Source organism: Dactylosporangium sp. NPDC050688 (assembly GCF_040654515.1).
GTDB lineage: Bacteria > Actinomycetota > Actinomycetes > Mycobacteriales > Micromonosporaceae > Dactylosporangium.
Window position 1 is genome coordinate 132,664 of the sequence record NZ_JBFAIC010000007.1, and the last position, 45,840, is coordinate 178,503.

Sequence of the window (45,840 nt, forward strand, 5' to 3'; positions counted from 1 at the left end):
GGTCCACCGCGGGCCGGTCCACCGCGGCCAGCGGCCGCTCGAACACGGCCGCTGGCTGGCCGGGCGCGCCGATGGAGATCCTCACTCGGCCGGCGCGCCCCACACCGTCGCCGGCGGGGCGACGGCCACCGGCTCGGCCGGCATGATGATCCACAGGATCGGGTACACGAGGATCTGGCTGCCCGGGATCAGCAGCAGGATCAGGATGAACAGCAACCTCGCCGGCCAGGGGTCGATGCCGAAGCGCTGCCCGAGCCCGGCGCACACCCCGCCGAGCACCCGGCCCTGCGCCGGCCGGACCAGGCCCTGTTGCCGCATCGACTGGTGCACGGTCTCCATCGTTCTCGCTCCTTCACGCTTGTTTGTTGTGCTTCAAGCGTGCGCCGCCGGGACCCTCGCCGGCATCAGGGACCGGCCCTGGTCAAGCCCTGAGAACGCAGCCCCCGCAACCCTCAGCCCCCGTCCGTGACCACCCCTGAACCCGCGGCTGCATCGCCGGGAAGCGGCGGCGGCCGTTGGTAGCCGGCACCCGGCATGAGCGCGCAGCGTTGCGGGTGCACGCCTCAGGCGGCGCAGCACGCTGACGACACGGCCGAGGATGACTGCGTCGTCGCCGGGGATGACGTCGTCCGACGGGTCGCGCGGCACCAGGTCGACGTGGCCGTCACGGAGGCGGTAGACCTTCACTGTCGCCGCTGCGGATGGCGGTGGCGGCGCCTCGCCTGCACAAGGAGTAGGAAAATCGTTGTGCCAGCCCGATTTCCCTACCCGTTCCGGAAAGCAGAGGCTACCGTCGGCGGCCAGTGCTCCGCATGAGCGTGCATCGTCGCAGGTGCCCGCCGGCACGATCTGAGGCGCCCACGGCGCGACCTGCCCGCCAGCAGCGCAACTGCCCTGACGAGACCCGCGACGCGAGACGAGGCGGCAGAACCGCCGCGGGCGCGACGCGAGGCGAGCCTGAACCCGCTGCGCAGGCCCTCGTCGACCCGGGCCGAGCCGCAGCACCGTCGACCCAGGGGATCCGGCGCCGACCTCACGGCTGCATCAGCCGCATCTCCTGCCCGCCCGACACCACCGACGCCTCGCCGCGGATGGCGGTGGCGGCGCCTCGCCTGCACAAGGAGTAGGAAAATCGTTGTGCCAGCCCGATTTCCCTACCCGTTCCGGAAAGCAGAGGCTGCCGTCGGCGGCCGGCACTCCGCATGAGCGTGCATCGTCGCAGGTGCCCGCCGGCACGATCTGAGGCGCCCACGGCGCGATCTACCCGTCAGCAGCGCAACTGCCCTGACGAGACCCGCGACGCGAGGCGAGCCGCCAGAACCGCCGCGGGCGCGACGCGAGGCGAGCCGCCAGAACCGCCGCAGGCGCGACGCGAGGCGGGGCGGCGCCGCGCCGCGCTGACGACGGAGGGTGGACCCGCGGCGCGCGGCGACCGTCAGAGGCGGCGCAGCACGCTGACGACACGGCCGAGGATGACCGCGTCGTCGCCGGGGATGACGTCGTACGACGGGTTGCGCGGCACCAGGTCGACGTGGCCGTCACGGAGGCGGTAGACCTTCACGGTCGCCTCGCCGTCGATCATCGCGGCCACGATGTCGCCGGTCTCGGCCACGGGCTGGCGGCGGACCACGACGAAGTCGCCGTCGCAGATGGCGGCCTCGATCATCGAGTCACCCTTGACGCGCAGGGCGAACAGGCTGCCGTGGCCCACGATCGAGGACGGCAGGGTCAGCTCGTCCTCCGCCTGCTCCTCGGCGAGGATCGGCTGGCCGGCGGCGATCGCACCCAGCACCGGCACGCTGACGCCCTGGTCCAGCCGGCCACCCCCGATCACGCCACCGGCACCACGGCCCCCCGCCGACACCCCGGCCCGCGACCCCGACCCGCCGGACCCCATCGCCGACGCACCAGCCGACGCACCGACCCGCGCCGGCACACCGCCCCGCGCCTCGGTCAGCGACCCCGCCGGCGCTCCATTCCGCGCCCCGCCGCCGAAGCGGTCAGCGGCGGCCACCACGACAGCGTCACCGTCCGGCGCAGGTGCAGCGGTCTCGGTGGACTCAGGAGTGCGGGCGTCCATCGCCCGGGGCCAGCGCCCGTCGCGGCGCAGCAGCCCGAGCCGCTCCAGCGACTTCAGGTGGTGCGCCACCGACGAGGTCGAGACGAGGCCGACCGCGGCGCCGATCTCGCGCACCGTGGGCGGATAGCCGTGCTCCTCGACCCAGCCCCGGATCACCGACAGGACACGTTGCTGCCGCTCGCTGAGCGCACCCTCCGCCATACGATCACCATACGCCATCCTTCGATCATCTGTACGAACATCACCCTACCGGCGGGGTGCGACAAAAAGGCTCTGCGCCGACCGGCCGATCGGCCCGTGCTGGTCGTGCAGGGCGGTGTCGGCCAGCCCGATCCCGGCGGCGTCGATCGCCGTGGCCGAGCGCAGGCACACCCATTCCCCGATGGGGTGGCGCAGCAGGTGTACGGTCAGATCCGCGTTGACGAACAAGAACCGGCTCAGCTCCAGTTCGTTGCTGATGCCGTTGCCCGAGTCGGCGGCGACCAGGACCCGGCTCAGCGGGCTCGGCTCCTCACCGTCCACAAGGGACTCCCGCATGCGCATCCAGGCGGTGGCAGGGCCCCGCTCCAGGAACGAGCCCTCGGAGAAGCGGAATTCCATCGCGGTGTGGTAGCCGACGTCGTGCGCCGTCGGGTACAGCGGCTTCACGGTCGCGCCGTCGAGGTGGACGGTGACCGGTGGCGTGGCCGCCGGCACCAGGTCCTCGCCGGCCCGGATCAGCAGCGCCGAGCAGCGCATGAAGGGGTCGATCGCGGCCTCCACGAGCGTGACGCCGCGGCCCTGCCGCACCACCCGCACCGTGACCTCGAGGGTGGCGATCGGCACCGGGCGGGCGATCTCGTACGTCAGCCGCGCCACCCGCATGCCCGCCGGCGCCACCGACTCCACGGCCCGGCCCAGCAGCGCCGCGGGCGGCCCGGCGTGCTGCGCGCCTGGATCCCACGGGCCGCGGGTGTGCTCGGTGGACTCGAACCGGCCGTCGCCGAGCGGGAGGTAGAACGCCATCGGGACATCGTAGGTCGACGGTGGCCGGCCGCCTGCGGTGCAGCCGCAGGCTGACCCCCGCCGGAGCGGGCCACCCCGGAGCGGGCCACACCGGAGCGGGCCACGCCGAGCACCCAGGCACCCGCCGAAACCCGCCCCGGACGAGGGTCGTCATTCGCTGCGGGCGGTCTCCGGCCCCGTGATGCGCCGCAGCAGCGGGAACGTCGCGGCGATGATGCCCAGCGACAGCAGCAGCCCGCCGGTCACGATGGCGCCGTAGGTCAGGCCGGGCGGGTGCAGGTCGTCCCCCATCTGCGCGGTGAGGAACAGCTGCGCGCCGAGCAGGCCCGCCGCGATCGCGAGGACCGCCGCGGCCAGCAGCGGCACCGCGCTCTCCAGCGCCACCACCCGGCGCAGGACGCCGAGGGGCACCCCGGTGAGCCGCAGCAGGCTGAAGGGCCGCTTGCGGTCGGTGAGCCCGGCGATGACGCTCACCGCGAGGCTGCAGCCCGCGATCGGCAGGCTGGCGAAGATGACCACGGCGGCGAGCTGCTCGAAGCCGGCCAGCTGCGAGTTCTGGTCGTTGGCGTGGTCCCAGTCGGTGGCCGGCATGATCCGCAGGTCGGGAAACGCCAGCTGCAGCGCGGTGCGGGTGCGCTCCAGCGCGGCGGTGGACCCGTCGGTGCTGACGACGACCGAGATGACCGGCAGCGCCGCGAGTTGCGCCTCGGTCAGCGGCGCGGCGGGCCAGACGGTGTAGGGGCCGTGGGCGGTGCCGTACCCTATCAGGTCCTGCCATACCCAGGCGACCGTGGCTCCCTCGGCGCAGCGGCCGAACTGCGGTGTCCGCGCCAGGTCCGCGCAGGACGCGAGGGCGGAGTACTCGGCGTCGCGGTCCGGGTTGTCCCGGATCACCGTCACGGAGCGGACGCCGGGGCCGGCGGCCAGCGACGCGACGACCGGCGCGGGGACGCTGTCGGGGTTGCGCTCGAAGTGCGCGACCATCGTCGAGGCGGCGAGGCCGTCGACGTGCGTGCCGCGCTCGGCGACGATGCTCTGGATGATGCCCACGGAGACGGTGGTGACGAACAGGCCGACCACCACGCCGCTGATGGCGCGGAACGCCGCGGCCGGGTTGTCGGCGAGCCGGCGGGCGGCGATGAGGGTCGCGGGCCGCTGCGCCCGGCGGGCGAGCAGGCGCGCGCCGACCATCGTCAGCCACGGCCCGGCGATCACCAGCCCGACCATGATGAGCAGCAGCCCGGGCAGGAACACCGCGACCTGCGCCGTGGAGTCCTCCGGCACCCGGCCGATGAAGAACGCGAGCTCCGCGACGCCGAGCAGCAGCGGGATCAGCCGGAACCAGCGTGGCGGCCTGGGCGTGACCCGCCGCACGACGCCGAGCGGGGAGATGCGGACCCGGCGCAGCGCGACCCGGGCGGCGAGCGCCGCGCCCACCGGCACGCCCACGGCCACCGCGGCGGCGACGAGCGGGCCGAGCGTCACGTCGTGGGGGTGGAACGGCATGCCGGTGAACGGGATCCGGGCCAGCTGGACGCGGAAGGCGAAGTACAGCGCGAACCCCGCGACGGTGCCGAGCACCGCGGCGACGGTCGACTCGACGGCGGCCACGACCGAGATCTGCCGGGGCGTGCCGCCGATCAGGCGCATCGCGGCGAAGCGCTGCTCGCGTCGGGCGGCGGTGAGCCGGGTCGCGGTGCCGATGAAGATGAGCACGGGGAAGAGCAGCCCGCCGGCGACGACGGACAGGATCAGGTCGAGGGCGGCGACGGGGATGCCGGGCGCCTCGGTGGGGAAGGTCGTGACGCGGCGGGCACCGTACAGCTGCGACACGAACTCCGGGGTCCCGCCGGCGATGACCGTGAGGCTGCCCGGTGACGGCAGTGCCGCGGCGTCGACGAGCCCCGCCTGCCGGCCCGGGAACCTGGCCCCGAGCTCGCCGGCCGGGGTCGCCGCGATCAGCTCCGCGAGGGCCGGGGAGACGTAGTACTCCCCCGGGCCGGGCAGGCGCGGCAGGCCCTCCGGCACGGGCGCGCCGGCGCCGGTCGCGGCGAGATCGATGCGCTGGATGGACCGGCCGTCGAAGAAGTCGGCGCGCTCGGCCCACCACAGTGGACCGTCGGCCGCGCTCGCCTGCGGGCTGAGCGCGGCGAGCCGGGCGAACTGCGCGTCGACGGCGTTCACGCCGGCGAGGGTGCCCAGCAGCAGCCACACGCCGAGCGCGACGGCGCCGGCCATGACGGCGAGCCGGACGGCGGCCTCCCGCCCGCCGGCGAGGGTGAGGCGCACCCCGAAGCGGATCACGACGCGCCCCTGGCGGCGGCGAGCGCGTGCACCCGCCCGTCGCGGACGATGACCTGGCGGTCCGCGTACGCGGCGACCCGGGCCTCGTGGGTGACGATGACGACGGTGGTGCCCTGTGTCCGCGCGGCGTCGACCATGAGGTCCATGACCTGCTCGCCGGTGAGCGAGTCGAGCGAGCCGGTGGGCTCGTCGGCGAACAGGACCCGGGGCCTGGCGACGAGTGCCCGGGCGAGCGCGACGCGCTGCGCCTGGCCGCCGGACAGTTCCCCGGAGCGGCGCTGCTCCAGCCCGTCGAGCCCGAGCTTGGGAAACCAGGAGCGGGCCTGCTGGACCGCCTCGGCCCGGCGGGCGCCGCCGAGCAGCAGCGGCAGGGCCACGTTGTCCTCGGCGGTCAGCTCCGGCACCAGCTGGCCGAACTGGAACACGAAGCCGAACCGGTCGCGGCGCAGCGTGCTGCGGCGGGTCTCGTCGAGCCGGTCGACGCGGTCGCCGTCGAAGAGGATCTCGCCGCGGTCCGGCACCAGGATGCCGGCGAGGCAGTGCAGGAGGGTGGACTTGCCGGAGCCGCTGGGCCCCATCACGGCGACGATCTCGCCGTCGCCGACGGCGAGGGTGGCGCCGCGCAGTGCCGGGGTCTGCCCGAACGCCAGGTGCGCGTCGCGGGCCTCGATGAGCGCGGTCACTTGCGCACCTCTCTGGTCAGGGCGTCGAGCCGGGCCACGGTCGTCTCGATCCAGTGCAGGTCGGCCTCGAGGTGGAACAGGCCGTGGTCGGCGAGCATCGCGTCGACGAGGTTGCCGCCGCGCTTGATGTCGGTGAGCTCCTGCATCCGGCGCAGGTGCGCGCTGCGTTGCAGGTCGAGGTAGTCCTCGGCGGAGCGGCCCAGCATCAGCGACAGCACGACCTTGGCGAACAGGACCGTCTGCAGGTGCGGCTCCGGCTCGACGGGCTCGGTGAGCCACGAGTCGACCTCGGTCGCGCCGGCGCTGGTGATGACGTACCGCTTGCGGTCGGGGCCCTCACCGGGCTCGACGTCGCTGATCACCACCTTGCCGTCGCGGGCGAGGCGGCCGAGCGTGGCGTAGACCTGCCCGAACGACAGCGGCTTGCCGCGGCCGAAGAACGTGTCGTAGTCGCGCTTGAGGTCATATCCGTGGCTCGGCTCCCGTTCCAGGAGCCCGAGCAGCGTGAGGGGAACGCTCATGCCACCACCATACGCTGAGCGTATACGCCGCGTATATACCCTCGGCGTATGTTCTCAGCGCCGGTCACTTCGGCGTCCGGTCAGGCAGGTGGGTCGGCGGCGCCCTGCAGCAGCGCCCGCAACACGGCGACGTCGGCCTCGTCGAGACCGTCGGCGAACTGCTTGAGCACCGCCCGCCGGTCCCAGGGCCCGTCGAGCACCGCCCGCATCTGCCGGGCGGCGGCCGTCGCGGCGTCGTGGACCGGCCAGTACACGTGGGCGCGGCCGGACGGCCGGCGCAGCACCATGCCCTTGCCGTGCATCCTGGTGAGGGTCGTCAGCACCGTGTTGTAGGCCAGGCCTGCGCCGTCGCGGCGGCCGGCGAGCGCCGCCTGCACCTGCCCCGGCGTCAGCGGCCCGGGCGCCGCCCACAGCACCGCCATGGTGTCGCCCTCCAGCGACCCCAATGCCCGCCGCGGCCTCCTCACCGGCCCACGATAACCACACCGTCACACCGGGGCGCGGCGCCAACACCCCCTTCAGCCTGATTACTGCCCGTATCTGCATCGTCACACATCAGTTGCAGAGGTATCGGCACCGACCGAACGGGGATCAGTTTTGGGCACGAACTACGCGCGGGTGTTCCAGGACACCGGCGCGGTCGACAAGTACGAGCACGTCACCTACGCACCCGGCAGCTACGCGTCACGGATCAACGAGCGGCAGCGCGCCTACCTGCGCGCCCTGGTCCGCCGCACGTTCCCGGCGGCGCGGCCCGTCCAGCACGACTTCGCGTGCGGCACCGGCCGGGCCATCCGCAGCCTGCACGGCCTGGTCCGGGAGGCACACGGGTACGACACCTCCACCGACATGCTGGCCAAGGCGGCCGAGGTCGGCACGCAGGCGCGGCTGCACGCGATCGCGGCCGACGGCCCGGTGCCCAGGCCGGCGCCGGCGGACGGGCCGGCGCTGGTCACCATGTTCCGGCTGCTGCTCAACGTCGACGACGCGGTCCGCGACCGGGCCCTCGCGTTCGCCGCCCTCGCGCTGCCCGACGCCGACGCCGGCCTGCTGGTCATCGAGAACCACGGCAATGCCCGCTCGCTGCGGCACCTGCGGGCCCGCCGGCTGCGGGGGCAGCGCTGGTTCGCCGAGCTGTCGCACGACGACGTCGACCGGCTGCTGCGCCGGCACGGCTTCGAGATCGTCGAACGGCGGGGCTTCTCGATGCTCACCCAGGGTTGGTACGAGCGGCGCGGGCTGGACCGCATCGCCCGTGGCGTCGACTCGGCGGCGAGCGTGCTGCCCGGCACCGACCGCTACGCCGTCAACGTGGTGTACGTGGCCCGCCGCCGGCCCGCCTGAGGGCCCCTGACGAAACGGCCGGCGCCGCGGCGATCCGGCGGCCGGACACCGCCCGGTGCACCGCCGCGGCGGCGATCAGCGACGTCGCGGCGATGCCCAGCAGCCGCCCGGACAGCACCGAGGGCCGGGGCAGCGGGGGCAGGAACGGCACGATCCGCTCCTGGGGGGTCGGGGCCAGCCCGGCCACCGCCGCGCCGGCCACCGCGGTCGCGGCGGCCGTGCCCCAGAACACCACGGGCCGGCGCCGCACCGCCGGGGCCGGCCCGTGCCAGGCCACCAGCTTCCGGCGGCGGCCGAGGCGGGCGGACAGCGCCAGCCACCCGGCCGCACCGGCGGCGCTGGACGCCAGGTGCAGCGGCATCCACGCCGGCACCCCCGGCAGCACCTCGCGCTCCAGGCGGGCGACGCCGACGGCGGTGCCGCGCACCGAGGCGTGCGTGACGTGGTCCCAGGCGACGTGGCTCGCGGCGCCCACCAGTGCCGAGCCGGCCGTGACCCACCACGGGTGCCGCACGCCGCCGAGCGTGCCGTAGTCGCCGGCGGCGAACGGCCCGAGGCCCGGCAGGTGCGCGGCGACCTCGGGGGCCGCCCGGCGCACCAGGTGCGTCGCCGCCACCGTGACCGGCACCGAGGCGAGCACGCCCCACCAGGTGTGGCCGTACGTGTACGGCGGTCGTTCGCTGCGGCCGAGGGCGTACGGCAGGTCGGGCGCCGCGGAGCCGATGACCAGGGCCACGCCGTCGAACCAGGCCGGCCGCCAGAGCTTCAGCGGCAGGACGGCGGCGGCGTGCGAGGGGAACGTGGCTGGCATGATCCAGACCCTAGACGGTCACCCGCAGCGGGCCAGGCCGGCGCGGACCTTGGCGCGCACCACCCGGGTCGCCGACTCCGTCACCCGGGCCGCGAACGCGGGGTCACTCTTCGCCGCGGCGAGCAGCGCCTCCGTCCACGGGCCGGCGTCGGACAGCCGCACCGACAGCGCCACGTCGCCGCCCGCCTTGATGAACCGCACCGCGCGCTGGCCCAGCGGCACGGCGTTGACCGCGACGGCGGCGCCGAGGTCGTCGGACAGGACGAGCCCGTCGAAGCCGAGCTTCTCGCGCAGCAGCCCGGTGACGATCGGCGCGGAGAACGCCGCCACGTTCGCCGGGTCCAGCTTCGGGTACGTCGCCGAGGAGATCATGACCGCCGCCGAGCCGGCCCGGATGCCGCTGGCGAAGGGCTGCAGCGCCGGGTCGTCGGCGGTGGTCACGTCGTCGCGGGCGCCGGTGGACGTGTCGGTGTTGACCCGCACCCGGCCCAGCCCGGGGAAGTGCTTGAGCGTCGTGAGGACCCCGGCACCCTGCATCGCCGTCACGACCGTCGCGACGTCGGCGGCGACCGGCTCCGGGGTCGAGCCGTACTGCCGGTCGAAGCCGCCGATCGGCGGGTTGGCCTTGCCGACCTCGGCGGGCACCACATCGGCGACCGGCGCCAGGTCGATGGTCACGCCGATGGCCTTGAGCCGGCCAGCCCACTCCGCGGTGCGGCTGCTCAGCGTCGCGTCGTCCAGCTTGCCCTGGTTGAGCGCCGACGGGATGGCCGGGAAGTCGGCGCCCTTCAGCGTCTGGACCTGGCCGCCCTCCTGGTCGATGCCGATCTGCAGGCCCAGCCCGGCGGGCTTCGCGGCCGCCTGCAGCTGCCCGATCGCCTGCCGCAGCGTCGCGGCGGACGCGGTGCTGCGCCCGGCCAGGAAGATCCCGCCCAGCTGGTACCGCTGGATCGGCTGCACCGCGTTGAGCGGCGACCCGATCGGCGTGCCGATCATCAGCAGCTGGCCGACCTGCTGCTCCAGCGTCAGCTTCGCCACCAGCGTCGCGGCGCAGTCGGCGCTCGGCGACGGTGACCCGGCGGCCGGGGAGCCCGGTGCGGCACCGGTGCCGGGCGAGCGCCCGCCGGACGTCGGCGAGCCGCGGCCGGCCGCGACGAACCACAGCGCCACGCCGGCGGCGAGCAGCAGCACGGCCCCGACCGCGACGACCCACCTGGGCAGCGGGCCGATCCGGCCGTGATGGCGAGCCATGGGCCGCTCCGTCCCTTGGTCCGCTGGAAGCCCGACCCGTTGGACGTTACCCGGACGGCGCTCGTCAACCGGCGGCGGACCGGGGGTGGCGGTGGTCGGGCAGTTGGTGCAGCCACATGGCCAGGGCCCGGACGGTCTCGCGCTCGAAGGCGGCCTTGGCCCGGGTCACGGCCTCCGCGCCGGCCGCGTCGTCGCCGAGGGCCAGCATCCGCGCGCGGGTCACCGCCAGGCCGTTGCGCACGAACGTGTCGAAGGTGGCCTCGTCGGCGGCCTCGACGGCGAGCATGCCTCGCACGTACACGTCCTCGATGCCGATGTCCGGGGCCAGGTCGCACAGCCAGGCCCGCTGGCGCTGCCGCCCGGCCGCGGTGAGCGAGCAGGTGCGCCGGTTGCCGCTGGCCATCCGGGCGGGCACGGCCGCGTCGACGCGCAGGAAGCCGGAGCGCTCCAGCCGCGTCACGGCCGCCATCACCCGGACGATGTCCATCCTGCGGGCGCTGCCGAAGATCTCGTCGTGGCGCTGCCTGAGCTCCCAGGCGCTGCTGTCACGGCCGCCCAGCAGGGCGAGCAGGACGTCGTCCAGCACCATCGCCAGGCACCTCCCGCCAAACTTCTACACGACGTAGAAGTTAGCAGAGGTCAGTCCTCCGGGTGCTCCCGCAGCAGCGCGCGGAGGATCTCCTCGTCGCGGTCGTCGAGGGTGCCGACGAACCGGCGCAGCACCGAGGCACGGTCGGGCTCGTCGGCCAGCAGCCGGCTCATCCGCTCCGCGACCAGCCCGGCCGCGTCGCGCAGCGCCCCGTAGCGAAACGCCCTGCCGTCGCGGTGCCGGGTGACGGCGCCCTTCTCGTGCAGCCGCGTCAGGGTCGTCACCACGGCGCTGTAGGACAGCGCGCCGGTCGGGTCCACCAGGTCGCGGACCTCGCCCGGGGTCAGCGGCGCGGGTGCCGCGCCGAGGACGGTGACCACCTGCGCCTCGAGCTGGCCGGGCCGGCGCCGCCGGTCGCCCGGGGACGGTGCTGCGTTCACCGGCATGACTCTATCCACCCTGCGCCCCCCGGCGCCGTCCCGGGATCGCTACAGTCGGCACAGGTCGGCCGGTCTGGACGGAGTCTCCATGTTCGATCATTTCGTGTGGTCGGTGGTCGTGGTGCCGCCGTTGGTCGTCCTCGTCGTGCGGCTGATCGCCGACCGGCTCCCGCCGGCGACCGCGGCCCGCGCGGTCGCCTGGTCCGCGGCCGTGGTCGCCGGCGCCAGCACCGTCAACCTGCTGCTGTTCGCGATGAAGGCGGCCGCCCAGGTGCCCACGGTCGGGCACGCGTTCGGCTGGTCCGCCCGGGTCGTCACGGCCGACACCGCCGCCGAGCCGTGGGTGCCGTGGCTCAGCGTGGTCCTCCTCGCCGCTGTCGGCGTGTCGGTCACCCGCCGCTGGCGCCGCCACCGCGACGTCCTGGCGCTCGGCCGCTCCGCCGAGCCGGGGCCGCTGGTCGTGCTGCCCGACGAGACGGCGCGGGCGTTCGCGGTCCCCGGCCGCCCCGGGTACGTCGTGGTCACCACCGGCATGCGCGAGCTGCTCACCGACCGGCAGTTCGACGCGCTGCTCGCCCACGAGCAGGCCCACCTGGCCGGCCGGCACCACCGCCTCGCCCGGCTCGCCGGGATGGCCGCCGCCGCCCATCCGGCGCTGTGGTGGGTCGCCCGGCACGTCGACTACCTGATCGAGCGGGCCGCCGACGAGCAGGCCGCCGAGGACGTCGGCAGCCGCCGCACCGTCGCGCACGCCATCGGCGTGGCGGCCCTCGCGACCGCGGGCACCGGCGCGACCGCCGCCGGGTCTGGCTGGTCCGTGCTGCACGTGGCGACCCCGCGCGGGATCGTGCCGCGCCGGGTGGCGCTGCTGCTGACCCCGCGCCCGTGGCACGCCGCCGGCCTGCTGCGGCTGCTGCCGGCGGCGCTCGCCGCGTTCTCCTGCGTCTGGTCCGTCGAGGCGGCCCTGGACCTCGTCGAGCTGCTCATGGCGGCCCGGGGCGCCCGCTGATCACCGCCCGGCAGGCGCCTGCGCGCGGTGTATTTACTTTCGCCGATCGGCTACGGTCAGGATGGTGTCCCCCAAGCGTCTGACGCTGCCCGCCCGGGTGAAGGCCCTCACGGTGCCGCTGCCCGCCGGGAAGCACATCCGGCCCGACCTCGACGACGACGAGCCCGCGGTGCTCTGGCTGAGCAAGACGGCACCACCGCCCGGGCTGTGGCAGGAGCTGCGGGCCGCACACTCCGCCACCGGGCTGTGGCCGCTGCTGCTGACGCACCTCGACGGCGACGCGTCGCGCCCGTGGGTCGAGGGTGAGCTCGTCCCCGACGAGATGTCCGACCCGGCCGGGCACGACCCCGCCGAGCTGCTGGCCTCCTGGTGGGCAACCACCGCCGCCGGGCACGGCGCCTGGCCGGGCCTCGCACCCGGGCGGGACGGCACCGCCGCCGAGGCCGACGCGGCCGCCGACCGGGAGGCGGCGGCGCTGCTCGCCTCGCGGCGCCCGTGGCGCCTCGGCCTGGTCGCCGCCGGGCGCGGCGCGGACGCGCCCACCGTCGCCGGCTGGGACGGCCCGGTCAACCACACCGGCGACACCGCCCACATCTCCGCCGTCCTGCGCAGCTGGGAGGACCGCTTCGGGGCCCGGGTCGTCGGCCTCGGCTTCGACGAGCTGTTCCTCAGCGTCGGCGCCCCGCCGGCCACCCCGGACCAGGCGGCGGCGGTCGCCGCGGAGCACTTCGCGTTCTGCCCCGACAACGTCACCGGCCTGCCCGGCGACCGCCCGCTGGACGACTACGCCAAGAGCCTCATCGATACGCCGGCCTGGCACTTCTGGTGGGACTGACCCGGTCCGGCGACCGCAGCCCGGGCGACGGCTGAGGTTCACCTCGCGTTTCGCCCCGCGTCGCTCTCGTGCCCAAGGCTCCTTGGCGAACCGTCCAGCAGTCGCTTTTGGAGCGTGCCAGCGTGTCCGTTTCTCGCCGTCAGATCCTCAGTGGTGGCGCCGCCGCCGGCGTCGGCCTCACCGTCGCCGGGGTGCTACCGACCCTCGCCGACCCCGCCGCCGCCCACGAGGCGAACCGCCCCGGCGGTGGCCCGTCCTCCGGCGGTCGCCCCTTCCCGCCGTTGAAGGACGACCCGAACGGCATCCTCGCCCTGCCTGAGGGCTTCTCGTACACGATCGTCACCCGCGAGGGCAGCACCCAGATGTCCGGCGGGCAGGGCCCGACCCCGGCCTACCACGACGGCACCGGTGTCGTGGCCGACGGTCACAACAAGCTGACGATCATCCAGAACCACGAGCTGACCCCGCACATGTCGGTGTTCGGCGTGCCGCTCATCCCCGGCACCGTGTACGACCCGGGCGCGCCCAACGCGGGCGGCTGCACCGTCATCACCACCGACGGGCTCGGCCGGCGCACCGGCGAGTGGGTGGGCATCTCGGGTACGGTGCGCAACTGCGCCGGCGGCGTGACGCCGTGGGGCACGTGGCTCACCTGCGAGGAGACCACCATCAACGCGGGCGCCACCTGGTCCGCGGGCGGCCAGACCGGCACCTACCAGAAGAACCACGGCTACGTCTTCGAGGTCCTGCCGGCCGAGTCCGGCAAGCAGCTACCCAAGCCGATCAAGGCGTTCGGCCGGTACGACCACGAGGCCCTCGCCGTCGACCCCGACCTTCGGCACGTGTACCTGTCCGAGGACGCCAGCAGCCCCAACGGGCTCTTCTACCGGTGGAGGTCGACGGACGGCAAGCGGCTGGGCCTCGGCATCGCCAACACGCTCAGCGACACCGCCGGCAAGCTCGAGGCGATGCAGATCCGCCTCGACGACGGCAGCATCCTGCCCGACGTCGCCTACCTCACCTCCGCCCAGATCGGCCGCCCGTTCAAGGTCACCTGGATCGAGGTCCCCGACCGCGACGCGACCACCAAGCCGGTCCGCACCCAGTTCGCCGACGGCACCGTCACCCGGGGCAAGAAGTTCGAGGGCGTCTGGAGCACCCGCAAGGGCTGCTACATCGTCAACAGCTTCGCCTTCGGCGCGAACGACCTGCCCGCCGACGCCACCAAGCACGACGGCATGGTGTGGTTCTTCAACTACGCCGACCAGACCATCACGCTGGTCTCGTACTTCCCGCACAACGCCGCCGCCGAGGGCGAGGGCCCGGCGCCGAAGTACGCCGACCTGACCTTCGACGGCCCCGACAACGTCACCGTCACCCCGTGGGGCACCCTGGTGCTCGCCGAGGACGGCGTGCGCGCCTCGCACGTGCTCAGCTCGGTGCCGGGCGGCCCGACGTACGCGATCGCCCGCAACATGCTCAGCACCGGCACCTCCAACGGCTCGCCGGTCTACTCCGAGTTCACCGGCCCGACGTTCTCCCCGGACGGCAAGGTCCTGTTCGTCAACATCCAGGTCCCCGGCATCACCCTGGCCATCACCGGCCCCTGGCAGCGCTACCTGGGCTGATCCGCACGGCCCGGGGCTCCGGCGCACGCCGGAAGGATGAATCCCCGCGACCCCCGGCCTCCCCGCCGCACCGCCCCGCAAGCTGGTGCCGACGCGAGGAGGCCAGGGTGCGGGCGACGCACCGGGCACGACCTCGCCGTCAGCGGCGACGCGGTGTCCCGGTTCCGCGACTTCGCCGCCCGCCACCGCTGAGCCGGGTGCAGGCATAGCACCCCGCCCGACCCCGACCAGGTTTTGAGGGGGTGTGGGTGGAGCGAAGCTCCCCCACTGGGGAGCACCGGCGAAGCCGGTGCGCGGGGAATCCACGGCGGAGGAGGTGGGATTCGAACCCACGGCGCCCGTGAGGGCGCCCGCCGTTTCCAGCGGCGGTCCCGAAGCCAGCCGGCTCCTCCGTGCGTCCCGCCCGGTGTCCGGGGCGGGCGGTCCCGTCGGCGCGAGTTGAACGCGCTGTCTCCTCGTTATCAGCGAGGTGCCTCTACCGCTTCGGCCTCGACGGGGTGCCGGGAGGCGGACCTCCCAGGGTGCTGCGATGACTGGTGCTGCGATGACGACCGGATTCGAACCGGCGACCTCGGCCGTGACAGGGCCGCGCTCTCACCAGGCTGAGCTACGCCACCAAGGGGTACAAAAAACCGCCCGGTCCCTGTGCGGGGCGGGCGGCGTCGAGGAAACGTCGATCTATCCTCGCCGCCGTCGCGGCCGATCACTGACGGGATCGATGGGCAGCACGACGGAGCGCGCCGGCAGCTGCCGGATCTCCGTGGCCGTCCGAATCCTCATCGTTGCGCTCCTGCCGTGCCGGTGTCCCGTGTACGCCTTCGACGATACGACCGCCGCACCACCGGCGAAACCGGTTTTCGCCCGGCGAACCCTGCACGGCGACCCGCCCGCGCATACGATCGACGGGGAGACGAGGAGGCTGTCGTGGCACGGTTCGTGACCATCGGATACGGCGACCAGGCGGGGTACGAGCGCACCGATCCCGCGGTCCGCGACGAGGCCCACGCGCACGACGCGCGCATGCTCGAGGCCGGCGCGCTGGCGGGGATCGCGGGCTCGCCCGTACAGGTGCGAAACCACGACGCCGCCGGGGTCAGTGTGTCAAAAGGGTCTTTCATGACCGCCGCGCTGCCCGTCGCCGGCTTCGGCATCATCGAGGCCGCGTCCCTCGAAGAGGCGATCGAGCTCGTCGCGCGGACCCCGTGCGCGGTCGCCCAGGGCGTGGTCGAGGTCTGGCCGCTGCTGGACACGCCCCCGCACGACTGACCGGACGGCGGCGACGGCTGGGGCGACATGGCGAACCTGATGCCGCACCTCATGCGGCTGCGTGAGGAGGACCTGTTCGCCGACATCTCCGCGGCGATCGCCCACCTGCGCTCACCCGCCGCCGGCGGCGCGGACGCGGTCGTGTCGCTCGACTGCTGCCTCGGCGGGCGGTTCGCCTTCCTCACCGCCGCGGAGCGGTTCGGGCTCGCCGGGGCGATCGGCCTGTACGGCATGCCCGGCCTCCTGCTCGGCCGCCCCGGCCCGACCCAGCGCGCCGCCGGCCTCGTGGCACCGATCCTCGGCCTGTTCGGCGGCGGCGACGGCGGTCACCGGACGAAGGAATCGAGGGCCTCACGGATCAGGGTCCGCATGGTGTCGCTGCCGGTGTGGCCCGAGTCCTCCACGACGGTGAGGGTCGCGTCCGGCCAGCGCTGCGCGAGCAGCCAGGCCGTCTCCAGAGGGCTGCTGATGTCGAACCGGCCGTGCAGCAGTACACCTCGGATCCCGGCGAGACGTCCGGCCTCGCGCAGCAGGACACCCTCCTCCAGCCAGGCCGCGTGCGCGAAGTAGTGGGTGCAGATGCGCACCATGGCGAGTTTCGCGTCGTCGGGGCGGCCGCGGTACGCGTCGGGCACGCCGTTCGGCTCCAGGGAGACGGCGGTGTCCTCCCAGGCGCACCAGGCCTCGGCGGCCGCGGCGCGCACGGCGGGGTCGGAAGAGTCCATCAGGCGGGCGTACGCCGCGACCACGTCACCGCCGCCGGGCGCGGCGAAGTCGCGGAACGCCGCCCACTGCACGGGGAAGAACCGGCCGACACCCTCGTAGAGCCAGTTGATCTCGCGCCGGCGGGTGGAGGTCACCCCGTCGATGACGATGCCGGCGACCCGGTCGGGGTGGCGTTCGGCGTACGCGAGGATCAGCGTCGACCCCCACGACCCGCCGAAGAGCAGCCACCGCTGGATGCCGAGGTGCTCGCGCAGCCGCTCCATGTCGGCGACGAGGTGCCCGGTGGTGTTGTGCCGCAGATCCGCGGCCAGGGTCGACGCGTGCGGCGTGCTGCGGCCGCAGTTGCGCTGGTCGAACTGCACGATCCGGTAGCGGTCCGGGTCGAAGTAGCGCCGGGTGCGCGGGGTGCAGCCGGAGCCCGGCCCGCCGTGCACGACGAGCGCCGGCAGGCCGTCGGGGTTGCCGGCGACGTCCCAGTGCACGAGGTTGCCGTCGCCGACGTCGAGCATGCCTTCGTCGTACGGGTCGATGAACGGGTACATGCCCGGCAGAATACAATAGCGCTGTTATATTAGTGCTGTGACATTCCTCGGCAGCCGGCTGCGGCACCTCCTCGAACTGCTCGACGGCGACGTGGCCGGCGTCTACGCGGACCTGGGCCTGCCCGACGTGCGGCCGAGGTTCGCCCCGGTCGTACGCACCCTGGCGCAGGGCGGGCCGAGCACCATCCGGGACCTGGCCGCCGCGATCGGGGTCACCCACTCCGCGGCCAGCCAGACCGTCGCGGAGATGGCCCGCCAGGACCTGGTCCGCCTGGAGACCGGCGCCGACGCCCGGCAGCGCATCGTGCACCTCACCGAGCGCGCGCAGCGGCTGCTGCCGGTCATCGAGGCGGAGATGGCGGCCACGACCAGCGCCGCCGAGGCCCTCGACGCGCAGCTGCCGTATCCGCTGAGCCGCCTCGTCGAGGAGGCAATCGGAGCCCTCGAAGACCGGCCGATGCGCGACCGGATCGGCGCGGTGGTGGTAGGCAAGCAGATGTGACAGCCGACTACCCGAGATCGATCGTGCCGGTCGACCACACCGAGCCGGTGCCGCGCCGGGTGCGCGCCGTGCTCAACGGCCGGACCGTCCTGGACACCACCCGCGCCGTGTACGTGTGGGAGTGGTCCAACTACCCGCAGTACTACATCCCGGCCGGCGACCTCGACCCGGCGGCCATCGTCGACGAGCACCACGTCCAGCGGCTCAAGCGCGGCAGCGCCCGCCGCATCGGCCTGCGGGCCGGCGACCAGGACCGTCCCGCCGCCGGCCGGATCTACGCCGACGGCCCGCTCGAAGGGCTCGCCCGCCTGGAGTGGGACGCCCTCGACGCCTGGTTCGAGGAGGACGAGCAGGTGTTCGTCCACCCCCGCAACCCCTACAGCCGGGTCGACGCGCTGCGCTCCACCCGGGCCGTGCGGATCTCCCTCGACGGGGTCACCCTCGCCGAGTCGTCATCGCCGGTGCTGGTCTTCGAGACCGGGCTGCCGACGCGGTACTACCTCAACCGGACCGACGTCGACTTCACCCTTCTCGAGGCGTCACCGACCCGCACGGCGTGCCCGTACAAGGGGCGCACCAGCGACTACTGGTCGGTGCACGCCGGCGGGACCGTCCACCGGGACCTGGCGTGGGCCTACGACTTCCCGACCGCGGCGCTGCTGCCGATCGCGGGCCTGGTGAGCTTCTACAACGAGAAGGTCGACGTGCACCTGGACGGCCGGCTCCTGGACCGTCCGGTGACCCATTTCTCGTGACAGCCGCGGGCGGCTCAACCGCCGCCACCGCTGCCGGCCGCCGCTGCCTGGGCCTGCCACATGGTGACGACGACGCCGAGGACGAAGATCTGCACGGGCAGCGGCACGCCGGGCAGGTCGACGGCGACGTCGCTGCCCCAGAAGCTGACCTTGCGGACCGAGCCGACCTGCCGGTCGCCGGCATACAGGTCCTGCGCCTGGCTCCACACCGAGGCGCGCTGGAACTGGTACGTGGTGCCGCCGGCGGTCACGGTCCACCGCTTGCGGCCGACCCGGTCGGCGGCGGCGACGACCCCGCCGGCCTTGTCGAGCATCGAGAAGCGGCTGCCCCACGCGTTGCCGCGCACGTGGAAGGTCTGCCCCGCCACCTCGACGTCGCCACCGCTGCGCCACAGCGAGCCGTCCCAGTGCGCCACCCGGTGACCGTCCTGGCTCACCTCGTACCGCGCGCGCCAGATGCTGGTCCGCTTCGCGAGCAACATGCCTCGAGGGTATCCCGTTGCGTCGATCCACGGCCGTTGTGCGGGTGCGGGGCGGCGGTGCTTGTGCGGCCCACCCACAATGGCGGCTGTGTCGTGGCCCGCCGTCCCACCGCCGAAGCTGCCGCCGGGGTGGCAGGCCGTGCCGCGCGCCGACCCCGCGACCGGCCGGCCGGCGCTGCTGCTGCGGATGAGGCCGTACTGGCGGCGCGTCGCCACGCTCGCCGCGGCCGGCGGGGTGATCCTGCTGTGGACGTTCGCGGTCTTCGTCGCCACGCACGACGCGGACGGGCCGATCCTGTGCTTCCTGGTGTTCGCGTCGGTGAGCGGGGCCGCCGGCACGGCCGTCATGGCCGCGACCCAGGACGCGTGGCTGGTCACGCCGGCCGGCCTGGCCGGCGGCCGGGTCTGGGTCTCCACCGGCACCTTCCGCCGCCCGCCGCAGCCGGTCGTGGCACTGCAGCTGCGCGACGACGAGACCGACGACGTGCCGACGGTCCACCTGGACGCGATCATGCCGCCCGGGCACCATCAGGAGATCTTCCACGAGATCGACACCGGTACGCGCGCGGAGCCCCTCGCCGCCTGGCTGTCCGCGGTGACCGGCGTGCCGGTCCGGCCGCGCGAGCACCGCCGGCGCTGACGACTACCCTGCCAAGGACAGGTCGGCCTCGATGCCGTAGTGGTCGGACAGGAACAGCTCCCGGCCGTCGCCAACCAGGACCGCGTCGCGCAGCACGGTGCGGGCCCGCGCCTCGAGGGGCCGGTCCGCGGCCGCGCGGACCAGGACCTGGTCGAGCGCCGGCGGCGACGGCCACCGCGGCGTCGGCCGGAACGTCGTGGACGTGTCGCCGGCCAGGACGTCACGCAGTCCCGCCGCCGCGGCGAACCGGGTGAACACCGGCGAGTCCCGCGGCACGTTGAAGTCGCCGGCGACGACCGCGGGCAGCCCCGGCTCGAACCCGGCCACCAGCCGCGCCAGGTGCTCCAGCTCGCCGCGGATGACGCTGGTGTACCGGTTGCCCTCCGACCAGTCGTCGTCCCGGTTCGCCGACAGGTGGGTGTTGACCACCGCGAGCGGCCCGGCGGGCGTGTCGACCACGGCGAGCTGCGCGCCCTTGCGCATGAGCAGCTCGGTGCGCGCCGGGCCGGCCACCGGGAACCGCGCGAACCGGTACCGCCGGACCGGCCACCGCGACAGCAGCAGCAGACCCCCGGCGAGCAGCACCACGCCGGTGCCCGCCCGGTGCGGGTACCCCGGGGTGACCCGGCGCAGCAGCCGCGCGCTGCCCCGGTGCAGGACCTCCTGTAAGCACACGATGTCGTACCCGGACCGCTCCAGGACCGGCCCGAGCGCCCGCAGCCGCGCGGGGACGTCGTCACGCATGAGCGCGTTGAAGGTGAGCAGCCGCACCTCGGTCATCGGTGCATTGGATCATCCCGGACTTTACTTGCACATCTGGAAAGTGATCGCCTATGGTTTCCAATGTGGAAAGTGATGAGGCCCGGCAGCAGCTGGCGATCGTGCGGCGGGCCGAGGCCGCGCCGTACATCGACTACCCGCCGACCCCCTGGTGGTACTCCCCCGCAGTCGGCGCCTGGGCCGCCGGCATGGTCGGCGCCTTCACCTGGTGGCGGTCGGACGCCGCGGTGTTCGTCGGGCTCCTCGCCGCCCTGATCGCGGTCGAGCTGGTGTTCGTCGCCTGGATGCGGCGCCGGCACGGGGCGCTGCCCATGCCCGGGCGCGGCACGCCGCCGCGGGAGATCGCGGCCGCCTGGCGCGGCTACGCGGCCGGCCTGCCGGTCGTCGCGCTCGCCGTGGCGCTCACCTGGTGGCTGGCCGGCGCGCCGGTCGCGGCGGGGGTCACGTTCGTGCTCGTCACCGCCGGGCTCGCCGCGTACGAGCGCCGCTACGCCGCCGCGGCGGCGAAGGTCAGGTCGCGGCTGTCGTGATCGACGGCATCGACCCGGTCATCCACGTGCCGAAGCGGCTCGCCGCCATGGCGATCCTCGCCAACGCCCCGTCCGCGTCGTTCCGGTTCCTCCGCGACCACCTGCGCATCAGCGATTCCGACCTGTCGAAGCAGATGTCGGCCCTGGAGGCGGCCGGCTATGTCCAGTGCACGAAGGACGGCCACGGCAGGGGCGGCAGCACCACGTACCGGATGACCGCCGCCGGCGAACAGGCCTACGCGGCGCACTGCGCGGCGCTGCGGGCCCTGCTCGACGGCGCGCCGCTGCCACCTGGCGAGGTCTGACGAGATTCTCTTCCGGCCTGTTGTCGGATCCGGGGCGGGCCGTTCGTGGCACAGTCAAGGGCGGTCGCACGTGGCCGCCAGGACGAAGGAGTCACGGGATGACGCGGTACCTGATCTCGTTCAACGACGGCGCGATGGACCACATCACGGACGAGGAGCTGCCCGATGTGGGCAAGGCCGCGCACGCGGTGGTCCAGGAGGCGATCAACGCCGGCGTGTGGGTGTTCGGCGGCGGGCTGCAACGGCAGCGGGCCGGCATCGTGGCCACGGACGGGCTGGTCACCGACGGGCCGTATCCGGAGACCAAGGAGGTCATCGGCGGGCTCGTGGTCGTCGACGTCGCCACGCGCGAGGAGGCGCTGGGGTGGGCCGCCAAGTGGGCCGCCGCCTGCCGCTGCGCGCAGGAGGTCCGCGAGATCATGACCGACCCGGAGTTGGACGCGATGCTGCGCCAGGCCGGCGGCTGACCCTCATCGGTGCCCGCACCGCGGCCTCAGCCGGCGGCTGACCTTTTCGGCGCCCGCGCCGCGGCGCTCAGCCTGCGGCTGACCCTCATCGGTGCCCGCACCGCGGCCTCAGCCGTCGGTGCGGGCCGCCACCAGGGCCCGTAGCCGGTCCGCGGCCGGGACGCCGAGCTCCGCGTACAGGTCCAGGGCCGTCCGCAGGTGCGGCAGGCCGCCGGCCGGCAGGGCCAGGCCGATCCCGGTCTCGGCGTCGGCGCGCTGGTGCCGGTCGCCGGTGGCGGCCGCGACGGCGCACGCCGCAGTGTGGTGCGCCAGCGCCGCTGCCGTGTCGCCCGTGGCGCGGGCCGCCTCGCCGAGGCCGTTGAGGACCTTCGCCTCGCCGTAGCGTTCGCCGGTCGCCCGGTGGATGGCCAGCGCCCGGCGGTGCAGCTCGAGGGCTTCGGAGGGGGCGCCGCGCAGGGTGGCGGCGGTGCCGAGGTTGTCCAGGGTCCAGGCCTCGCCGTCGCGGTTGCCGGCCCGGCGGTACAGCTCGAGCGCGCGGTGCAGGTGGCCGGCGGCACGGTCGTGGTCGCCGAGCCTGGCGGCGACGTCGCCGAGGTTGCAGCGGGCGGCCGCCTCGCCGGCGCTGTCCCCCACCGCCAGGAACAGTGCCAGGGCCTGCTCGTGCCGGCCGGCGGCGGCCCGGTACCGGCCGAGGCGTTCCTCGACGATGCCGAGCTTCGTCAGGGCGTGCGCCTCGCCGGTGCGGTCGCCGGTCACCCGGCAGAGCCGCAGCGCCTGCCGGTGCCGGTACGCGGCCTGGCGGTACCGGCCGAGGCGCTGCTCGACGTCGCCGATCGCGGCCGAGGCGCGGGCCTGACCGGTGCGGTCGCCGGTCCTGCGGAACAGGTGCAGGGCCTCGCGCAGGTGCCGGGCGGCGGCGCCGTCATCACCGAGCCGCAGCCGGGTCGCGCCGAGGGCGGTGAGCGCCGCGGCCTGCCCGGGCAGGTCACCGGCGTGGCAGGCGGCCTGGTGCGCCGCACGGTGGATGCTCAGCGCGTCGCCGTGGTGGCCGCCGTTGAGGTACCCGGCGAGCGTCGCCGACAGCTGCGCGGTGTGCCGGTGCCAGCCGTGGGCGGCGGTGTACCCGGCGACGGCGACGAGGTTGGACCGCTCCGTGTCCAGCCAGCCGCGGGCCGCGTCGACGTCGCCGGGCCGGGCGGCGGCCGGTGCCGCGACCCGAGGGCGGTGGTGCGCCTCGGCCGGTGCCAGGACGTCCATCGCGGCCGCCGCCACGGCGAGGTAGTGGTCGAAGAGCCTGGTCAGGGCCGCCCGCCGCTCGGGTGGGGCGTCCTCGTCACCGGCGCGCCCGTCGGCGTAGACGCGCACCAGGTCGTGCAGCGTGTACCGGCCCGGCGTCGTCTCCTGCAACAGGTGGTCCCGGCGCAGCTCCCGCAGCCCGCGCGAGGCCGCTTCGACACGGTCAACGGCACCCGCCGCGCCGCAGCCCGCCGGGCCGGCGGCACCGCCCTCCGCCGGCGAACCGCCGGGAACGACGGAACCGCCCGTCACGACGAAGCCGGGCGGAGCGGCCGCGGACGAGGCGGCGGGCACAGGATCGCCGGCCAGCGCGGCCGCGGCGGCCACGTCGAAGTCCTGGCCCGGATGCAGGGCGACCAGGCGCAGCAGCCGCTGCCGGTCCGCCGGCAGGTCCTGGTACGACAGGGCGAGGGCCAGCTCGACACCGGTGTCCAGCCGGCGGTCGCGGTGCCGCTCGTCGAGCCGCTCGGCGTGGTCGGTCATCGTCCAGCCCGGCTTGGCCCGGATGTGCCCGCCGACCAGGCCGAGCGCCAGCGGCAGGTGCCCGCAGCGGGCGGCGACGCGGGCGGTCGCGTCCGGGTCGCGGCCGGCCGGCACCCCGGGCGCGGCGGCGGTCAGGAAGCGCACCGCCTCCTGCGGGCTGAACACGTCGACCGGCACGTCCGTCACGGCCGGCAGGCCGTGCAGCGCCCGGCGGCTGGTCACCAGCGTGACGCACCCGTCGACGGCGGGCACCAGCGGCCGGGCCTGCTCGGCGTCGGCCGCGTTGTCCAGCACGACCAGGCTGCGCAGCCCGGTGAGGCGCTCCCGCAGGGCGCTGCCGCGGCCGGGCAGGTCGTGCGGGATGCGGTGGCCGGGGACGCCGAGGAGGCGCAGGAACCCGTCCAGCACGGCGGACGGGTCGGCGGGCGGCTGTGCCGGGTCTGGGTGGAAGCCGCGCAGGTTGACGAACAGCACCCGGTCGAACGGCCGGTCCTGGATGAGCAGGTGCCCGGCCTGCACGGCCAGCAGCGTCTTGCCGACCCCGGCCATGCCCACGATCGAGAACGTGCCGGGGCGCTGCCGGACGGCGGCGCGCAGCCGGTGCAGCACGCCGGTGCGGCCGGTGAACTCGGCGAAGGGCGGCGGCAGGCGGTCCTGCACCCGGACCTGCCCGGCGGCGGCCGTCTCGCCGCCGACGACCCGCAGCGCCTGCTGCCACTGCGCGCCGTAGCCGGGGTCCGGGTGCAGCGCCGCCGCGACCGCCGCCACGAGGTCCGGGTTGAGGCGGCGCCGGCCGGGGCGGAAGCAGTCGGCGACGGTCGTGCGGCGGGCCAGCTCGGCGGGTGGCCGGCCCGCGGCCGTCCAGGCCGCGTTGACGCGTGCGGTGATCGTCTCGTACGACACGTCGCCCGCCCACACCTTGAGCGCGCGCAGGCAGCCGGCCAGGTCGTCGAGGGTGCCCGCGCGCCCGGGGTCGGGCGGCGCCGAGAACGCTGGGGTGGAGGGCATGCACGCTTCCGGCGGGTCGGTGGTCGCTCGCCCGCCAACGTATGCCACCGGGCCGGTTGCCGCCCACATCGCCGTCCGGATTCGTCCGGGATCCGCGCGGGTGCGGCCGCAGTGGCGCAGAGTGGCGGTGGACGGGGGCGGGTGGGCCGAGCGCACCCGGATCGACGCCGGCCGGGCCGAGGGGCCGGCCGGCGTCGACGTGCGGCGTCAGCCGCAGGTGATGCCGTTGACGGTGAAGGCCGCCGGGTTGGTGTTCGTGCCGGTGTACGAGCCGTTGAAGCCGATGCTGACGGTGCCGCCGGCGGGGACGGCGCCGTTCCAGGTCTCGTTCGTGGCCGTCACCACCGCGCCGGTCTGCGACCAGCGGCCGGACCAGCCCTGCGTGACCCGCTGGTCGCCGGGGAACGTGAAGTTCAGCGTCCACGACGTCCACGCGGCGGATCCGGTGTTGGTGATCGTGACGCTGCCGGTGAACCCGGTGCCCCAGCTGTTCGCCGAGTACGCCACGCGGCAGCCGCCCGTCGGGTTCGCCGGTGTGCGTACCGTGACGGCGGCGGAGAACGCGGAGAACTGCCCCGCGGTGTCCTTGGCCCGCACCATCAGCACGTATTCGGTGTTCGGCGTCAGCCCGGTCAGCACCGTCGACGGCCCGGTGCTGGTCGCGAAGATCGACAACGCGTCGCCCTGCTGGCGGATGATCTCGTAGCCGGCGACGCCCTGGTCGTCGGTGGAGGCGGGCCAGGTCAGCGTCAGGCTGGTGGCGGTCACCGCCGAGGCGACGGGGGTGCCGGGCGTGGTGGGCCGGGCGTCCGCGGGCGGGTCGGCGGTGGTCACGGTCACCGGCGCCGACGCGGCCGAGACGAGACCGGCGCCGTTGCGGGCCGCCACGGTGAACGTGTACGCGGTCGAGGCGGTCAGCCCTGTCAGCGCCGCCGACGCCGTGGTGGGGGTCGCGATGACCGTGGACGTGCTGCCGGTGACCCGGCGCACCTCGTACCCGGTGACGCCGCTCTCCGCGTCGGTGGACGCCGCCCAGGTCAGGCGCAGCGTGGTCGCGGCGACGTCGGAGGCGACCGGGGTGCCCGGCACGCTCGGCGCGGTCGTGTCCGGCGGCAGGATCGTGCCGGTGTGGTCCGCGGCCCAGCTGGCCAGGGACGCCAGCCCCGAGTTCCAGTTGATGGCGACCTCGTTGACGGAGTACGCGCCGATGTCGTCGACGAAGCACTTCTGCGCCTTGCAACCGCCCAGCTGCGCCTGCGCGACCGGGTCCTGCAGGCCGCTGTTCGGGCCGCCGGACAGCGACCCGGGCGGCGCGATCGGCAGCGACGCGTCGGACTGGTTGGCCCAGAACCGGTGGTGCACGTTGCGCACGGCCTTCTCGCCGTACCCGGCGATGTAGGACTGGTTCAGCGGGTTGCGGCCCAGCAGGTAGTCCAGGGTCTGGAACGCGCCGGTGCGGTACTTGGCGAGGCCGGTGAAGTCGTGGGCGAGCCCGAGGACCGCGGCGTTGTTGGCGATCTGCCCGCTGGAGCCCCAGTTGTAGGTGGGCCCGCCGTTCGGCGCCGGGTAGCCCTGCGCCGCCATCTGGCTGAGCAGGCCGTCGGCGAACGACGCGAACGCCGCCCGGGTCGCGGCGACGTCCGCGGCCGGCAGGCCGTTCGGCACCAGCGCGAGGGTGGTGTCACCGAGCGCGGCGACCCAGCCCCACCAGTAGCCGCCCTGGTTGAACGCGGCACCCTTGTACAGCGACGAGCCGGTCACGTCCGCGCGGTAGTTCGCGGCGCCGGTGGTCGTGTACAGCTCGGCCGCCGCCCAGTAGAACTCGTCGGTGACGCCTGCGTCGTCGTACGCGCCACCGCCGGTGCTGTCGCTGCCGCTGGCCAGCCGGTTCGGGTTGGCCTTCGCCGCGGCGTACGCCTTCTCGGCGGCGGTGAGCGCGCGGGCGGAGAACGCCGGGTCGATCGAGGCCCAGATCCGCGCCGCCTGCGCCGCGACGGCGGCGAGGTTCAGGGTCGCGGCGGTGCTCACCGGCGACAGCAGGCGCCGCTGCGGGTCGGCCTCCGGGCGCATCGGCAGCCCGGTCCAGTTCTCGTCGTGGATCTTGTGGTGGACCATGCCGGCGTCGGCGCGCCCGTCCGGCACCTGCATGCGCAGCAGGAACTCGACCTCCCAGCGGGCCTCGTCGAGCACGTCGGGGACGCCGTTGGCCCGCTCGGGGATGGCGAGGGTGCCGTCGCCGAGCGCGGCCCGGTCGCTGCCGGACACGTTGGCGGCCCGCTCGTAGATGTTCAGCAGTTGCCACGCGGCGATGCCGCCGTTGACGACGTACTTGCCCTGGTCGCCGGCGTCGTACCAGCCGCCGCGCACATCGAGGGAGTAACCGCAGGACGTGCGGCACGGCACCGACGTGTCACCCTGGTTCGGCGCGACGCCGACGTGCCCGGCGGGGCGGGCGTAGCGGCTGCCGACGTACTGCGACTCGATCGCGATGCCGCTGCGCTGGTGGTAGAAGAACGCGAGCGAGTCGTACCGCAGCTGCTTGACCGGCGCGGCGGAGATGTCGAACGGGTAGCTGTCCGCACCACCGGCCGACAGCACATAACCGCTGCCGGGCGTGTCGTAGCCGGAGAAGTCGACGAGGTGCACGTTGTCGCCGGACAGCGCGTCGGCGCCCTTCACGGTCGTCTGCCCGGACGCGACGGTCGCCCCGGCGGCGTTGCGCAACGTCCAGGCGATCGGCGCGGTCGCGCTGCTGACGACGGTGGCCTGCTTCGGCAGGCCCGGCACGTAGGCGACCTGGTTGACCTTGACCGGCGATCCTGGGTCGGGCGCGGCGGCGGCGGGCGGCGCGGACACGGCCAACCCCAGCAGCGCCCCAACTGCGGCGACCGCCACGGTACGGCGTGCTCTTCGACTCATCGGGAATCCTCCTGCGGAAGCGTGGCCGGCAGTGGCGGCCACCGGCGTGCCGGACCGTAGGCGGCGCCTCGACGCGCTGTAAAGCGCGCGGCGTTCCCGGGCCGTCCGGCCGGTCCGCGGGCATGTAACTTACGGTCGGGAGGCCGGATGCGGATCGCGAGCTACAACGTCGAGAACCTGTTCAACCGGGCCAAGGCGCTGGACCAGCGCACGTGGGCCGCTGGCCGGCCGGGTGGAGGTCGACGCCGGCGAGTTCAGCCGGTGACGCAGCCCTCAGGGGTGTCGACCACGAAGCATGCGCATTGCAGGATCTCCAGGAGTGCGGCGCGGACCCGCCGAATCCCGTCGTCGTCCACATCGAGGTGCAGGCGGCAGTCGCGCGGCCTCAAACGGGGAGCGGTCCGGAACGGATGTCCTTGACCGATCGGGTCAGGACGTCCTTGCCGGACGCCTCCACCACGACGCAGCCGGTCTGCCGGCCGTCGCGCGGCGTGGCCAGCCAGTGCGACCGCAGATCGCGGCGGGCCGCGAACTCGTCGGCGCTCAGCCCCAGATAGGCCGCGGCCGCCTGCCGGCAGCTGGTGTCGTGGTCGCCGCCGTCGGCAACGGACCCGACGTACTCCGCCGAGTGCGCCTCGGCGCACCCCTGGTACTTCAGCACACCATCGGCGTAGTGGCCGCAGGTGATCGCCATCGGCCGATCCCCGCTCATGGCGCCCTGCAGGCTTCCGGTGTGCAGCGCGTCGGTACCGTCGGAGTCACTGGCGACGATCAGCGCGCAGGCCAGCGACGTGAAGTCCTCCCGCACGTAGTTGAGCAGGCGCAGTTCGATCCGGGCGTCCGCGAGTGGCCCGCCGAGGAACTCCTCGGCCGACCGGCGACAGCCGCTCTCGGCACCGTCGGGGTAGAAGAAGTCGACCAGTTCGGCCTCGTGCGGCTCGCCGCAGCGCGACGGCGCGAGCTTCCCGGCGTTGGTCGTGCTCGCGTAACAGCCTTTGTCGCCGGACGCGTGATGATTCGGCACGATGCGCCGGTACAGCGCAAAACCACAACACGACAGCACGAGGGCCACGGCCACACCGATCGCGATCTTCAACCTCACGCGCGGAAGATACACGTCGGACACGACCCCGGCAGGCCCGCACGCCACCCTGACCTGCGGACCGCTGCTGATCAGTTCGACGCGAAGTTCCACTGCGCGGGCAGGGCGCCGTCACACTGGGCACAGGTGAAGTCGTTGTCCCGAACGACGTTGCGCTCGCCGCAGGCCGGGCACCGCCGGAATACGACCTTGTCGGTGAAGCCGCCCGGATGCCGTACACCGATGCGGTCGAGGGCTGCGCCGACGGCGGGCCAGGAGTCCGGATCGGGGCAGTACCCGGTCGACTGGTTGGTCACCTCGACCACGTGCCAGCCGGCGGCGGCATTGACGAACGCGACCTCGCCAGCTGCGAGGACGTCGTGTCCGCCGGCCAGCGCGACGTGTTCGGAGCGCCGGGGTGCCAGCCTGAGTTCGCCGCCGGGCGCTACGACGAAGGTGAACGGTTCGGAGCGTTCACTGCGGTCGCGCCCAGCGAGCCAGCGCGCGAGGGTGGCAACCGTATCGACAGCCACGGCGTCCATCGTCGCCGCCCGGTCGCGCAGCTCAGGCGGCCCAACATAGCTGTACCGCCTTGGCGTGGACTTATCAGTCACGAGCTGATTCCAATGGAGGCAGCACCTCTTGAGGATGATGAAGGGCGCCACGGCCTTCGAGGTCAGGAGTCCCGTACGACGCGATCAACGATGCCGCTGCGCCCGGTCACCGAGCCAAGCGAAGTCATCCAACCATCGACGATGCTGGAGCGGCAGAGCCTGACGGGCACCTCTGTATCCACTCATCGCCATCATGCGGTGCCTTCGAACCGACGTGAATCAGTAGTGCGCGATGATCTGCGCGACCGGATGGCCGAGGAGGTCAGCCACTTGTGCGAGCTCGCCGGCGTCGAGTTCGTCCCGGGCTCGAGTGGGGTTCATCGCACTGATTTCGAACCGCGCGAAGCCGATCGGGTCCTCGTAGTGCAAGCTGTCCAGTTGGACGGCGGCCCTGCAGCAGGGAACCGTCACGTCCAGGTGATCGAAGCTCAAGCTGCCGTTCTGCCTGACCAGGTCGCCCAGCCAGTCCATCGAAATGTCGCCGTCGCAGCACGAGCAGGTGATTCGGGTGGTGTACATGCCCGCGTCGATCAGGGTCACCCGGTCATAGAACCTGCCTTCCACCCGCTCAACAGCGTCGCCCGGCACTGAGAGCAGGCTGGCCACGTGAGCAGCGACGGATGCGGCGGTCGCAGGCGCAGGCTGCCAGTCTCGATCGGTCGGTATCACACGGAGGTAGGTGTCGCCCACAACCCTCAGAGTGCCCGGTGCCGCAGACCGGTGGCACGCCGGGCCGACTCCTGCCATGCGCGCGCTCATCGGCCATGAGGGCGCAGTGGCTCCGGCGAGACGGCGTACGCAACGCGAGGGCCGCCGCAGAGCCGAGCGCCCGTGGGCGCATGTGCGCGACCGGGCAGCACAACCCGGTGGATCCCTGTGCGCCGGCCAACAGGGATCCACCGGGTACCAGGGATCCACCGGGTTGTACCCGCGGTCCGGACCGCTGGCCCCACAACGACCCGTTCAAGCAGCACCGGTCCGTACCGCGCGATCGCGCCGCTGACCGTCCGGCAGCAACCGGCCGGGTCTCGCGCAATTCGGCCCGGCCCGGCGCCGGAACAGATCCGCGAGGCGCACGGCCACACCACGTTCCGCTGGACGGTCGAGCAGGACGACCCTTCGAGCGGCTGTTCGTCCACATCGACGACGTACCGGACACGGTGCAGATCACCCTGTTCATGGACACCCACTACGTCTCGCCCGCTGACGCGGAAGGGCTCCTGCACGGGATGGAACGGCTCGCCGTCGAGGCCGCGCTCGACGGTAAACCGGCGGCAGGGTCGGTATGTTCGGATCGTGAACGGGCCGTATGTGGCGGTGATCGGGGCCGGGCAGGCCACCATGGAGCAGGAGCGGGTCGCCGAGCGGGTCGGTGCGCTGCTCGCCGACGCGGGCGCCGTCCTCGTCTCCGGTGGCCGGGGCGGGGTGATGCTGGCGTCGTGCCGTGGGGCGCATGGGCGCGGCGGGGTCACCGTCGGGCTGCTGCCCGGCGCGGACCGGGCCGAGGGGAACCCGTTCCTGACGGTGGCGGTGCCGACCGGCATGGGAGAGCTGCGCAACGGGCTCATCGCGCGCGCCGCGGACGGGTTCGTCGCGGTCGGCGGGGGCTGGGGGACGTTGAGCGAGATCGGCTTCGCGATGCGGCTGGGCAAGCCGCTCATCGCCGTCGGCAGCTGGACGGTCGAAGGGCCGGCACAAGAACCGTCCTACCCGACGGTTGACACCGCGGAGGCGGCCGTTTCGTGGGTACTGCGGCAGCTCGGCTGAACGGCTGTGCGCCCGGCGTTCACGGACGGGTCAACCGGCGACCGGCAAACCCGCCGCCTGGGGTTGGCAACGTGCACGGCATGTCCGACGACCCGGACAAGCTCATCACCGTCGCCCGGCGGGCCGGCCTGCGGCGCCGGTGGCGCCCATCAATCTTCGTGCTGTCACCCGACCGCCGGATCGTCAGCGCGCGTCGGGCCCGGTCCGCCCGGCGGCTGCCGGACGGTCACCAGCGCGATCGCGCAGTACGGCACCAGCAGGATCACCACGCTGCTGAACGGGTCGTTGAACGGCCAGTGCTCCTGGCCGTCGGCGGGGCCCAGCCCGACACACGCCAGCACCACCGCCCATCCGGCCGGTGCCGCGAACAACCAGGGCCACGCCATACCGAGCAGCCGAGCCACCACCGGCCCCACGACCGCGATCACCACGGGCACCGACACGATGGCAAGGATCAGCGACCGGACGTCCGGCAGGCACACGAGGTCACTGTCACACGGCGCGGTATCCCTCGGCACGAGCTCGACGATCGCGAACGCCACACCGACGGCGGCGCCCGCGCTCACGACGCCGATGGCCAGCCCTCGCAGGATCGCCCACACCGGCCACCAGGATGCCGCTCGCACACGGTCGCTCATGGCCGCACTGTGCCACGCCCCCGACCGTGCCGGCTGCCCGGAACGACGCATCGCGCAACATCGCCACAAAACCTGCACGCTTCCACCGCCGCCCCGCGGCGCGTCGAGTGCGCGACGAGCCGATCAGCGCAGGGGGCCGCGGAATCCGTCGCCGATGAACACGAGCCGACCGTGCTCCTCGCCGCATCGAACCGCCAACATCCGCAGCCGCAGGAGCCGGCGCGCGGTCGAGCGGGTCCCCTCCCGAACTGTGAGGCGTTCCCGGCACATGGTCACACTGCCGAGCGGGCCAGTTCGGCCAGGCGGGTCCAGGCCGGGGACGACGCAGCGGCCGAGGCGGCGGCGAGCTCCGCAATGGCCGGGTCGACGTCGCCGGCCGACTCCGGGGGGACCGAGCGGGCGGCGTACCACCGCCGGACCCGGTCCGCGAGCGCCGGCAGCCGGGGGTCGTCCGGTGGCAGGTCGAAGGCCGCGTCGTACGCCAGGTAGATCGCCTGGAACTCGGGGTCTTCGAGGGCGGCGAGCTTGTCGGCGATCCAGCCGTCGGCCGGCCCCGGCGAGACGGCGTGCAGCAGCAGCCAGAGGTCGCGTTCCAGCTGGACGGCGCGTTCGCTGACGCCGAGGGTGCGCAGGCGTTGCAGGTACGCGAACATCTCGGCGGTGACGAAGAGGCGGTCGCCGTCGCGGAGCTGGGCGATGCGCTCGCGGCTGCGGCGGATCTTCGCGGCCTGCCGGAGCAGGTCACGGTCGATCTCGGCGATCGCGGCGGCGAACTGCGGCGGGGTGGCGGCGAGCAGCTCCTTGACGCGGGCGAGCGGCACGCCCGCGTCGGCCAGGGTCTTGATCTTCACGAGCTGGATGGCGTGGCTCGCGTCGTACCGGCGGTATCCGGACTCGTCGCGGGCGGGCTCGGGGAGCAGGCCGCGGGCGTGGTAGTGGCGCACGGCCTTGACGGTGACGCCCGCGTGGTCCGCGAGCTGGCCGATCGTGAGCAAGCGCATGACCCGCATCCTCCTCAGCCGCGCTCCGGCGTGACGCGGCGGGTCATGCGGCCGCCCGAGCAGCGGTGCATCGAGGCGCCGCGGCCGTGGTACGACACGAGGTACTGCCGGGACGTGAGCCCTAGCTCGCCGGGCGGCATCCCGGCCGGGGCGAACAGCCCGTCGCCGATCTGGGTGTACCGCAGCGGCGGGACGGTGAAGGGGCCGCCGGCGAACCCGGTGAACGTGGCCTCCTGCACGGCGTCGGCGGGCTCGTAGGTGATCCGCTCCTCCAGCTCGCCGTCCACCACGCTGACCTCGATGCGCAGCTGGTCGGAGCGGTACGTGCCGGCGTAGCGGGCCAGGTCGGGCGCCGCCGGCGCGGGCGGGACCGGGGCGAGGTGCAGCGGCCCGGGCACCAGCGCCGGCAGCAGCTCGTCGTGCAGTGCGAGGGCGCGCGGGTCGTTGCCGTACGCGGCGAAGACCAGGTCGAGCTCGGGCGCGACGGCCAGGACGGCGACCCCGCCGGGTGAGGCGCCGGACATGGTCATGACGGTGGTGTCGCCGAAGCGCATCAGCAGCCATCCCATCCCGACGGGCGGCACGTTCGGCGTACCCATGTCGTGCGAGACGGTCCGCATGAGGGCCGTCGACGCCGCGGAGAGCACGCCGGGGGTGAGATGCTGGCGGCCGAGGGCGAGCAGGTCGCCGACGGTGCCGATGGCGGTGCCGCCGGCCGGGGCCCACGTGTCGGGCAGCGTGAACATGCCGGTGCGCCGCACCTCGCCGGTGGCCGGGTCGGCGAAGTGCCCGACGGCGGTGCCGCGCAGGATCGCCTCCGCCGCAGACGTACAGGCGTCGGTCATCCCGGCGGGCTCGAACAGCTCGCGGCGCAGGAGCTCGGCGTACGGCGTACCGGTGACGACCTCCAGCAGGCGCCCGGCGACCATCATGCCGCCGTTGGAGTAGCTGACGTGCTCCCCCGGCTCGAACAGCGTGCCGCACTGGCGGGCCAGCCCGTCGAGGTAGGTCCGCAGCGCGCCGGGGCCGCAGCCGGCCGGGAAGAACAGGTCGGCGTCGATCCCGCTGGTGTGGGTCAGCAGGTGGTGTACCCGGATCCGGCCGGCCGCGCCGGGCGTGGTGAGCGCGAACTGCGGCAGGTACGACACGACCGGCGCGTCGAGGTCGACGGTGCCGCGCTCGACCTGCCGCAGCACGAGCATCGTGGTCATGACCTTGGTGATGGAGCCGAACAGGAACCCGGTGTCCTCGCGCATCGGCGCGCCGGTGCCGGCGTTCGCCACGCCGTGCGCGAGGACGTGCTGCTCGCCGTTGCGGTACACGCCGGCGACGTAGCCGGGAACCCTGGTGGTGTCGCAGAAGGCCGCGATCCGCTCGCTGAGGTGTGCGATCTCGTTCATGCGCACATCGTCGGACCCTGCCCCAGGGTCAAGGTCAAGCGCGCGGCTCAGCCGAACCGGGGACCACAATCCTGTGACGGGCTCGTTACTGTGAAGCGATGGCCGAACTCGCCGATCCGTTGTCGTCGCAGGTCGTGTTGATCGGCGTCAGTGAATACGATTTCCTCCAGCCGATCCCGGCCGTGCGCAACAACGTCAATGACCTGCGGGCCGGGCTCATGCGGCCCGAGCTGTGGGGCGTACCGGCGCAGCAGGTGCACGTCGCGGACGGCCTGTCGGATCCGTCGGCGGCGATCGCGCTGATCCGCACGGCGGCGGACGACGTGGGACCGGACGGGCTGCTGCTCGTCTACTACGCCGGGCACGGGCTGCTCGCCCCGCACGACGGCTCGCTCGTCCTCGCGCTGCGCGGCACCGACCCCGCCCAGCCGGACCGGTCGGGGCTGCCGTTCCAGAGCGTGCGGCGCACGGTCGAGCGCAGCGGGACCGACCGGTGCGTCGTCGTGCTGGACTGCGGCTACGCGGACCGCGCCGGCACCCTGACCGGCGGGCTGCGGCAGTCCAGCGTCCTGGCCGCCGCCGGGCGCGACTCGGTCGCCCTCGCCCCGTCGGGGCACCACCACACCAGCTTCACCGGCGCGCTGCTGCAGGTCCTGGCCGGCGGGATCGCCGGGCTCGGCCCGACCCTGCTGGTCGGCGAGATCATGCGGGCGGTGACCCTCGCGCTGCAGGCGCAGGGCTTCCCGCGGCCCGAGTGGCAGGAGTTCGGCCCGGGCATCGCGCTCGTGCGCAACGCCGCGTACGAGGCCCCACGGCCGGAGGCCGCCGCGGGACGGTGGCACGCCGGCTTCCTCGCCGACGCCATCACCGGCGAGGACCGCCTCGGCGTCGACCGTGACGTGGACACGCTCAGCGACATCGTCATGGCGCAGGAGGTCTCCCCGCCGCTGGCGATCGGTCTGTTCGGCGACTGGGGCATCGGCAAGTCGTTCTTCATGAGCCGCATGTACGACCGGATCGGGGCGCTCGCGGCGATGTCCACCCGGGCTCGTACGGAGGGCCAGCCCACGGCGTACTGCGGCAGCGTATGCCAGGTCCGGTTCAACGCCTGGCACTACGTCGACGCCAACCTGTGGGCCTCGCTGACCGGCACCATCATGGACCGCCTCGCGGAGCAGCTCGACGACGCCGCCGCCGGCCGGGCGCTGGCCGACCTGCCCTCGGCCCAGGACCAACGCCAGCACCTGGAGATGCGGCGGCGGGCGGCGACCCGGCAGCTCGCGGAGGCCACCGACGACCTGCTGCGGCAGGAGCCGATCGGGCTGCGCGACGTGCTGGGCGCCGAGCCGGTCGTGGCCGAGGCGCAGAGCGCCGTGTCGAAGGCCCTCAGCAACGCCGGCGTCCCGCCCGAGGGCCTGGACCTGCGCGCCGTCACGCAGGAGGCGCGCGGGACGTTCGGCCGGTTCTTCGTCCTGCTCCGGCGCGGCACCTGGGCCACGCGGTTGTTGCTGGCGGCGCTGGTACTGCTGGCAGTGGCCGGACCGGTCGGCGCGATCGTCCTGGCGCGGCTGCACGAGACGCTCGCCGCGGCCGCCAGCGCCGTCGCGCCACTGATCATCGCCGGGCTCGGCCTGAGCAAGCTGATCGGCCGGGCGAAACCCGCCCTGGACAAGGCCGAGGCGGTGGTCCGTACGATCGACGAGCAGCGGCAGGAGCCGATCCGGGTCCGCCGGGAGGCGCTGCGCCGGCAGATCGAGCGGTACGAGGACGAGATCCGCACCCTCGGGGTCCGCATCGACCTGCTGGAGCAGGCGGGCAGCGTCCGGTCGTTCGCGGCCGACCGGTCCGCCGGCGACGACTACCGGCGGCACGAGGGCCTCGTCGCCGTCGTACGCCGCGACCTGGAGGAGCTCAGCCGGCGCCTGTCGGGCTCGACGGACGTCGAACGCATCGTGCTGTACATCGACGACCTGGACCGCTGCCCGCCCGGCCGGGTCGTGGACGTGCTGCAGGCGGTGAACCTGCTGCTGGCGTTCCCGCTGTTCGTGGTCGTCGTCGGGGTCGACGCGCGGTGGCTGACCCGGTCGCTGGAGCAGCACTACCGCGAGGTCCTCGGCGGCGCCGCCGAGGACGGCGACTGGTCCTCGACCCCGCAGAACTACCTGGAGAAGATCTTCCAGCTGTCGATCAACCTGCCGGCGCTGACGGACGACGGCTACACCAACCTGGTCCGCGACACACTCCTGCCGGACGTCGAGGCGGACACGGACCTGGAGCAGCCCGACGCCGCGCCACCGTCGTTTCCTTCTTCGGGGAACGGCGCGCCGGCGACTGCCACCGGTCCCGCCGGCACCGGCGCGGCACCGTCCGCCGAGGGCCGGCAGTTCGCACCGGTGCTGGTCCGCGGCGTCGACCTGCCCGACCCGGTCGTGGTCGCCGGGTTCACGGACGCGGACCGGTACCTGGTGGCGGTGACCGAGGACGGCACCGTCACGCGGTGGGACACCGCCCGGCCCGCAGATCCCGGCCGCCGTCGGCGGCTGTGGCAGGAGCCGGTCCTGGCCGCCGCCGTCGCCACGGACGGGCGGGTGTTCGTGGTGAGCGCCGACCGGTGCGGCCTGCTGGACGCGGTGGAGCTGTCGGTGCTGGCCGACGCCGCGTGGGACGGCGCCGCCGCCGACGACGGAGTGCTGGCCGGTGTGCGTCAGGATCCGTCGGGGCGCACGGCGGCGTGGATCGTGACGGCGCGGGCGTGGGTATCGGTCGAGTTCCCGGCCGACGGTTCGGAGCCGCCGGTGGAGGTGACGGCCGGCGAGTTCGGCGGGACCGTCCTGGCGACGCGGGACTGGCGGGTGGTGCAGCGGGGCGCGCAGATCGCGTTCGTTCCGTTGTCCGAGCCGGCTCCGGTCTCTGGGCCGGCTCCGGTCTCTGGACCGGCTCCGGAGGGGGCCGCTGTGCCGCGGCGGGGCGCGGCGGTGGCGGCCGCCGACCCGGCCGGCTCGGTGTTCGCCGTGGCCGTCCCGCACGAGCCGGGTGCGCGGCTGTGGCGGATCGTCGACGGCACCCCGCGGCACGCCCCGCTGCAGTCCGGCACGGGCACCTGCACCGCTTTGGCGGTCAGCGCCGACGGGACCCTCGCCGCGACCGCCGACCGGACCCTGCTGCTGTGGGACCTGACCGTCGACCGCTCCCCCGACCGCTTCGAACTGCCCGCCCTAGCCGAGCTGAACGCCGGCCCGCTCAGCCTGCCGGCGTTCAGCGCGGACGGGCGGCGGTTGGTGCTGCGGACCGGCCGGCAGCACCTCGCCGTGTACGCCGTCGCCAAGCCGGACATCCCGCCGATGGCGGCCCTCACGCTGCGCCTCACCGCCCAGGAGCGCCAGGCCCTCATCGACGTCGGCCCGCTCATCACCACGCCCCGGTCGGCGAAGCGCCTGGTCAACACGTACCGGCTGCTGCGCTCAGGCCTGAACGCGGCCGAGGTCGAGCGGCTGTGCGACCACGACCTGCGCACCGTCTGTCTCATGCTGGCCATGCAGGTCGGCTTCCCCGCCGAGACGGTCACCTTCCTGGAACGCCTCGCCGACGACGCCTCCGTCCCCGACCTGCTCGCCGACCTGCCGCCGGCGCTGCGCGGCCGGGTCCAGCGCATCACCGACGCCACCGAGGTCGACCCCGACCCCGCCACCTGGCGCCACTGGACCCCGACGGTCGCCCGCTTCTCCTTCCGCAGCCGCCCCCTGATGACCCGCTGAACGCCGCGGGGCGACTTGGATCATGATGGCCTTGATCGAAGGAGCGGAGTGGTCGCCCCGATGACCAGGACCATCCTTCGATCATGAGCCGCTCACCGCCAGCCGGTGACCGGCGCAGGATCACGACGTCGGCCTCGAACAGCACCGGCGCGGCGACCGTGCCCGGGCGGGCGTCACGGGACCCTGTCGACGTGGGCGCCCTGGAACGAGCAGTCGGCGTCGAGCGTCCGGGCCGGCCGGAGGGTGCCGGGGTCGAACGGGGTGCGCCAGGTGGTGCCGTTGCTCAGCGCCACCTCGACCTCGTGGGGCGCGACGAACCGGGCGCCGGTGAAGGTGACCTTCGGGTGGTCGTTGAAGACCGCCTCGACGCACGCGAGCGGGCGGGTCGACTCGCGGGTCAGCAGGCCGGCGGGGTGCGCGACGCGCAGCTCCTGGCGCACGGTGAGGCCGTTCTGCACGAGGTTGACGACCTGGAACTCGCCGGTGGTCGCGAAGACGGTGCGCCGCCAGCTCGGGTCGATCCACACGGCGACGACGCCGCCGCCGCAGAAGACGATGCCCGCGGCGACGGCGCAGACGACGGTGAGCGAGATGGCGACCGCCTTCTGGGTCGCGAGCAGCAGCGCCAGCACGCCGGCGGTGACGGGGAAGAGCGTCGCGACGGCGACGAAGGCGTAGGGGCCGTCGCCGAGGCCGACGTAGCCCCACGGGTTCCACGACGCGAGGGCGCCCAGGCAGCCCAGCACCGCGGCCACCACGACGGTCACCACGGCGGCGCGGCGGCGGGCCCGGGTGAGCGGCGGGACGGGTACCGGCGGCGGAGGCGGCGTCGTGAACGAGCTCATGCGCGCGATCGTGACAATCCCCGGCGCCCGGCGCTCGGCGCCGTCGTGATCATGACAGAAGCCCGCCGCACCGGACCGCGGGCCGTCACGCACGGCGACCGCGTTTCAGGCCGTGCCGCCGGCGGGCGCCGGCGTGGCGGTTACGGCTGGTCTTGGTGGCGGCGGATCATGCCCGCGGCCAGCGGGGCGTCGTTGAAGGCGCCGGCGGCGAGGCGGGACCTCACCGTGCGGCGGACCATGGCGTCGGCGAGGGAGGGGAAGTGCCGGGCCACGGCCATCTCGAAGCGGCCGCGGCGGGTGGTGGCGACGTCGCGCGGGGGTTTGCGGGCGGTGGCGGCGCGCAGGATCGCGGCGATGACGCCCTGGACCGGTTCGAGGCGGGACACGCCCTGCAGGGACAGGCCGGCGGCGGCGGTCGAGTCGTGGATCGGGGAGGCGACCATGCTCGGATAGACGACGCTCACCCCGACGTGGGTGCCGACCTCGAGGCGCAGCGCGTCGGCGTAGGCGACGAGGGCGCGTTTGCTGACGCCGTACGCGGCGGCGAGGGGCAACGGGAGCACCGCCATGCGGCTGGCGACGAACACGACCCTGCCGCGGGCCGCTTCCAGGGCGGGCAGTGCCGCGGCGGTGGTGCGCCACGCGGCGAGCAGGTTGACGTCGAGCTGGCGGGCGACGACGTCGTCCGGGGGAAGCTCCGCCGGGGCCGGGCCGCCGACGCCGGCGTTGTTGACCAGCAGGTCGAGGCCGCCGAGGTGGGCGACGGCGGCGGCGACGAAGTCCGGCGCGGCGGGCGAGGTCAGGTCGCCGGCGAACACGGTCACCGGGCCGTCGACGGCGACGAGGTCGATGCCGGCGACGGTCGCGCCCAGGTCGGTGAGGCGCGCGCAGAGCAGGCGGCCGAACGTGCCGTTGGCGCCGGTCACGAGGACCCGCTTGCCCCGGAGACCGGCCGCGGCCCCGGTCGGACGCGAATCCGTCACGATGCGGCCCGCTTCCGTCCGGCCGCCAGTTCGCGGGCGGCGAGGTCCAGGTACGCGTCGAAGTCGATCCGCATCGCCGGGCGGCGGGAGCCCCAGCGGTCCGTGGCGGCGCGCAGCTCCTCGGCGCAGTCCGAGCGCTGGGCGGGCAGCGGCGGGAGCGTGTACGTGCCGGCGAGATGCCCCGCGACCAGCCGGGCCTGGGCCTCGACGACGGGCAGCGCGGCGCCCGTGGACTGCATCAGCCCGACGAACATGAGGCCGGGCGCGTCGAGATGGAACACGTGGCGGAACAAGGGCAGCCGGTCGGCGCCGTCGCCGAGCAGCGCGGGGTCGAGGAAGGGCAGGTCGACGCGGTACCCCGTACACCAGACGATCAGGTCGACAGGGTCGCGGCGGCCGTTGGTGAAGACCACGCCGGCGCCCTCGAAGCGGGCGATCGCGGGGCGCACGCCGATCTCGCCGTGGGTGATGCGCGGCAGGAGAGCGTCGGACAGCGTCGGATGGTCCTGCAGGAACCCGTGGCTCGGCGCCGGCAGGCCGTACCGGGTGGGCGGGCCGACGGCGAGGCGCAGCATCGTCTGGCTGATGCGCTGCCGTGCCCGCCACGGCAGGCGCTTGGCGAGGGCGCCGTTGAGCGTGTCGGACGGCCGGCCGAACAGGTACTTCGGCACGACCCACACGCCGCGGCGCACCGACAGCAGCGTCCGGGCGGCGGCGTGGGAGGCGTCGACGGCGATGTCCATGGCCGAGTTGCCGCCGCCGACGACGAGGACGCGGCGGCCCTGCAACTGCTCGGGGCCGCGGTAGTCGTGGCTGTGCAGCTGCTCGGCGGTGAGCTCGCCCGGGTACGGCGGGTCGGGCAGCCTGGGCACGCTGTTGTGGCCGTTGGCGACGACGACCGCGCCGGCGGTGACCTCGATCGTCCCCTGTGGACCGTCGGCGGTGACCGTCCACCCGCCGGCCGGTGCCGGACGGACCCGGGTGACCACGTGCCGGTGCCGGATGGCGCCGGTGAGGCCGAACGTGGTGGCGTAGTCGGCCAGGTACGCCGCGATCTCCGTGTGGCCGGGGTAGTCGGGCCAGTCGGCGGGCATCGGGAAGTCGGCGAACTCGGTGCGGGTGCGGCTGGTGTTGAGGTGCAGCGTGCGGTACGCCGACGAGTGCGGCCCGCCGAACACCCACAGCCCGCCGGGGCGGTCGCCGGCGTCGAAGCACACGGCCGGCACGCCGGCGTCGGCGAGAGCCTTGAGCGTGGCGAGCCCGGCCGGCCCGGCGCCGATCACCACCACCCGGTATTCCAACACGTGTTGGATTGTGCGGTCAGCGCCGCCGGCCCGTCAAGGCCGGCCTCGCCGTGAGGGCCGTGAGGTCAGCGTCGCCGGCCCGTCACGGCTGGGCGTACATGCGGTCGAGCCAGCGGTGCACGAACGCCCGCAGCGCGAACCGGCTGTCGGCGGGGACGTCACCGTGCAGCCCGGTCACGGCGTGCGCGTGGACGGCCCAGATGAGGCTGCGCACGGCGAGGTGCGGCTGCGGCTCGTGCAGCACGCCGGCCTTGTCCGCGGCCGCGAGGACCTGTTGCACCTGCTCGTACAGCGGCATCGAGAACTGCTCGTCGATGCCGGCGTGCCGGTCCGGCTCCAGCCAGCGCCGCAGCCACAGGCCGGTGGTCTCGGGCCGCTCCTCCAGGAAGTCGACGAACGCGTCGAGCACCCGGTGCAGCGCGGCGAGCAGGTCACCGTCGGCGTTCGCCGCGGCGGCCGCGATGACCGGCTCGAGGGCCCGCCGCTCGGCCTCGAAGACGAGCGCGAAGCAGGCCCGGTACAGCCCGAGCTTGCCGCCCGCGTGGTGGTGCACGGTGGCCACGTCGACGCCCGCGGCATCGGCCACCGCCCTGACGGTGACGGCGTCGAACCCGTTGCGGGCGAACAGGTCCGTCGCGACCCGGAGGATCACCTCGCGGGTGTCGACGGCGTCCGCCGCGCGGGGGCGGCCGGGGCGTCGGCGGGTGCTGTTCAGATCTTCCATCGTCGCCTATTATCCATCGCACGTTGGATTCCGGGAGCGTGGTTGATGTCGGACGTCAGACTGCCCCTGCGCGGTCTCATCCCGTTCGCGACCGGGTCCGTCGGCATGGGCGTGTGGGTCACCGTGCCCGGCCTGCTCCTGCTGTACTTCCTCACCGACGTGCTGGCCGTCCCGCCGCTGCTGGCCGGGTTCGTGCTGCTCGCCCCGAAGATCCTCGACGTGGTGCTGCACCCGTGGGTCGGCCGCCTCTCCGACGCCGACCTGGCCGCCCGCGGCCACCGCCGCCGGCTCATGCTCGCCGGCTGCGCGCTCGCCGTCGCGTTCGCCGCGATGTTCGCCGTGCCCGGCGGCCTGCGCGGCGCCCCGGCCGGACTGTGGGTCGCGGTCGCGTTCATCGCCGGCAACCTCCTGTTCGCCGCGTACCAGGTCCCCTACCTTGCCACCCCGGCCGACCTGAGCATCGGCTACCACGAGCGCACCCGCCTCATGGGGTACCGGATGGTCGTGCTGACCGTCGGCATCCTGCTCAGCGGCGTCGCCGCGCCCCTGCTCGCCGGGCAGGACGACCCCACAGTCGGCGGGTACACCCGCATGAGCCTGTTCCTCGGCGCCGCCATGCTGGCCGCGATGCTGGTCGGCGTCACCGGCGTCGGGCGGCTCACCGCCGCGGCCCCGCTCGCCGCCACCGCCCGCCCCGACCGCCACGGCCTGCTGTCGTCCCTGCGCGACCCGCAGTTCCGCACCCTTACCGCGGCGTATCTGGCCATGTCCACGACGACCCACCTGGTGCTCGCCGCCGTTCCCTATTTCGCGGAGTACGAGCTGGGCCGGCCCAAACTCACAACCGTGCTGGTCGCGGCGTTCGTGGCACCGGCGATCCTCGCGACCCCGGTCTGGGTGGTGGTCGCCCGCCGCATCGGCAAGCAGCGCGGGCTGCTCGTGGCGCAGGCCGCGTTCGTCGCCGGCTCGCTCGTGCTGGCCCTCGGCGCCGCGGCCGGCCTGCCGCTGATCGTCGGCGCGGTCGCGGTGCTCGGCATCGCCTTCGCCGCCATGCAGCTGCTGCCGTTCTCGATGGTGCCCGACGTCATCGCCGCGTCCGGTCCCGACGGCACCACCCGCGCGGGCGGCTACACCGGCGTGTGGACCGCGACCGAGGCGACCGGCGGTGCCCTCGGTCCGTACGTCTACGCCGCCTGCCTCGCCGCCGGCGGATTCGTGGCCAGCGCCGCCGGCGAGCACACCACCCAGTCCCCCGGCGCGCTCGCCGCGGTCCGCTACGGGTTCGCCCTGGTGCCCGCCGTGCTCATGACCGTGGCCGTGGTGCTGCAGCGCCGGTACACCCTGGACAGCCGGCGATAGCGCCATTTCGGTCGCGGTACCGTGCAACCCTTCGGCCGGTGACCGCGTCATGATCTGTGCTACGCGATCCTGCCCCGGAGGTGCCCCTGTGACCGGACTGTCCCGCAGACGCCTGCTCGGCGCCGGACTCGCCGCGACGGGCACCGCGCTCGTCGCCGGCGGCTCAGCGGGACCGCGCCGGCAACCTCCGGCGCCCGCCCTCGCGCTGGCGGCCCGCCCGGTCGCCGCGCCGGCGCCGTCACCGTCCGCCGCATTGCCGTCACCGTCGCCGCTCGCCCCGCTGGACCGGCCGGTGTTCACGCTGGAGGAGTACCGGCGGCTGGTGCCCGGACCGGCGTTCCCCAGCAACGCGGTGGCGCTGACCATCGACGACGGCCCGCACCCCGTCTGGACGCCGAAGGTGCTGCGGCTGCTGGAGCGCTACCACGTGCCCGCGCTGTTCTGCCTCATCGGCAACCAGGTCCTCGGCCACGAGAACGTCGCCCGGGACCTGGTCGCCGCGGGTCACCACGTCGCCAACCACACCTGGAGCCACCCGGCGAAGATCGCCCACCTCGCCCCGGACCGCGTCCAGCAGGAGATCGACCGCGCCCAGGACAAGATCTACGACACGACCGGGAAGCTGCCGACCATCTTCCGCTCCCCCGGCGGCGCCGTCTCCCCGGCCGTGTTCGCCGCCGCCGCGCAGGCCAGGATGGTGCCGATCAACTGGACGAACGACCCCCGCGACTGGACCCGGCCCGGCACCCGCTCGATCACCGACCGGCTCCTCGCCGCCCGGCCGGGCCAGATCCTGCTCTGCCACGACGGCGGCGGCGACCGGGCCCAGACCTGCGCCGCGCTGGAGACCGTGATCCCGGCGCTGCAGGCGCGCGGGTACCACTTCGTCGCCCTCACCTAGAGGTCGTAACCGCCGGAGACCTCGATGTTCTGCGCGGTGATCCAGCGCCCCTCGTCACCGAGCAGACCGGCGATCACCACCCCGATGTCGTCGGGCTCGCCGATGCGGCCCAGCGCGGTCTTGGCCGCCAGCATCGGGATCACCTCGGGGTACGCCTCGAACGCCACCACCCCCGACGCGTCGGAGATCCGGGTGCGGGTCGGGCCGGGCGAGACCGCGTTGACCCGGATGCCGCGCGGAGCGAGCTCCTTGGCCAGGAATCGGGTCAGCACGTTCAGCCCGCCCTTCATCGTCGCGTACGCGGAGTACCCGGCGTCGACCAGCCCCGTCGGCAGCGCCGAGTTGCTGCTCACGTTGACGATCGCACCGCCCTCGCGCATCAGCGGCAGCAGCGACTGCGTCAGGAAGTACGGCCCCTTCAGCAGGACCCGCATGAACGTGTCGAACAGCTCCTCGGTCGTGTCCTCGAACATCGCCATCCCGCCGAACCCGGCGTTGTTGACCAGGTGGTCGAACATGTCGCGCTGCCAGGTGTCGCGCAGCGCGGCGACGACCTGCTCGCGGAACGCCGGGAACGTCTCGCTGCGGCCGATGTCCAGCCGCAGCGCGACGGCCGTGGCACCCTCCTTCTCCACGGCCGCGACCGTGTCCAGGACACCGGCGTGGTTGCCGCTGTAGGTGACGATCACGTCCGTCCCCCGTTTGGCCAGCTGGACCGCGGTGGCCTGCCCGATGCCGGAGCTGGCTCCGATGACGATCGCGACGCTCATTGGATGCACCATCCTGTTCACTCGTGGAATTCGGTACACCTCATTTCACAGCCATGACCTGCTGCGTCGGTAGAACGATGGTCGCTCGTACTTGCCTGATCCTCTCCTTGCGGACAGCCTCCGAGATGCGCTGTAATCGCCGGGTGGACGAACTACGCGCACTGCTGGAGCGGCACGCCCGCCCCGACTGGACCACCGCCATCGACGGCGTCATGATCGGCCGGGCCGAGCACGCCCACGAGTCGTCGGCCTCGATGTCCGGCGTGGTGCTGGCCCTCATCGCCCAGGGCGCGAAGACCCTCGCGCTCGGCGACCGGGTGTACGAGTACCGCGCCGGCCAGTACCTCGTCGCCTCCGTCGACCTGCCGGTGACCGGCCACTACACCGAGGCCAGCCCGGCCAGCCCCGCGCTCGGCTTCGGCCTGCGGCTGGACCCGTCGGCGATCGCGGAGCTGCTGCTGCAGGCGCACCCCGGCGACCTGGTCCGCGCCGACGGCGGCACCCCATCGGCCCTGGCCGTCAGCGACGCCCCGCCCGAACTCCTCGACGCCACCGTGCGCATGCTGCGCCTGCTCGACCACCCGCGCGACATCCCCGTGCTCGCCCCACTGATCAAACGCGAGATCCTGTGGCGCCTCATCACCGGCGACCAGGGCGCCGTCATCCGCCAACTCGGCCTCGCCGACAGCAGCCTGTCGCACGTCGCCCACGCGGTGCGTTGGATCCGCGACCACTACCACGAGCCGTTCCGCGTCGACGACGTGGCCAAGCTGGCCGGCATGAGCGTGTCCGCCTTCTACCGCAACTTCCAGGCGGTCACCGCGATGAGCCCGATCCAGTTCCAGAAGCAGATCAGGCTCCAGCAGGCCCGCCTGCTGCTGTCCACCAACCCGAAGGACGTCACCACCGTCGGCCACCGCGTCGGCTACGACAGCCCGTCCCAGTTCAGCCGCGAGTACCGCCGCCAGTTCGGCGCCCCGCCGAGCCAGGACGCCGCCCGCCTCCGCGAGCTCGCCCCCGTCGGCACCCCCCTGGTGCCATGACATCGCGCTCTGACGTCGCCGCGCTGTGGCAGCCTCATCGCGCCCTTCTTTGCTGCGCGGTGCCGAGTTCGGCGACATCGATGTAATCCTGCACCAGCTGCGCACCATGGCCGCCGCCGTACTGCCGCACAACACCACCCCGACCCACTTGCGATCTTGCCCGGTTGATCGAAGTCGCGCCGTGGCCATCCAGACGACCAGGACGCGACTTCGATCACCACGGCGGTCCGGCCGGCGGGCCGGCAACCACCGGATCCCGCACGCGCAAGGCTCCCGCCCGCGCGAGGTTGCCGAACACGGCGCAGGCAGCGCCAGCGGCAACGAGCACGACCGCCCAACCCACACCACGAGGACGTTCTCGCCGACGCACACCAGCGCACAACACCACCCCGACCCACTTGCGATCTTGCCCCGTTGATCGAAGTCGCGCCGTGGCCGTCCTGATGGCCAGGAC

The 45,840-nt window shown here is 73.9% G+C and carries 43 protein-coding genes, 3 tRNA genes and 2 pseudogenes; 17 read left to right on the plus strand and 31 right to left on the minus strand.

Annotation, left to right across the window (positions count from 1 at the left end; all coding sequences use genetic code 11):
* Positions 1–81: 81 nt before the first annotated feature.
* The 8 genes and pseudogenes from AB0H83_RS09710 to AB0H83_RS09745 form a co-directional block, all read right to left on the minus strand.
* Positions 82–339: a PspC domain-containing protein gene (locus tag AB0H83_RS09710; protein ID WP_360089730.1), complete on the minus strand. Its 258-nt coding sequence runs from the start codon at positions 337–339 to the stop codon at positions 82–84.
* A 225-nt stretch (positions 340–564) separates the two neighbouring features.
* Positions 565–693: pseudogene (locus AB0H83_RS09715) on the minus strand (repressor LexA); the annotation flags it as partial.
* A gap of 742 nt (positions 694–1,435) precedes the next feature.
* A complete protein-coding gene (lexA, locus tag AB0H83_RS09720) occupies positions 1,436–2,281 on the minus strand; it encodes a transcriptional repressor LexA (RefSeq protein ID WP_360089733.1) in 846 nt (281 codons plus the stop codon).
* A gap of 45 nt (positions 2,282–2,326) precedes the next feature.
* On the minus strand, positions 2,327–3,085 hold the full coding sequence (locus AB0H83_RS09725; RefSeq protein ID WP_360089736.1) for a thioesterase family protein: 759 nt from the start codon (positions 3,083–3,085) through the stop codon (positions 2,327–2,329).
* Positions 3,086–3,235: 150 nt separating this feature from the next.
* Positions 3,236–5,389 (minus strand): FtsX-like permease family protein, encoded by a 2,154-nt coding sequence (locus AB0H83_RS09730; RefSeq protein ID WP_360089739.1) that lies wholly within the window; start codon positions 5,387–5,389, stop codon positions 3,236–3,238.
* Positions 5,386–6,072 carry an ABC transporter ATP-binding protein gene (locus AB0H83_RS09735; RefSeq protein WP_360089742.1) on the minus strand — a complete coding sequence of 229 codons (687 nt, stop codon included), beginning with the start codon at positions 6,070–6,072 and terminating at the stop codon, positions 5,386–5,388. The genes AB0H83_RS09730 and AB0H83_RS09735 overlap by 4 nt, the downstream gene beginning before the upstream one ends.
* Positions 6,069–6,593: a PadR family transcriptional regulator gene (locus tag AB0H83_RS09740; protein WP_360089745.1), complete on the minus strand. Its 525-nt coding sequence runs from the start codon at positions 6,591–6,593 to the stop codon at positions 6,069–6,071. The genes AB0H83_RS09735 and AB0H83_RS09740 overlap by 4 nt, the downstream gene beginning before the upstream one ends.
* Positions 6,594–6,673: 80 nt before the next feature.
* The gene (locus AB0H83_RS09745) at positions 6,674–7,060 is read right to left on the minus strand and encodes a BlaI/MecI/CopY family transcriptional regulator (RefSeq protein ID WP_360089748.1); all 387 of its coding nucleotides are present in this window, start codon (positions 7,058–7,060) and stop codon (positions 6,674–6,676) included.
* 130 nt (positions 7,061–7,190) lie between these two features.
* Here AB0H83_RS09745 and AB0H83_RS09750 point away from each other — a divergent pair, with 130 nt between their 5' ends.
* Positions 7,191–7,937: a class I SAM-dependent methyltransferase gene (locus tag AB0H83_RS09750; RefSeq protein WP_360089751.1), complete on the plus strand. Its 747-nt coding sequence runs from the start codon at positions 7,191–7,193 to the stop codon at positions 7,935–7,937.
* Here the strand turns inward: AB0H83_RS09750 and AB0H83_RS09755 are convergent.
* From AB0H83_RS09755 to AB0H83_RS09770, 4 genes are all read right to left on the minus strand, one after another.
* Positions 7,900–8,748, minus strand: coding sequence for a DUF4184 family protein (locus AB0H83_RS09755; protein ID WP_360089754.1), 849 nt, complete (start codon positions 8,746–8,748; stop codon positions 7,900–7,902). The genes AB0H83_RS09750 and AB0H83_RS09755 overlap by 38 nt on opposite strands.
* A gap of 18 nt (positions 8,749–8,766) precedes the next feature.
* The gene (locus AB0H83_RS09760; RefSeq protein WP_360089757.1) at positions 8,767–9,999 is read right to left on the minus strand and encodes a glycoside hydrolase family 3 N-terminal domain-containing protein; all 1,233 of its coding nucleotides are present in this window, start codon (positions 9,997–9,999) and stop codon (positions 8,767–8,769) included.
* A 64-nt stretch (positions 10,000–10,063) separates the two neighbouring features.
* Positions 10,064–10,588, minus strand: a complete 525-nt coding sequence (locus AB0H83_RS09765) for a hypothetical protein (RefSeq protein ID WP_360089760.1) — start codon at positions 10,586–10,588, stop codon at positions 10,064–10,066.
* Between the two features lie 50 nt (positions 10,589–10,638).
* Positions 10,639–11,028: a BlaI/MecI/CopY family transcriptional regulator gene (locus AB0H83_RS09770; protein ID WP_360089763.1), complete on the minus strand. Its 390-nt coding sequence runs from the start codon at positions 11,026–11,028 to the stop codon at positions 10,639–10,641.
* Between the two features lie 88 nt (positions 11,029–11,116).
* Between AB0H83_RS09770 and AB0H83_RS09775 the strand changes: the two genes are divergently transcribed.
* The 3 genes from AB0H83_RS09775 to AB0H83_RS09785 all read left to right on the plus strand — a co-directional run bounded on the left by AB0H83_RS09775 (position 11,117) and on the right by AB0H83_RS09785 (position 14,500).
* Positions 11,117–12,037, plus strand: a complete 921-nt coding sequence (locus AB0H83_RS09775; protein WP_360089766.1) for a M56 family metallopeptidase — start codon at positions 11,117–11,119, stop codon at positions 12,035–12,037.
* Between the two features lie 64 nt (positions 12,038–12,101).
* Positions 12,102–12,872 carry a DUF4253 domain-containing protein gene (locus AB0H83_RS09780; RefSeq protein WP_360089769.1) on the plus strand — a complete coding sequence of 257 codons (771 nt, stop codon included), beginning with the start codon at positions 12,102–12,104 and terminating at the stop codon, positions 12,870–12,872.
* A gap of 122 nt (positions 12,873–12,994) precedes the next feature.
* Positions 12,995–14,500, plus strand: coding sequence for an alkaline phosphatase PhoX (locus AB0H83_RS09785; protein WP_360089772.1), 1,506 nt, complete (start codon positions 12,995–12,997; stop codon positions 14,498–14,500).
* A 308-nt stretch (positions 14,501–14,808) separates the two neighbouring features.
* Here AB0H83_RS09785 and AB0H83_RS09790 read toward each other — a convergent pair.
* The 3 genes from AB0H83_RS09790 to AB0H83_RS09800 form a co-directional block, all read right to left on the minus strand.
* Positions 14,809–14,892, minus strand: a tRNA-OTHER gene (locus AB0H83_RS09790).
* A gap of 31 nt (positions 14,893–14,923) precedes the next feature.
* Positions 14,924–14,997 (minus strand) — tRNA-Ile (locus AB0H83_RS09795).
* Positions 14,998–15,042: 45 nt separating this feature from the next.
* Positions 15,043–15,117: transfer RNA gene (locus tag AB0H83_RS09800), tRNA-Asp, on the minus strand.
* 307 nt (positions 15,118–15,424) lie between these two features.
* Between AB0H83_RS09800 and AB0H83_RS09805 the strand changes: the two genes are divergently transcribed.
* Positions 15,425–15,766, plus strand: a complete 342-nt coding sequence (locus AB0H83_RS09805) for a YciI family protein (RefSeq protein WP_360089775.1) — start codon at positions 15,425–15,427, stop codon at positions 15,764–15,766.
* Between the two features lie 51 nt (positions 15,767–15,817).
* Positions 15,818–16,030 (plus strand): annotated as a pseudogene (locus AB0H83_RS09810) (dienelactone hydrolase family protein); the annotation flags it as partial.
* Positions 16,031–16,092: 62 nt separating this feature from the next.
* On the opposite strand, the gene pip reads toward AB0H83_RS09810, so the two are convergent.
* Positions 16,093–17,034 (minus strand): prolyl aminopeptidase, encoded by a 942-nt coding sequence (pip, locus tag AB0H83_RS09815; protein ID WP_360089778.1) that lies wholly within the window; start codon positions 17,032–17,034, stop codon positions 16,093–16,095.
* A gap of 37 nt (positions 17,035–17,071) precedes the next feature.
* Between pip and AB0H83_RS09820 the strand changes: the two genes are divergently transcribed.
* Both AB0H83_RS09820 and AB0H83_RS09825 read left to right on the plus strand, forming a co-directional pair.
* A complete protein-coding gene (locus AB0H83_RS09820) occupies positions 17,072–17,536 on the plus strand; it encodes a MarR family transcriptional regulator (RefSeq protein WP_360089781.1) in 465 nt (154 codons plus the stop codon).
* Positions 17,533–18,291 carry a DUF427 domain-containing protein gene (locus tag AB0H83_RS09825; RefSeq protein ID WP_360089784.1) on the plus strand — a complete coding sequence of 253 codons (759 nt, stop codon included), beginning with the start codon at positions 17,533–17,535 and terminating at the stop codon, positions 18,289–18,291. The genes AB0H83_RS09820 and AB0H83_RS09825 overlap by 4 nt, the downstream gene beginning before the upstream one ends.
* A 14-nt stretch (positions 18,292–18,305) precedes the next feature.
* On the opposite strand, the gene AB0H83_RS09830 is transcribed toward AB0H83_RS09825, so the two are convergent.
* Positions 18,306–18,773, minus strand: coding sequence for a hypothetical protein (locus AB0H83_RS09830; RefSeq protein ID WP_360089787.1), 468 nt, complete (start codon positions 18,771–18,773; stop codon positions 18,306–18,308).
* Positions 18,774–18,861: 88 nt separating this feature from the next.
* On the opposite strand from AB0H83_RS09830, the gene AB0H83_RS09835 reads away from it, so the two are divergent.
* Positions 18,862–19,413 carry a hypothetical protein gene (locus AB0H83_RS09835; RefSeq protein WP_360089790.1) on the plus strand — a complete coding sequence of 184 codons (552 nt, stop codon included), beginning with the start codon at positions 18,862–18,864 and terminating at the stop codon, positions 19,411–19,413.
* Positions 19,414–19,416: 3 nt separating this feature from the next.
* On the opposite strand, the gene AB0H83_RS09840 is transcribed toward AB0H83_RS09835, so the two are convergent.
* Positions 19,417–20,193, minus strand: a complete 777-nt coding sequence (locus AB0H83_RS09840; protein ID WP_360089793.1) for an endonuclease/exonuclease/phosphatase family protein — start codon at positions 20,191–20,193, stop codon at positions 19,417–19,419.
* 65 nt (positions 20,194–20,258) lie between these two features.
* On the opposite strand from AB0H83_RS09840, the gene AB0H83_RS09845 reads away from it, so the two are divergent.
* The 3 genes from AB0H83_RS09845 (at position 20,259) to AB0H83_RS09855 (ending at position 21,495) form a co-directional block, all read left to right on the plus strand.
* Positions 20,259–20,723 carry a hypothetical protein gene (locus AB0H83_RS09845; RefSeq protein ID WP_360089796.1) on the plus strand — a complete coding sequence of 155 codons (465 nt, stop codon included), beginning with the start codon at positions 20,259–20,261 and terminating at the stop codon, positions 20,721–20,723.
* Complete coding sequence (locus tag AB0H83_RS09850) at positions 20,720–21,028, plus strand: transcriptional regulator (RefSeq protein WP_360089799.1); 309 nt, start codon at positions 20,720–20,722, stop codon at positions 21,026–21,028. Before AB0H83_RS09845 ends, AB0H83_RS09850 begins: the two co-directional genes overlap by 4 nt.
* Before the next feature lie 98 nt (positions 21,029–21,126).
* The gene (locus tag AB0H83_RS09855) at positions 21,127–21,495 is read left to right on the plus strand and encodes a YciI family protein (RefSeq protein ID WP_360089802.1); all 369 of its coding nucleotides are present in this window, start codon (positions 21,127–21,129) and stop codon (positions 21,493–21,495) included.
* A 108-nt stretch (positions 21,496–21,603) separates the two neighbouring features.
* On the opposite strand, the gene AB0H83_RS09860 is transcribed toward AB0H83_RS09855, so the two are convergent.
* The 5 genes from AB0H83_RS09860 to AB0H83_RS09880 all read right to left on the minus strand — a co-directional run bounded on the left by AB0H83_RS09860 (position 21,604) and on the right by AB0H83_RS09880 (position 29,586).
* Positions 21,604–24,282 (minus strand): tetratricopeptide repeat protein, encoded by a 2,679-nt coding sequence (locus AB0H83_RS09860; RefSeq protein ID WP_360089805.1) that lies wholly within the window; start codon positions 24,280–24,282, stop codon positions 21,604–21,606.
* 207 nt (positions 24,283–24,489) lie between these two features.
* Positions 24,490–27,201, minus strand: a complete 2,712-nt coding sequence (locus AB0H83_RS09865; RefSeq protein WP_360089808.1) for a glycoside hydrolase family 9 protein — start codon at positions 27,199–27,201, stop codon at positions 24,490–24,492.
* Positions 27,202–27,586: 385 nt separating this feature from the next.
* Entirely contained in the window at positions 27,587–28,303 is a 717-nt protein-coding gene (locus AB0H83_RS09870) for a hypothetical protein (protein WP_360089811.1), read from the minus strand.
* A 71-nt stretch (positions 28,304–28,374) separates the two neighbouring features.
* Entirely contained in the window at positions 28,375–28,947 is a 573-nt protein-coding gene (locus AB0H83_RS09875; protein ID WP_360089814.1) for a hypothetical protein, read from the minus strand.
* Between the two features lie 168 nt (positions 28,948–29,115).
* Positions 29,116–29,586: a hypothetical protein gene (locus tag AB0H83_RS09880; protein ID WP_360089817.1), complete on the minus strand. Its 471-nt coding sequence runs from the start codon at positions 29,584–29,586 to the stop codon at positions 29,116–29,118.
* Positions 29,587–30,192: 606 nt separating this feature from the next.
* Between AB0H83_RS09880 and AB0H83_RS09885 the strand changes: the two genes are divergently transcribed.
* Positions 30,193–30,663 (plus strand): TIGR00725 family protein, encoded by a 471-nt coding sequence (locus AB0H83_RS09885; protein WP_360089820.1) that lies wholly within the window; start codon positions 30,193–30,195, stop codon positions 30,661–30,663.
* A gap of 164 nt (positions 30,664–30,827) precedes the next feature.
* Here AB0H83_RS09885 and AB0H83_RS09890 read toward each other — a convergent pair whose 3' ends face one another.
* The 3 genes from AB0H83_RS09890 to AB0H83_RS09900 form a co-directional block, all read right to left on the minus strand.
* On the minus strand, positions 30,828–31,301 hold the full coding sequence (locus AB0H83_RS09890; protein ID WP_360089822.1) for a hypothetical protein: 474 nt from the start codon (positions 31,299–31,301) through the stop codon (positions 30,828–30,830).
* A gap of 272 nt (positions 31,302–31,573) precedes the next feature.
* Entirely contained in the window at positions 31,574–32,302 is a 729-nt protein-coding gene (locus AB0H83_RS09895; RefSeq protein WP_360089825.1) for a MerR family transcriptional regulator, read from the minus strand.
* Between the two features lie 14 nt (positions 32,303–32,316).
* Positions 32,317–33,702, minus strand: a complete 1,386-nt coding sequence (locus AB0H83_RS09900; protein WP_360089828.1) for a serine hydrolase domain-containing protein — start codon at positions 33,700–33,702, stop codon at positions 32,317–32,319.
* Between the two features lie 98 nt (positions 33,703–33,800).
* Here AB0H83_RS09900 and AB0H83_RS09905 point away from each other — a divergent pair, with 98 nt between their 5' ends.
* Positions 33,801–37,457: a P-loop NTPase fold protein gene (locus tag AB0H83_RS09905; protein WP_360089831.1), complete on the plus strand. Its 3,657-nt coding sequence runs from the start codon at positions 33,801–33,803 to the stop codon at positions 37,455–37,457.
* Positions 37,458–37,630: 173 nt separating this feature from the next.
* Here the strand turns inward: AB0H83_RS09905 and AB0H83_RS09910 are convergent, their stop codons facing one another.
* From AB0H83_RS09910 to AB0H83_RS09925, 4 genes are all read right to left on the minus strand, one after another.
* On the minus strand, positions 37,631–38,302 hold the full coding sequence (locus AB0H83_RS09910) for a hypothetical protein (RefSeq protein ID WP_360089834.1): 672 nt from the start codon (positions 38,300–38,302) through the stop codon (positions 37,631–37,633).
* Between the two features lie 140 nt (positions 38,303–38,442).
* Positions 38,443–39,285 carry an SDR family NAD(P)-dependent oxidoreductase gene (locus AB0H83_RS09915; protein ID WP_360089837.1) on the minus strand — a complete coding sequence of 281 codons (843 nt, stop codon included), beginning with the start codon at positions 39,283–39,285 and terminating at the stop codon, positions 38,443–38,445.
* Positions 39,282–40,589, minus strand: a complete 1,308-nt coding sequence (locus AB0H83_RS09920; protein ID WP_360089840.1) for an NAD(P)-binding domain-containing protein — start codon at positions 40,587–40,589, stop codon at positions 39,282–39,284. The genes AB0H83_RS09915 and AB0H83_RS09920 overlap by 4 nt, the downstream gene beginning before the upstream one ends.
* An 82-nt stretch (positions 40,590–40,671) precedes the next feature.
* Positions 40,672–41,313: a TetR/AcrR family transcriptional regulator gene (locus AB0H83_RS09925; RefSeq protein WP_360089843.1), complete on the minus strand. Its 642-nt coding sequence runs from the start codon at positions 41,311–41,313 to the stop codon at positions 40,672–40,674.
* A gap of 45 nt (positions 41,314–41,358) precedes the next feature.
* Between AB0H83_RS09925 and AB0H83_RS09930 the strand changes: the two genes are divergently transcribed.
* On the plus strand, positions 41,359–42,672 hold the full coding sequence (locus AB0H83_RS09930; protein ID WP_360089846.1) for an MFS transporter: 1,314 nt from the start codon (positions 41,359–41,361) through the stop codon (positions 42,670–42,672).
* 88 nt (positions 42,673–42,760) lie between these two features.
* Positions 42,761–43,573 carry a polysaccharide deacetylase family protein gene (locus AB0H83_RS09935; RefSeq protein ID WP_360089849.1) on the plus strand — a complete coding sequence of 271 codons (813 nt, stop codon included), beginning with the start codon at positions 42,761–42,763 and terminating at the stop codon, positions 43,571–43,573.
* Here the strand turns inward: AB0H83_RS09935 and AB0H83_RS09940 are convergent.
* Positions 43,570–44,343: an SDR family oxidoreductase gene (locus AB0H83_RS09940; RefSeq protein ID WP_360089852.1), complete on the minus strand. Its 774-nt coding sequence runs from the start codon at positions 44,341–44,343 to the stop codon at positions 43,570–43,572. The genes AB0H83_RS09935 and AB0H83_RS09940 overlap by 4 nt on opposite strands.
* A 143-nt stretch (positions 44,344–44,486) precedes the next feature.
* Here AB0H83_RS09940 and AB0H83_RS09945 point away from each other — a divergent pair, with 143 nt between their 5' ends.
* Positions 44,487–45,386 carry an AraC family transcriptional regulator gene (locus AB0H83_RS09945; protein WP_360089855.1) on the plus strand — a complete coding sequence of 300 codons (900 nt, stop codon included), beginning with the start codon at positions 44,487–44,489 and terminating at the stop codon, positions 45,384–45,386.
* Positions 45,387–45,840 lie beyond the last annotated feature (454 nt).

Coding starts and splice junctions, on each gene's coding strand:
- AB0H83_RS09895 (WP_360089825.1), bottom strand. CDS start 32,302: ATGCGCTTGCTCACGATCGGCCAGCTCGCGGACCACGCGGGCGTCACC.
- AB0H83_RS09865 (WP_360089808.1), bottom strand. CDS start 27,201: ATGAGTCGAAGAGCACGCCGTACCGTGGCGGTCGCCGCAGTTGGGGCG.
- AB0H83_RS09900 (WP_360089828.1), bottom strand. CDS start 33,702: ATGAACGAGATCGCACACCTCAGCGAGCGGATCGCGGCCTTCTGCGAC.
- AB0H83_RS09740 (WP_360089745.1), bottom strand. CDS start 6,593: ATGAGCGTTCCCCTCACGCTGCTCGGGCTCCTGGAACGGGAGCCGAGC.
- AB0H83_RS09890 (WP_360089822.1), bottom strand. CDS start 31,301: ATGAGCGACCGTGTGCGAGCGGCATCCTGGTGGCCGGTGTGGGCGATC.
- AB0H83_RS09840 (WP_360089793.1), bottom strand. CDS start 20,193: ATGACCGAGGTGCGGCTGCTCACCTTCAACGCGCTCATGCGTGACGAC.
- AB0H83_RS09930 (WP_360089846.1), top strand. CDS start 41,359: ATGTCGGACGTCAGACTGCCCCTGCGCGGTCTCATCCCGTTCGCGACC.
- AB0H83_RS09765 (WP_360089760.1), bottom strand. CDS start 10,588: ATGGTGCTGGACGACGTCCTGCTCGCCCTGCTGGGCGGCCGTGACAGC.
- AB0H83_RS09755 (WP_360089754.1), bottom strand. CDS start 8,748: ATGCCAGCCACGTTCCCCTCGCACGCCGCCGCCGTCCTGCCGCTGAAG.
- AB0H83_RS09725 (WP_360089736.1), bottom strand. CDS start 3,085: ATGGCGTTCTACCTCCCGCTCGGCGACGGCCGGTTCGAGTCCACCGAG.
- pip (WP_360089778.1), bottom strand. CDS start 17,034: ATGTACCCGTTCATCGACCCGTACGACGAAGGCATGCTCGACGTCGGC.
- AB0H83_RS09940 (WP_360089852.1), bottom strand. CDS start 44,343: ATGAGCGTCGCGATCGTCATCGGAGCCAGCTCCGGCATCGGGCAGGCC.
- AB0H83_RS09760 (WP_360089757.1), bottom strand. CDS start 9,999: ATGGCTCGCCATCACGGCCGGATCGGCCCGCTGCCCAGGTGGGTCGTC.
- AB0H83_RS09855 (WP_360089802.1), top strand. CDS start 21,127: ATGACGCGGTACCTGATCTCGTTCAACGACGGCGCGATGGACCACATC.
- AB0H83_RS09830 (WP_360089787.1), bottom strand. CDS start 18,773: ATGTTGCTCGCGAAGCGGACCAGCATCTGGCGCGCGCGGTACGAGGTG.
- AB0H83_RS09860 (WP_360089805.1), bottom strand. CDS start 24,282: ATGCCCTCCACCCCAGCGTTCTCGGCGCCGCCCGACCCCGGGCGCGCG.
- AB0H83_RS09710 (WP_360089730.1), bottom strand. CDS start 339: ATGGAGACCGTGCACCAGTCGATGCGGCAACAGGGCCTGGTCCGGCCG.
- AB0H83_RS09775 (WP_360089766.1), top strand. CDS start 11,117: ATGTTCGATCATTTCGTGTGGTCGGTGGTCGTGGTGCCGCCGTTGGTC.
- AB0H83_RS09910 (WP_360089834.1), bottom strand. CDS start 38,302: ATGAGCTCGTTCACGACGCCGCCTCCGCCGCCGGTACCCGTCCCGCCG.
- AB0H83_RS09925 (WP_360089843.1), bottom strand. CDS start 41,313: ATGGAAGATCTGAACAGCACCCGCCGACGCCCCGGCCGCCCCCGCGCG.
- AB0H83_RS09905 (WP_360089831.1), top strand. CDS start 33,801: ATGGCCGAACTCGCCGATCCGTTGTCGTCGCAGGTCGTGTTGATCGGC.
- lexA (WP_360089733.1), bottom strand. CDS start 2,281: ATGGCGGAGGGTGCGCTCAGCGAGCGGCAGCAACGTGTCCTGTCGGTG.